At 69.4% G+C, this 57,671-nt stretch carries 40 protein-coding genes (1 of these 40 cut by a window edge); 14 read left to right on the top strand and 26 right to left on the bottom strand.

The window, feature by feature from the left end:
• Positions 1–1,520: hypothetical protein (locus G4D83_RS05730; RefSeq protein ID WP_240356193.1), on the bottom strand; the 1,520-nt coding region annotated here is incomplete at its 3' end.
• 106 nt (positions 1,521–1,626) lie between these two features.
• Positions 1,627–1,818, bottom strand: a complete 192-nt coding sequence (locus tag G4D83_RS05735) for a hypothetical protein (protein ID WP_163863564.1) — start codon at positions 1,816–1,818, stop codon at positions 1,627–1,629.
• A 199-nt stretch (positions 1,819–2,017) separates the two neighbouring features.
• Here G4D83_RS05735 and G4D83_RS05740 point away from each other — a divergent pair, with 199 nt between their 5' ends.
• Together G4D83_RS05740 and G4D83_RS05745 are read left to right on the top strand one after the other, a co-directional pair.
• Positions 2,018–2,791, top strand: a complete 774-nt coding sequence (locus G4D83_RS05740) for an alpha/beta hydrolase (protein ID WP_163863846.1) — start codon at positions 2,018–2,020, stop codon at positions 2,789–2,791.
• Positions 2,776–3,360 (top strand): TIGR02265 family protein, encoded by a 585-nt coding sequence (locus tag G4D83_RS05745; protein WP_163863566.1) that lies wholly within the window; start codon positions 2,776–2,778, stop codon positions 3,358–3,360. Before G4D83_RS05740 ends, G4D83_RS05745 begins: the two co-directional genes overlap by 16 nt.
• Before the next feature lie 9 nt (positions 3,361–3,369).
• Here the strand turns inward: G4D83_RS05745 and G4D83_RS05750 are convergent, their stop codons facing one another.
• The 3 genes from G4D83_RS05750 to G4D83_RS05760 form a co-directional block, all read right to left on the bottom strand.
• A complete protein-coding gene (locus tag G4D83_RS05750) occupies positions 3,370–4,533 on the bottom strand; it encodes an ATP-grasp domain-containing protein (RefSeq protein WP_163863568.1) in 1,164 nt (387 codons plus the stop codon).
• 155 nt (positions 4,534–4,688) lie between these two features.
• Positions 4,689–5,741 carry a GNAT family N-acetyltransferase gene (locus G4D83_RS05755; RefSeq protein ID WP_163863569.1) on the bottom strand — a complete coding sequence of 351 codons (1,053 nt, stop codon included), beginning with the start codon at positions 5,739–5,741 and terminating at the stop codon, positions 4,689–4,691.
• Positions 5,734–6,441, bottom strand: a complete 708-nt coding sequence (locus G4D83_RS05760) for a GNAT family N-acetyltransferase (RefSeq protein ID WP_240356178.1) — start codon at positions 6,439–6,441, stop codon at positions 5,734–5,736. Before G4D83_RS05760 ends, G4D83_RS05755 begins: the two co-directional genes overlap by 8 nt.
• Positions 6,442–6,835: 394 nt before the next feature.
• Between G4D83_RS05760 and G4D83_RS05765 the strand changes: the two genes are divergently transcribed.
• Positions 6,836–7,435, top strand: a complete 600-nt coding sequence (locus tag G4D83_RS05765) for a PH domain-containing protein (protein ID WP_163863571.1) — start codon at positions 6,836–6,838, stop codon at positions 7,433–7,435.
• A complete protein-coding gene (locus G4D83_RS05770) occupies positions 7,428–8,222 on the top strand; it encodes a PH domain-containing protein (protein WP_163863573.1) in 795 nt (264 codons plus the stop codon). The genes G4D83_RS05765 and G4D83_RS05770 overlap by 8 nt, the downstream gene beginning before the upstream one ends.
• Positions 8,223–8,465: 243 nt before the next feature.
• On the opposite strand, the gene G4D83_RS05775 is transcribed toward G4D83_RS05770, so the two are convergent.
• The 4 genes from G4D83_RS05775 to G4D83_RS05790 all read right to left on the bottom strand — a co-directional run bounded on the left by G4D83_RS05775 (position 8,466) and on the right by G4D83_RS05790 (position 16,002).
• Positions 8,466–10,088, bottom strand: coding sequence for a LysM peptidoglycan-binding domain-containing protein (locus G4D83_RS05775; protein ID WP_163863575.1), 1,623 nt, complete (start codon positions 10,086–10,088; stop codon positions 8,466–8,468).
• 396 nt (positions 10,089–10,484) lie between these two features.
• Positions 10,485–10,988: a hypothetical protein gene (locus G4D83_RS05780; protein WP_163863577.1), complete on the bottom strand. Its 504-nt coding sequence runs from the start codon at positions 10,986–10,988 to the stop codon at positions 10,485–10,487.
• A gap of 94 nt (positions 10,989–11,082) precedes the next feature.
• Positions 11,083–12,762 carry an energy-dependent translational throttle protein EttA gene (gene ettA, locus G4D83_RS05785; RefSeq protein WP_141648596.1) on the bottom strand — a complete coding sequence of 560 codons (1,680 nt, stop codon included), beginning with the start codon at positions 12,760–12,762 and terminating at the stop codon, positions 11,083–11,085.
• 195 nt (positions 12,763–12,957) lie between these two features.
• Positions 12,958–16,002 (bottom strand): carboxypeptidase-like regulatory domain-containing protein, encoded by a 3,045-nt coding sequence (locus G4D83_RS05790; protein ID WP_163863579.1) that lies wholly within the window; start codon positions 16,000–16,002, stop codon positions 12,958–12,960.
• A gap of 253 nt (positions 16,003–16,255) precedes the next feature.
• Between G4D83_RS05790 and G4D83_RS05795 the strand changes: the two genes are divergently transcribed.
• From G4D83_RS05795 to G4D83_RS05805, 3 genes are all read left to right on the top strand, one after another.
• Positions 16,256–17,197, top strand: a complete 942-nt coding sequence (locus G4D83_RS05795) for an ABC transporter ATP-binding protein (protein WP_163863581.1) — start codon at positions 16,256–16,258, stop codon at positions 17,195–17,197.
• 92 nt (positions 17,198–17,289) lie between these two features.
• On the top strand, positions 17,290–18,051 hold the full coding sequence (locus G4D83_RS05800; protein ID WP_163863583.1) for an ABC transporter permease: 762 nt from the start codon (positions 17,290–17,292) through the stop codon (positions 18,049–18,051).
• Positions 18,052–18,150: 99 nt separating this feature from the next.
• On the top strand, positions 18,151–19,797 hold the full coding sequence (locus G4D83_RS05805; RefSeq protein WP_163863585.1) for a serine/threonine protein kinase: 1,647 nt from the start codon (positions 18,151–18,153) through the stop codon (positions 19,795–19,797).
• Positions 19,798–19,821: 24 nt separating this feature from the next.
• Here G4D83_RS05805 and G4D83_RS05810 read toward each other — a convergent pair whose 3' ends face one another.
• The 6 genes from G4D83_RS05810 to G4D83_RS05835 form a co-directional block, all read right to left on the bottom strand.
• Positions 19,822–21,405, bottom strand: coding sequence for a carboxylesterase/lipase family protein (locus G4D83_RS05810; RefSeq protein ID WP_163863587.1), 1,584 nt, complete (start codon positions 21,403–21,405; stop codon positions 19,822–19,824).
• 326 nt (positions 21,406–21,731) lie between these two features.
• Positions 21,732–22,307, bottom strand: coding sequence for an imm11 family protein (locus tag G4D83_RS05815; RefSeq protein ID WP_163863589.1), 576 nt, complete (start codon positions 22,305–22,307; stop codon positions 21,732–21,734).
• A gap of 263 nt (positions 22,308–22,570) precedes the next feature.
• On the bottom strand, positions 22,571–24,001 hold the full coding sequence (locus tag G4D83_RS05820) for a M20 family metallopeptidase (RefSeq protein WP_163863592.1): 1,431 nt from the start codon (positions 23,999–24,001) through the stop codon (positions 22,571–22,573).
• A gap of 196 nt (positions 24,002–24,197) precedes the next feature.
• Positions 24,198–25,433: a discoidin domain-containing protein gene (locus G4D83_RS05825; RefSeq protein ID WP_420826617.1), complete on the bottom strand. Its 1,236-nt coding sequence runs from the start codon at positions 25,431–25,433 to the stop codon at positions 24,198–24,200.
• Between the two features lie 309 nt (positions 25,434–25,742).
• Positions 25,743–27,608, bottom strand: a complete 1,866-nt coding sequence (gene treZ / locus G4D83_RS05830; protein WP_163863598.1) for a malto-oligosyltrehalose trehalohydrolase — start codon at positions 27,606–27,608, stop codon at positions 25,743–25,745.
• 130 nt (positions 27,609–27,738) lie between these two features.
• Complete coding sequence (locus G4D83_RS05835) at positions 27,739–28,239, bottom strand: hypothetical protein (protein WP_163863599.1); 501 nt, start codon at positions 28,237–28,239, stop codon at positions 27,739–27,741.
• Between the two features lie 217 nt (positions 28,240–28,456).
• Between G4D83_RS05835 and G4D83_RS05840 the strand changes: the two genes are divergently transcribed.
• Together G4D83_RS05840 and G4D83_RS05845 are read left to right on the top strand one after the other, a co-directional pair.
• Positions 28,457–29,602 carry an AAA family ATPase gene (locus G4D83_RS05840; RefSeq protein WP_163863601.1) on the top strand — a complete coding sequence of 382 codons (1,146 nt, stop codon included), beginning with the start codon at positions 28,457–28,459 and terminating at the stop codon, positions 29,600–29,602.
• A 132-nt stretch (positions 29,603–29,734) separates the two neighbouring features.
• On the top strand, positions 29,735–30,118 hold the full coding sequence (locus tag G4D83_RS05845; protein WP_163863603.1) for a DUF5335 family protein: 384 nt from the start codon (positions 29,735–29,737) through the stop codon (positions 30,116–30,118).
• A gap of 131 nt (positions 30,119–30,249) precedes the next feature.
• Here G4D83_RS05845 and G4D83_RS05850 read toward each other — a convergent pair whose 3' ends face one another.
• Positions 30,250–31,059, bottom strand: coding sequence for a M57 family metalloprotease (locus G4D83_RS05850; RefSeq protein ID WP_163863605.1), 810 nt, complete (start codon positions 31,057–31,059; stop codon positions 30,250–30,252).
• A 491-nt stretch (positions 31,060–31,550) separates the two neighbouring features.
• Between G4D83_RS05850 and cls the strand changes: the two genes are divergently transcribed.
• Complete coding sequence (gene cls, locus G4D83_RS05855) at positions 31,551–33,005, top strand: cardiolipin synthase (RefSeq protein WP_163863848.1); 1,455 nt, start codon at positions 31,551–31,553, stop codon at positions 33,003–33,005.
• Positions 33,006–33,018: 13 nt separating this feature from the next.
• Here the strand turns inward: cls and G4D83_RS05860 are convergent, their stop codons facing one another.
• Positions 33,019–34,413 carry an MBL fold metallo-hydrolase gene (locus G4D83_RS05860; protein ID WP_163863607.1) on the bottom strand — a complete coding sequence of 465 codons (1,395 nt, stop codon included), beginning with the start codon at positions 34,411–34,413 and terminating at the stop codon, positions 33,019–33,021.
• A 501-nt stretch (positions 34,414–34,914) separates the two neighbouring features.
• On the bottom strand, positions 34,915–39,975 hold the full coding sequence (locus G4D83_RS05865) for a DNA topoisomerase 3 (RefSeq protein WP_240356179.1): 5,061 nt from the start codon (positions 39,973–39,975) through the stop codon (positions 34,915–34,917).
• 545 nt (positions 39,976–40,520) lie between these two features.
• On the opposite strand from G4D83_RS05865, the gene G4D83_RS05870 reads away from it, so the two are divergent.
• Positions 40,521–40,745, top strand: coding sequence for a hypothetical protein (locus G4D83_RS05870; protein ID WP_163863609.1), 225 nt, complete (start codon positions 40,521–40,523; stop codon positions 40,743–40,745).
• A 321-nt stretch (positions 40,746–41,066) separates the two neighbouring features.
• Here the strand turns inward: G4D83_RS05870 and G4D83_RS05875 are convergent, their stop codons facing one another.
• Positions 41,067–42,542, bottom strand: a complete 1,476-nt coding sequence (locus tag G4D83_RS05875) for a hypothetical protein (RefSeq protein WP_240356180.1) — start codon at positions 42,540–42,542, stop codon at positions 41,067–41,069.
• Positions 42,543–42,608: 66 nt separating this feature from the next.
• On the opposite strand from G4D83_RS05875, the gene G4D83_RS05880 reads away from it, so the two are divergent.
• Positions 42,609–44,159 (top strand): P-loop NTPase family protein, encoded by a 1,551-nt coding sequence (locus G4D83_RS05880; RefSeq protein ID WP_163863612.1) that lies wholly within the window; start codon positions 42,609–42,611, stop codon positions 44,157–44,159.
• A 7-nt stretch (positions 44,160–44,166) separates the two neighbouring features.
• Here the strand turns inward: G4D83_RS05880 and G4D83_RS05885 are convergent, their stop codons facing one another.
• From G4D83_RS05885 to G4D83_RS05895, 3 genes are all read right to left on the bottom strand, one after another.
• On the bottom strand, positions 44,167–45,354 hold the full coding sequence (locus G4D83_RS05885) for an NAD-dependent epimerase/dehydratase family protein (protein WP_163863615.1): 1,188 nt from the start codon (positions 45,352–45,354) through the stop codon (positions 44,167–44,169).
• Positions 45,355–45,447: 93 nt separating this feature from the next.
• Positions 45,448–46,743 carry an NTP/NDP exchange transporter gene (locus G4D83_RS05890; RefSeq protein ID WP_163863617.1) on the bottom strand — a complete coding sequence of 432 codons (1,296 nt, stop codon included), beginning with the start codon at positions 46,741–46,743 and terminating at the stop codon, positions 45,448–45,450.
• Between the two features lie 99 nt (positions 46,744–46,842).
• Positions 46,843–48,141 (bottom strand): pyridoxal phosphate-dependent aminotransferase, encoded by a 1,299-nt coding sequence (locus G4D83_RS05895; protein WP_163863618.1) that lies wholly within the window; start codon positions 48,139–48,141, stop codon positions 46,843–46,845.
• 374 nt (positions 48,142–48,515) lie between these two features.
• Between G4D83_RS05895 and G4D83_RS05900 the strand changes: the two genes are divergently transcribed.
• The gene (locus tag G4D83_RS05900; protein WP_163863620.1) at positions 48,516–49,523 is read left to right on the top strand and encodes a DUF1028 domain-containing protein; all 1,008 of its coding nucleotides are present in this window, start codon (positions 48,516–48,518) and stop codon (positions 49,521–49,523) included.
• A gap of 151 nt (positions 49,524–49,674) precedes the next feature.
• Positions 49,675–50,493, top strand: a complete 819-nt coding sequence (locus G4D83_RS05905; protein WP_163863622.1) for an AMIN-like domain-containing (lipo)protein — start codon at positions 49,675–49,677, stop codon at positions 50,491–50,493.
• A 134-nt stretch (positions 50,494–50,627) separates the two neighbouring features.
• Here G4D83_RS05905 and G4D83_RS05910 read toward each other — a convergent pair whose 3' ends face one another.
• The 4 genes from G4D83_RS05910 to G4D83_RS05925 all read right to left on the bottom strand — a co-directional run.
• A complete protein-coding gene (locus G4D83_RS05910) occupies positions 50,628–52,592 on the bottom strand; it encodes a 4-alpha-glucanotransferase (protein ID WP_163863625.1) in 1,965 nt (654 codons plus the stop codon).
• Positions 52,593–52,717: 125 nt separating this feature from the next.
• Positions 52,718–55,885: an efflux RND transporter permease subunit gene (locus tag G4D83_RS05915; protein WP_163863627.1), complete on the bottom strand. Its 3,168-nt coding sequence runs from the start codon at positions 55,883–55,885 to the stop codon at positions 52,718–52,720.
• A 40-nt stretch (positions 55,886–55,925) separates the two neighbouring features.
• The gene (locus tag G4D83_RS05920) at positions 55,926–57,176 is read right to left on the bottom strand and encodes an efflux RND transporter periplasmic adaptor subunit (RefSeq protein WP_163863629.1); all 1,251 of its coding nucleotides are present in this window, start codon (positions 57,174–57,176) and stop codon (positions 55,926–55,928) included.
• Between the two features lie 197 nt (positions 57,177–57,373).
• Positions 57,374–57,671, bottom strand: partial view of an ADYC domain-containing protein gene (locus G4D83_RS05925; protein WP_163863631.1) — the 3' end only. The gene runs 683 nt beyond the window's last position; 298 of the gene's 981 nt are visible here — the last part of the coding sequence; its start codon lies off the right edge, out of view — the gene reads right to left on this strand; the stop codon is at positions 57,374–57,376.

The following is a 57,671-nucleotide window of genomic DNA, read 5'->3' on the forward strand; positions in this document are numbered from 1 at the left end:
GGCAGCGTCCAGCCATCCACCTGCGCGCGAAACCGCCAGCGCTCCACGTTCCGATACAGGTAGCGCAGCCGCGCACCCAGCTCGTTGCGAACACGTTGACCTTCGAGCAGGTCCGGTCCCGAGGTGGCACCGCTGTAGGGATTGGCGAACCCGCGTCCGTAGTAGCGCAGCGCCAGCTCCACCTCCTGCCCCGTGCCGGAGAGCACCGTGCGCTGAAGGGCGGCCCAGCTTCCGCCACCCCCAGGCGCCGAGTCGAAGCTGCGCGAGCCCTCGAAGAAGAGGTCCACCGCGCCCAGCCCCCAGGCGGCATCGAGTCCCACCGCGCCGAAGCCACCGCCCGTCGGGTAGCGAGCGCCAGACTGGAAGTCGAGCGTGGCGCCCTTCACCGGCCACACGGGCCTCGCGGCCCAACCCGTCACACCGATTCGCGCTCGCGGCGACAGGGTGAGCGCCGCGTTGCCACCACCGGCCCACTCGCGGAAGACACCGGGCAACGTGCGCGCCCGGAGCGGCTCCAACCGAGCGCGCGACAGGGGGACGAGCACCTCTGGAGCCTCGCAGCCCGACGCGCCCGTTCGCGACGACCCGCACGTCGCCCGGTCCAGGACCGCTGACCGTTGGAGGGAACGGCTCTGATAGGAGCCGAAGCCCGTGAGCGACAACTCCAGGCCAGGACTCACGGTGCCTCGCACGGTGCCCGCAACGCCACGGAAGCCCTCGTCCCAGCGGAAGTCAGGGGTGACGTCCGCCTCGCGCTCGGCCTCTGAACAGGAGGCGCTCGCCAGCAGGCACTCCCGCTCCAGTGTTCCGGGAGGGCTCACGCCGTCGTCCGGGAGGAAGCCCTCCGGTGAAGGAAGCGCCGTCGTGTCCAGCGTGAGACGTTGTCCGAAGCCGAGCCGATAGGTGCCCACCAGCACGGAGGCTCGAGCGCCTGTCCATTGCGCGTGGAACTTGGGCAGCAACACCGCCGAGCCGGGCGCGTCCACCACGAGCGAGCGCGTGCGAGTGTCTCGTCGAAGTGTTCCCAACCTCCGACGGGCCCACGTCGCGAGCACGCCCACGCGAAGCCCCGCGAGCCCACCCGCCCGGACCTGCAAGGCCATGGGAGGAAGCATCGAGTCCGAGAGAGCGAAGGCCGTCAGCAGCCTCGCATCCCCCGACAGCGTCCCTGGTGCACGGCCCACCAGGAAGGGCGCGAGGCGACGCCGCTCCTCGTCCGTGAGGACCCCGGGCCAGGCACTCCGGCGCTCCAACCGGGCATCGACCTCCGCATAGGTCAGTCCGGGCAGCGCATAGAGCGCGGCCCGCGTCGCCTGCTCGGGCTCCACGCCCGCTCGCCGCAGCGACACCAGCGCGGCCCACGTCTCGGCGGAGAGCGTCCCATCCTCCAGCAGCGCGAGCAGCTCCAACTCACCGTCGACTTCGGGCTCCACCTCGTAGGGCGCGGCCCACACCGGCCACGCGCCGAGGAGCCAGCAACCCAACCACCCATGGAGACACCACACGAGGAACCGAGGCACGCGGCGCCGGCTCTGCACGCCAGAGACCACCGTTCCCTACAGGCACACCCCACCCCGACGCCGTCCGAGCCCCGGACCGGCCGTCCACGGGCCAGACGCAACCGCGTCACACCTGGACGAAGGGTGGGGCCGCCAGCAACAGCTCCTCCGTGACGGACCTCGCCGCCACCGCGCGAGCCTGGGCGGCGGCATACCTCAAGCGCGCCTCCTCGCTTCCATCCAAGGCGGCCCGCGCGCGACGCACGTCGGCCTCGGTCGACATCAGCAACGCGGAGAGGCGCAGTCGGTTCAGTTCCATCGAGGGGACTCCGGAGGGGGGCGGCCCGCTGCATCGTCAGTATGGCAGCAGCCACCGACAGCCTCCTGTTTCCCGCCAGCCCGCTCGCTCCCGGTACGGGCGCCCCACCCTCATTCCCTCACTGTGTGGGCTCCAGAACCACCGGCCAGCCAGGAGCGGAGACACAGGGGGACATCCATGTATGCTCCACCCCGCATCCATGGGCCACGTCCACATCGTCCGAGACCTTCCCTCTCCGCAAGAGGGCTTCTCCCGCACCGTGCGCATCTACACGCCGGATGCGTATGACTCGATGCCCTGGCATCGCTTCCCCGTGCTCTACATGCACGACGGGCAGAACGTCTTCGCGCATCCCGAGTCCGCGCTCTTCGACACCTGGTGCGCCAACCTCGCGCTCGAGCAGGGCGTGGACGAAGGCCACCTGGAGCCGTGGATCATCGTCGCGGTGGACTCCGGCACCGGGCGCCTCCAGGAGTACTCGCCCTGGGACGACTCCCACGGCAAGGTGAAGGCGCGCGGCGAGGCCTATGGCCGCTTCCTGGTGGAGCACCTCAAGCCGCTGGTGGACCAGAACTACCGCACGCGCGAGGGCGCCGAGTGGACCGGGGCCATGGGCTCCTCCCTGGGCGGCCTCATCTCGCTGTACCTGGGCTGCCGCTACCCCCAGGTGTTCGGCCGCATCGGCGCCTTGTCCCCCACCGTCATGTGGAGCGACGGCCGCCTCTTCTCCGAGTGGGGCACCCACCCCCGCCGCTGGACGCGCATCTACCTGGACGCCGGCGCCCAGGAGTTCATCCACGCGGATGGCCTCCCGCTCAACTACGGCGAGGCCACGCGCGCCTTCTACGAGCACCTCAAGGGCCTGGGCTACGCCGACCACGAGGTGTCCCTCGTGCTGGAGCCCGGGGGCGAGCACCACGAGAAGGACTGGCAGCGCAGACTGCCCACCGCGATGCGATGGCTGCTGACGTGACGGCCGGCAAGCACGTCCCGCTCGAACACCGGTTGGTCTACGTCCAGGTCGTCGAGGGCCTCATCCAGCACGGCCTCCAGGGCCGCATCTCCCCTCGCCTCAAGACGCGGCTGAGTCAGGTCGGCCTCGACGTGGACCGACCCCTGCTGCCCGCCTACTCCGTGCTCATGTGGCAGCAGTGCCTGCGCGTCATCGCCGAGGAGACCTGGCCCGGCATGTCCCTGGAGGAGTCCTTCCGTCGCCTGGCCGCCGCGCACGTGGAGGGCTACGGCCGCACCCTCATCGGGCGCGCCGTGTATGGCGTCATGCGGCTGCTCGGCCCGCGCCGGCTGGTGCAGCGGATGCCGCAGACGTTGCGCGGCACGGACAACTACACGGAGGTGGAGCTCGTCGAGAAGGGCCCCACCACGTACGAGATGCGGATGAACTCCGTGCTCGACTGCCCCGGCTATTCGGAGTCGCTCTTCGAGCACATGATTCGCGTGGGCGGCGGCGAGTCCCCCCAGGTGACGACGCTGTCCGTGGAGGACGGCCACACCACGTACCTGCTCACGTGGACGGAGCGCTGACGGCGGCGGTCAGACGGTGGCCTGGATGAGGCGCACCGCGTCCCGCATCGCGTCCTGGTCCGTGTGGCGGGTGAGGTACATCTCCTCGCCCAGGAGGCTGTGGTAGATGGGCGGCAGCTCGCGGTGGAGGATGAACGCGGCCCCGAGCTTCTTCACGACCTCGTCGTGGGTGTGTTTGTAGCGACGCCCGTGACGGCGCGCGCTGTGACACACGTGGTAGCGCGGCGTGTAGCGGAAGTCCGCCACCGGGTCCCCCGTCATCACCCGCGCCCAGAGCCGGTACACGTCGATGTCGCACGTGTAGTTCATCATGTCCGGGATGAAGCCTCCGGGAGGCCGCAGGTTGGCCTCCAGCACGACGAAGCGGCCATCCGGAAGCCGGAAGAACTCCAGGTGGAACCAGCGCTCGCGCAGCCCGAAGGCGGCCACCACCTGCCGTCCGAGCACATCCAGCGCGGGGGGAATCTCCAGGTGACTCCAGAAGGAGATGTCCCGCCGCTCCACCACCGTCTCCATGCCTCCGTCGCTGTACTCGTGGCTGAGGGTGAAGACGATGACGCCGTGCCGGTCGACGATGCCGTCGTAGGTGACGATGGTGCCGCGCACGAAGGGCTGCGCGACATACGTGGTGGGCAGCGGGTGGGCCAGGGCGGTGTCCACGTCCGCGTCGCTGGAGACCTTGAAGGTGTTGGCCGCGCCCACGCCCACGTCGGGCTTGAGCACCAGCGGATAGCCCACGCGGCTGGCGAACTCCTTCACCTGCGCGGCGTCGCGCACGCGGATGAGGTCCGGGTGGGGCACGCCCGCCTGATGGAAGACCTGCGCCATGCCTGACTTCGAGCGCATGCGGTGGATGTCCGCCGGCTGGAGGCCAGGGACGTGGAAGTCCTCGCGCAGCCGGGCCTCCACCTCCAGCCAGGACTCGTTGAGCGAGTCGATGCGCTCCAGCCGGCCATGTCGCCACGTGAGGTAGCCGGCCGCGCGCGTGAGGGAGTCTTCGTCATGCAGGCTGGGGACGAAGTAGTACTCGCGCAGGTTGTCGCGCAGCTCGGGGCGCAGCGACTCGTAGGCCGCGTCGCCGATGCCCAGCACCGTGACACCCCGCTCGCGCAGCGCGGTGACGAAGTGGAAGAAGTGGGACGGGAAGTGCGGAGAGATGAAGACGAAGTTCATGGCTCCTCGGGGCGACAGTCCCGGTACCCATGGACCATAGCGCGATGCGCGCCCGCGCCCAGTTCCTTGTCACGGGCCCCCTGCCCTCCCCAGGAGGTGCCCGCCGGACCCCAGCCTGGACCCGGAGCGGGCACCCCCACGAGGGAGGCCCCCCTTCAGCGCAGGTGCGTGAAGACGCGAGGGGACGTGGGCCACTCCACGTCCGGAGCCGGCAGCACGCACATCGCGCGGGTGCCTCCCGCCCAGGGCACCCACCCCGTGCCGAGCATCAGCCGACTGGACACACACGGCCCTCGGAGCATCGCCGCGCAGCTCGCGCCCTGCCCCACCATGTCCCGCATGGCCACGCGCAAGAGGCGCTTCTGCTCCACGCGAGGCACCGAGTCGTGGAAGGCGAGCAGATCCACCATGGCGATGGTCAGCGGCCCCCGGGCATTCATCTGGAGCGTGTAGTAGTTGACCAATCCCCGCACCACGCCGTCCCGCTCCAGGACGAGGGTGTGGGGCACGTCCCGGTACTGGAGCTGATGCGCGAGCCGCTCGGGAGTGTAGCCGTACCCCAGGCTCACCGGCTCCGTCATCCGCTCCACCAGCGCCATGCACGCCGGCAGGTCCCCCGGGCGATAGGGCCGGACACCTTCCTCCGTGTCCACGGACGGAGCGCCGCCGCGCAGCCACGGCCGCGCGAGCGTGAAGAGCGCGCGCTCGGCCGCTGTCGTCGACCAGCGCGCCACCGCCGCCGCGTCGAAGACGTGAAGCCACAGGCCCAATGCGCCAAAGGTTCGCGTGCCGGCGGTCTTCTTCCAGAAGCGCTCCCCCGCGCTGCCATCCGCCAGACAGCCCAGCATCATCGCGGCCCCGCGCTCGCGCTGACGCGAGGCCATCGTCTCCGCCAGCTTCTTCCCGACGTCCATGCCACGGAACGCGGGGTCCACGCTGAACCAGCTTCCGTACGTGCCCTCCACGGCGCGAGTCCCCAGCCGGAGCCGGATGGGCTCCGCGAACAGGACCCCCGCCAGCTTCCCGCCCGAGTACGCGGCCAGGCGGTACTCCCGCGTCGCGAGCCTGTTGCCGAAGAGAAACCAGTCCAGCATGCGAGGCTGGAAGTCCGTCAGCGGCCCCTTGTCTCCGTAGTACTGGCCCCAGACACCGTTGACGAAACGGGACGCATCCACCGCGTCCCCCTCGTAGGTCCGCACCTCAACCATGCAGGCGCTCCGGCGGAGCGGGGACGGCGGCGGTCTGCGCCGGATGTGGACCGAACAGGTGCGTGTAGAGCGCGCGGGTGGAGGGCGTCAGCGCTTCCCATTCGGGGAGGTGGATGCGCTCCTCCGCCACGAGGACCTTGGAGTAGAGCGCCTCGTAGACGCGCTTCACCTTGCCGGGGGCGATGGCATCCACGTCGAAGGCGGGCACCAGGCCCACCAGCTTGAAGCCCTGGTTCTCCGCGTTGCGCTGCGCGCGCGCCGTCTTCAGCGTGGAGTAGTAGAGCACCACCTCCGCGCCGATGTTGCGGCCCACGACCTCCAGCGCCGCGGTGCCCAGGAAGCCGATGCCCAGCCCGCGCCGCGAGGGCTCCAAGACGCCCAGGGCCGCGGAGAGCTGCAGCCCGCGCACGTTCCGCTCCATCGTCAGCAGGCCGATGATGTCCCCGCTCGCGCGGTCCCGCACGAGGATGCCGTACAGCGAGCGGTCCGGAGACCCGCCTCGCAGGAAGAACTCCCGCTCGTAGAACGAGGGCTCCAGGTGACGGCTCTCCGTGCCGACCCGGATGTCCGGGTACCAGCTCTCCAGCAGGGCCGTCAGCCGAGGGAGGTCCTCCCGCGCGAGCTGCTCCGCGGAGCAGCCCTCCGGTGTTTCAATCCCCGACAACATCTCCTCGAGACTCCGCCAGCGCATCAGGTCCATGCGCGCCACGGTAGGGTGCGCGGCAACGGAGCAAAGGGCCTGCACGGCGCAAACGCAGCGCGTCTGTTTTTGAGGAAGCAGCGGTGGCTTTGAACCGTGGCGTGCTCCACAGGCCGCACGTCGCGGAGTGGGCACCCGTGGAGCCAGGCCGATTCGTCGCGCGGAGGGCTGTCGTCGGGTCGACGGGCACCGTGCCTCACGGGGCCCTGCCCGGGAAGGAGGGCCCCACGTGGCCTGTCGGACGTGGACACCGCTCCCTCGGGCAGGCGGGGTGGCGACCGTGCCCGGGCGGGGGACATGACGCGAGGGAGCGGACCGACGTATGAAATGGGTGTCGCGCCCACCCGTTGGGGACAGGGAGCGATTCTTGGAGGAATACCCAGGTGAGCCCCTCATGACTCTCGGCGGACCCGTGACTTCCTCGCCCGGCCCCAAGCCCGCGCTCGTCCCCGCGCGCCCCGCCTCGCCGTGGAAGCTGCCCACCGTGCTGCAGCCGCACTCGAGCCTGCTCACCAACTACCTGCTCGGCTCGCTGCTGGCGGGGCCGGGGTTCCCCATCCTCGCGCTGCTGCGCTACTTCAAGTTCCACACCCTGCGCTACGAGCTGGACGAGGAGGGCATCACCATGCGGTGGGGCATCCTCTTCCGGCGCGAGGTGTCCCTCACCTATGCGCGCATCCAGGACATCCACCTGTCCAGCCATGTCGTGGAGCGGTGGCTGGGGCTCGCACGCATCCAGATTCAGACGGCGAGCGGCAGCGCGCAGGCGGAAATCACCATCGAGGGCATCCAGGACTTCGAGGCGATGAGGGACTTGCTCTACTCCAAGATGCGGGGCACGCGAGACAGGGGCACCGCCGAGGCGAAGTCCTCCGCGCTGGCGTCGGGCGAGTCCGAGGCGCTGACGTCCGCGTTGCGCGAGGTCGCCGCCGAGGTCCGCGCGCTCCGGCAGGAGTTGGGCGCGCGCACTGCGAAGGAGCGGGCGGATGAGTGACGTGCCCCACGCGTGGCTCCTGCGGTTCCTGAAGGTGGACCCCGAACCCCAGCTTCCGGAGGGCACGGTGCGCGTGTTCCGCGCGGCGCCCCAGTATCTGAGCTACCGACGGGTGTTGCTCGGCTTCAAGCACGTGCTCGCCATCGTGGGCGCGGTGATGGCCTGGGTCTTCCTGGGCCGGATTTTCGCCAACGTGCTGCGCGGCCTTCCCGCCACGGCGCTCGTGACGAGCATCCTCTACGCGGTGGAGGTCGTGGCGTGGCTGGGCTTCCTGGTGCTGGTGGTGCCGGTGAGCTTCTTCGTCGTCCGGCTCGACTACGAGCTGCGCTGGTACGCGCTGACGGACCGGAGCCTGCGCGTGCGCGAGGGCGTCATGTCGCTGCGGGAGAAGACGATGACCTTCGCCAACATCCAGCAGGTCTCCATCCACCAGAACCCCATCCAGCGGGTGCTGGGCATCGCCGACGTGAAGGTGGAGACAGCGGGCGGAGGCAGCGGCTCTCGCTCCAGCGAGTCGGACACGGACACGCAAGAGCACCTGCATGAGGCCCGCTTCCGGGGCGTGAGCAACCCCGAGGCGATTCGCGACGCCATCATGGAGTGCGTGCGGCGGCACCGGGACACCGGCCTGGGAGAGCCCTCGGAGCTCGCCACGCGCCCGGAGTCCGGAGCGGCGGCACCGTCGACGCTGGAGGCGGCCCAGGAGCTGCTGACCGAGGTGCGCGCGCTGCGAGGCGCGCTGGCGTCGGGCGAGTCGGCGGCGCGCGTGACACCTCGGGCGTCGTGAGCCGCACCCGCGCGAGGGCGTGAGTCGGGGGCGTCAGCCGAGCCCCTGCACCACGCTTCGCGCGGACAGGTGCATCCCACGAAGCGCTTCGCCCGAACGGGCCCACGCCCACGCTTCGCGCGGATGGGTGCATCCCTCGCGTCGAGCCCCACGGACAGGTACTTCGTTCAGGGCACCAGACGTGAAGAAGCCCGGTCGGCCATGAGGGCCGCCGGGCTTCTCCTTCAGCGAGTCAGGTGACGACTACGCGTTGGGGCGAATCATCGACACGTCGAACTGGCGGCCGACGACGTTGCCCGTGCGGGGCCCCGGGCGGTTGAGGCCGCCGGTGTTCTCGTCCACGTAGAAGCGGTTGTTCGGGTTGGTGTCCGCGCCACGGCTCTGGTTGCGCGTCGCCGGGTCGTTGAACGTGTAGTAGGCGCGGCCCTGCTGGTCCACGCCACGACCGGTGATGACGACGAAGTGGTCGGTGATGCCGTCGGCGTTGCCCACGTTCCGGTCCGAGCGGTGGTTGACGCCCACGACGACCGGCTTGCCCGCGGCGAGCTGCTGGTCGATGTAGTTGCGGCCGCGCTCCGCCGCCTGGCGGTCCACGGTGATGCCGTTGGGGCCCTCGTTCGTGGCGACCTGGATGCGACGGGAGGGGTCCGTCACGGTGGCGCCACCCTGGCGGGCCATCGCGGTGGCGGCGCGGAAGCACGCCTTGTCACCGGCGCGCTCCACCTGGCCGGCGTCGTACTGGCTGATCCACGGGGTGCGCGTCTGCACCGCCGCGCGGTCGGTGCTCGCCGCGACGCGCTCGGTGTCGTTGAGGTTCGTCGGCGTCGCGCCGTTGGTGGTGGTGGGGCGCTCGGAGGCCGGGCGCGGCGTGGGGGCGGTCGTGGGGCGCTCGGAAGCCGGGCGCGGCGTGGGAGCGGCCGTGGTGGGGCGCGGCGTGGGCACCGGCACCTGACCCTGGGGGACGGCGGGGTTCTGCGTCGTGCCGGAGCGATAGCCCCGCGCATCCAGCGCCGTGACGAGCGCCGTCTCGCGGCGCGTCTGGTCGGCGCGCAGGCGGGACTCGCTGTGGTTGAAGCCGGCGGCGCGCAGGACGCCCTGGTCATTGCGGTACGCATTCACGCGCGCGTCGATGAGCGACTCGCGGGTGACGCCACGCGGGTCCTGCGCCAGCTTGGGCAGCTCGCGGTTGATGAAGTTCTGCGCGGCGCGGGGCGACTGGGTGTGCAGGTCGAAGTACGTGGATGCCAGCAGCGCGTTGTTCGGGTCCAGGCCCGCGGCGCGGGCGGCGGCCTCGTAGCGAGGCGTCTTGCTGGCCAGCTCGCGGTTCCAGATCTGGTCGGCCTGCTGCGGGGTGTTGGCGCCGGTGCCCTGGTAGGAGAACGAGCCACGGTTGTGGGCCGCGTTGCCCGGGTCCGTGTGGCCGCCGTAGCTGGAGGTGAAGGTGCCGTCCGGGCGGCGGTTGCCCTCGGAGGTGCCGACGACGATGGCCGCCTCGGAGTTGGAGCCGCCGCGGGTGAAGGCGCTCAGGTCCTGGATGTTGCGGTAGCCGTTGTTCGTCCCGGACGCGTTGGGCGACGTCAGGCCCGCCGCGGCGGTGGTGCCCGCGTCGAAGGTGTCGCCAGGAGTCTGGCGCGCGCCCGCGGTGGTCTGCCCCGGGGTGGCCGCCGTGCGGTCGAACCCGTCCGTGGCGGACGGAAGCTTGAGGGTTGCCCCCGCCCGAATCTTGTTCGGGTCGGAGATGTTGTTGAGCCGGGCCAGCTCATCCACCGTCGTGTTGTTCCGGGCGGCGATCTTGCTCAGCGTGTCGCGCTCACGGATGCGGTAGTTGCTGGGGTCCCGGTTGCTGACGTTGTTCCTGACAGTCATGTGGATGGCTCCCTATGAGGTCCGAGACACCCCTCCCCAATCACTGCCGCCGGAGAGGGCATCGACAGACGCCAACCGGATTTTCAAGATCAGCCGCCAAAAGTTGCGAACCCACCGAACTTCGCATTGCCCCAGAGGGAGCGCTACAGGCCCGCACGGGGTGTCCGCCTGTTAATGCACCGTGTTAATCCCGGCAAATCCAGAGAGCCTGTGACCAATCCGTCACATATGGATTTCAGACTCACGACTATTTTTTGGCCAAACTGATGCAATCAATTGCGGGCAGGGTGTCTGGGCTGACCACCCGGATGACTGTCTTGAAGACGACAATGCCCCGCTGGCGTGGGCCAGCAGGGCATCAGCACTGAAAATATTCAACACTGCGATATCCACGAGCTACCGGCAGTTCGCGGGCTCCTTGCACGAGTACGTGCGGGTGACGCTCGCGCGGAAGCCATCCGTGCGGTTGGGGCCCAGTGCGATGCAGTCACCGATGATGTCGGAGCTGTTGCAGCCCCCCGCCGGGCACCGCGCAGTCACAACGGAGCCCAGCAGGCTGCGCGCCTGGCTCATCGCGGCGCCGCAGGTGGCTCCCTCACCAGACCGGGTCGCCGTGTAGCGCGTCGTGCCGCAGGTACACGCCGGAGGACAGTAGGTGCGCACGCCATCGCACTCCACCCAGCCACCGTTGTCAGCGCCCGAGGTACAGCCTGTCGTCGGAGAGGAGCACGTCACCGGCGCACCGCTCGGGCACGTCTGCTCGACGCTGCAGAGCGCGGCCTCGGACGTCTCCAGCGAGCTGGCCTCCTCGCCGCTCATGTCCCCCGCGTTGCACGCCGCCAGGCCCAGCACCACGCCCAGCAATCCACTCCACAGCCAGCTCTGTCGAAGAAGGTTCATCCCCCAACGGTAGAACCCTCCGTGAAGCTTCATCAACCTCTGGAAACCCGGGCCTCCGCTCCCTCCTGGAGAGAGCGGAGAATTTCCCGCCTGCCTAATTCTTTGAAATGGGGCGGTAGCGGATGCGGTGCGGCTCCAGGGCGTCGGGGCCCAGGCGCTTCTTCTTGTCCGCCTCGTAGTCCTGGAAGTTGCCCTCGAAGAAGAAGGCCTTGCTGTCGCCCTCGAAGGCGAGGATGTGCGTGGCGATGCGGTCCAGGAACCAGCGGTCGTGGCTGATGACCACCGCGCATCCCGCGAAGCTCAGGAGCGAGTCCTCCAGGCTGCGCAGCGTCTCCACGTCCAAATCGTTGGTGGGTTCGTCGAGCAGCAGCAGGTTGCCGCCGCTCTTGAGCATCTTCGCCAGGTGCACGCGGTTGCGCTCGCCGCCAGACAGGTCCTTCACGCGCTTCTGCTGGTCCTGTCCCTTGAAGGCGAAGCCCGCCAGGTACGCGCGGCTGGGCACCTGTCCCGCGCGGCCCAGGTCCAGGTGGTCCAGCCCGCCGCTGACCTCCTGGAACACGCTGTTGTCGCCGTTGAGCGCGTCGCGGCTCTGGTCCACGTAGGCCATCACCACCGTCTCGCCAATCTTCAGCTCGCCCGCGTCCGGCTTCTCCGTGCCCGTCATCATCCGGAACAGCGTCGTCTTGCCCGCGCCGTTGGGGCCGATGACGCCGACGATTCCGCCCGGCGGCAGCTTGAAGTTCAGGTCGTCGATGAGCAGCCGGTCACCGTACGCCTTGCGCAGGCCCTTGGCCTCCACCACCAGGCCTCCGAGCCGGGGGCCGGGAGGGATGATGACCTCGCCCGTGGCCTCGCGCTTGTCCTGCGTCTGGTTGAGCATCTCCTCGTACGCGGAGATGCGCGCCTTGCTCTTGGCCTGCCGGGCCTTGGGCGACTGGCGCACCCACTCCAGCTCGCGCTTGAGCGTCTTCTGCCGCTGGCTCTCCGACTTCTCCTCCAGCTCCAACCGCTTCTGCTTCTGCTCCAGCCAACTGGAGTAGTTGCCCTTCCAGGGCACGCCCTCGCCGCGGTCCAGCTCCAGAATCCACTCGGCCGCGTTGTCCAGGAAGTACCGGTCGTGGGTGATGCAGACGATGGTGCCCTTGTACTCCTTGAGCGCGACCTCCAGCCACGCGACGCTCTCCGCGTCCAGGTGGTTGGTGGGCTCGTCCAGGAGGAGCAGGTCCGGCTTCTCCAGGAGGATTCGGCACAGCGCCACGCGGCGCTTCTCGCCGCCGGACAGCTTCGTCACGTCCGCGTCGCCCGGGGGCAGGCGCAGCGCGTCCATGGCCATCTCAATCGTCCGGTCCAGCTCCCAGCCGTTCGCCGCGTCGATGGCGTCCTGGAGCCGGCCCTGCTCGGCGAGCAGCTTCTCCATCTCCGCGTCGCTCATGGGCTCGGCGAACTTGGCGCTCACCTCGTTGAAGCGGTCCAGCGAGGCGCGAATCTCCTTCAGCCCCAGCTCCACGTTCCCCTTCACGTCCAGTGAGGTGTCGAGCTGCGGCTCCTGCGCCAGGTAGCCGACCTTGGCCGTGGGGTCCGGCTTCGCCACGCCGAAGAACTCCGTGTCCACGCCGGCCATGATGCGCAGCAGCGTCGACTTGCCGGAGCCGTTCGGACCGATGACGCCAATCTTCGCGCCCGGGAAGAACGACAGGTAGATGCCCTTGAGGATCTCCTTGCCATTCTTGACCTTGCGCAGGTCCTGCATCGTGAAGATGAAATTCTGGGCCATCTGTGGGGGCTTCCTGCTCTGGAGCGGGTGGGGGCTCGCGGATACCAGGGTGCAACAGCGCACTCAAGGCGAGAGAATCCCGGAGCCTCCCATCGCACGCTCGGCGCCCGACGTCCGCCAGGGAACACCCCCGCGCACCGCCTCCAGGGAGTAACCCCCGGAGGCGGTGTCGGACCTGCTCACCTCAACCGCGACTCAGAGCGGGCACGGGTCGGCGGGCGTCCACCCGGCGATGCCCGCGTTGGCCAGGACGTTGGGCTGGTGCGGCGTCGTGCTCAGCCAGAAGTTCTGGTACGTGCGCTTGGCGTGGGGCATGCGGCGGGACGGCCCGCACACCGCGCCGTAGATGCCGGTGCGCTCCTGGAAGTCGTTGTTGACGCCCGCCAGGCTCCAGTACCGCCAGCTCAACTGATTCTCGCGCGTGCTGTGGCAGGCGCGGCAGGACGGCGCCTGCACCTGGAGGTACTCGTTGCTCTTGCCGGACGCGGCCCAGTTGGGCTGCACGTAGGTGGAGTTCTGCGTCGCGGCGGGCAGCGTGACACCGCCGTACCAGCCCTGCACCAGCTCCTGGATGGTGGTCGTCACGTTGGTCTCCAGCACCGCCTTGTTCAGCTCCCGGAACTGCGTCTCCTGGCTCGCGCGGGAGAACGGGAAGATGCCGCTGACCGGGGGCGACTCGATGGTGGAGTAGCGATAGCTCTCCAAGTCGAACGGGATGAAGCGCGCGTTGAGGTCCCGGCGCGGGTCCGTGGAGAACGCGTCTCCGCCGTGGCAGACGTTGCACAGGTGGGGCACGTACTTGTCGCCGTTGCCGTCCAGGTCCGCGCGGTCCACGCGGTTGCCCGCGGCGTCGAAGACGTAGAACTTCGTGTATGGCGTGGTCGGCAGTATCGTCGGGTGCGGGCTGTACTCCATGGCCACCGTGGCGATGGGCGCCACACCGGCGGTGGCGAAGTCCACGCTGGCGTGGTTCGTCACGTAGAAGGCCCGATTCGCACCCGAGCGCTTCATGTGCATGCTGCGCCCGAAGCCCAGATCCCCGTTGTTGAAGTAGTAGGCCGCGGCGTCGTCCGCGCCGAAGCCGCTGGCCGTCTTCCACGTCGCCAGCGTCAGCTTCGTGCTGCCCGGGTCGATGGCCGCGTAGTAGGCCGCCGCCGCCACGGCGTCACCAGTGCCGTAGTTGTTGAGGAAGTTCGTGGACGCGGGCACGCCCAGCGTCAGCGTCACGTCCGACGTGCAGACGGAGTACGGATAGGGCACGGTGATGGCGTTGGTGCTCGGGTTGCCGGGCCCCGTGGAGGGGTTCTGCGTGGCGGTGCTGATGACCAGCCCGTTGGAGTCGAGCACCTCGATTTTGATGACGGTGCTGGCGGGCAGGCGGGTGATGGCGTTGAGCGCCGCGTCCAGGGTGGTGGTGTACACCGTGGGGCCGGCGGGGATGGTGATGCGCACCGACAGCGGCACCGGCAGGCGCCCGGTGTCGATGTGCACGCGCATGCAGTCCGCGCCCGTGGAGACGATGTCCGCGTTGAACACGGAGAAGTGCGGCACCGCGCCGACGTAGGTGTCTCCCTGCAGGAACAGCGTGCCCTCCTCGCTCCACACGCCCTTCCCCTCGTCGTAGAACCACAGCGGCATGGACGCGGGCGTGCCGGCCGGCTGCTCCGCCTGCCTGGGGTCCACGGGGAAGGACACCTGCGCGGGCGACTCCTTGCGCAGGTTGAAGCGGCGTCCCTGGCCATCAAAGATGTTGACCTCCAGCGCGCCGAAGCTCGTCAGCGTCACCACGTTGCCCTCGCGGTCCACCGCGGACAGGTCTCCGGGCATGCGGCCCTCCGGGTCCTTCAGGTCCACCGGCGCCAGCCACGCCGTGAGCGGCTGGTCCGCCGCGTTGCCATCCGAGTCCACCAGCGAGTTGGCCTGGAGCGTGAGCAGCACCGGCCGCTGGTCGCCCGACGGCGAGCGCGCCGACAGCGTCATCGTCTCCTGGGGGTTCACCGTGAAGCGCTGCGCGGACACCAGGCGGTACTGCCCCTCCGGCGCCTCGTTCAGCAGGATGCGCGACAGGAGCTGGAAGCCGGTGGCGCGCACGTTGAGCACATACCGCGCCGACTCCTCCACCATGAGCTGGAAGCCGCCCCGTGCGTTGGTGATGGCCTCCTTGTTCCCCACCGTCACCCGCGCCCCGCCCACCGGCTGGCCGCTGGCCGTCAACACCTGCCCGCCGAAGTACGCCACCGGGCCCTGCGTGCTCACGCGCACCTCGCTCGTCGCCACGCCGCCCCGGTTGTCGGAGACCACCGCCCAGACGCTGAAGCGTCCCTGGACCGAGGGCAGCGTCCACAGCACGTCCGAGCCCTGTTGCGCCGACACCACGCCCGAGCCCGCGGACGCCACCCAGCGCCACGTCAGCGCGTCCCCATCCGCGTCACTCGCCAGCGCCGTCAGTCGCACCGTCTCGCCCGGCAGCGCGTTGCGCAGCGCCTGCGTGTTGCGCCAGGCCACCGGCGCTCGCAGCACCGGCCGCGCATTCCGGAACGTCAGATTCCGCTGCACCGCGACGCTCCCCATCTGCACCGACGACGAGACCTGGTCGGCCTCCACCCGCGCCACCACGTTCCAGGTTCCCGCCGGCGCGTCGCCCACCGCGTACTGGCCCAGGGCGTTGACCTGCACCTCCGAGGACACCGTGGCGCTGGTGGCCGGGTTCACCAGCCGCACCCGCGCCGCCACGTTCACCCCCAGGAAGCTGCTCTGCGTCAGGGGCACCGAGCCGTCTCTCAGCAGCGCGTTGCCCCACAGCAGGGGCCGCACCGGCACCAGCGGCAGGTGGATGGGCATGACGAACGTCTCGTCCGCCAGGCTGAAGTTCGTCGTCTGGCACCCGCTGACGAAGCCCGGCGCGCTCCAGCACAACCGGTACGTCGCCGCCGGCTGACGCGGCACCCCGAAGAAGCCATGCACGTCCGACAGCACGTGCACGCTGTCCACGTTCGTCGCGACGTTGCGCACCCACAGCTCCACGTTGGGCAGATACACCCGCCCCGCCCAGCCCGACCCGAAGGCCTGCGTGTAGACGTAGTTGTGCACCTCCGCCCCGTCGTTCACCGCTGCCTGCGCCACCACGCGTGTCGTGTCCGCGCCACCCGGCACGGCCGGCTCCCGACTGCACGCCACCGCGACGACGATTACACTCAAAGTGAAGACCATCCGCGCACGTGCGCGCTTCAGACCTGGCATGAAGTACCCCCGCTTCTGTTGAATGACTCCCGGGCGTCAGGCGCCGCGTCCCTCGGGGGACTCCCGCGCCTCCTCGCCTCCGGGCCGGCGTGGAGCCTCAACCGTGTCAAACCTTGAACATAATGGAAAACCACTATTTCGTGACGCGAGCCGCCACGGAGCGTATGGGTCGCCGCGACCCGCCGGGGACGGTGTCCAGGCGGGGTGCGGGAGTTCTGACGGCGGAAGGCCGAGGTGTTAGGAGAAGCGCGCCATGTCGACGCCTACTCCCGCCCTCGAGCTCACGGGGCTCACCAAGCGCTACGGTGACTTCACCGCGTTGCAGCAGATGAACCTCACCATCCAGCCGGGCGAAATCTTCGCGCTGCTGGGGCCCAACGGCGCGGGCAAGACGACGATGATTGGCAGTGTGTGTGGCCTGGTGCGCAAGACGGCCGGCACCATCCGCGTCTTCGGCAAGGATTTGGACCAGGACGCCGTGGGCCCGCGCTACCAACTGGGCCTGGTGCCGCAGGAAATCAACTTCGACCCGTTCTTCACCGTCGCGGAGTCCTTGCGCATCCAGTTGGGCTTCTACGGCCAGCGCCAGGACGAGGCCCGCGTCGACGAGGTGCTCAAGGCCCTCAACCTGTACACGAAGAAGGACTCGCTCACGCGCGCGCTCTCCGGCGGCATGAAGCGCCGGCTGCTCATCGCCAAGGCGCTGGTGCACAAGCCCAAGCTCGTCTTCCTGGACGAGCCCACCGCGGGCGTGGACGTGGAGCTGCGCCGGGACCTCTGGACGTACGTGCGCAAGCTGGCCTCGGAGGGCACCACCATCCTCCTCACCACCCACTATCTGGAGGAGGCCGAGGAGCTGGCGGACCGGGTGGGCATCATCAACGAGGGCCGCCTGCTGATGGTGGAGGACAAAACCACGCTGCTGCGCCGCTTCGGCGAGAAGCGCGTCGTCGTCACCTTCCAGGAGCCCCAGACGACGCTGTCGGAGGCCACGCTGCGCTTCGCCCCGCGCCTGTCCGAGGACGGCCGCTCGCTCACCTACGTGGAGCGCGAGGGCGCGGCCCCCGCGGGCGAATTGCTGCGCGTGCTGTACGCGGAGGGGCAGCCCATCGCCGACGTGGAGACGCGCCGCTCCCGCCTCGAAGACGTCCTCATCGAGGTCCTCCGGGGCCGCCCCACGCCCCAGGCCGCCTGACCTTCCTTCCTCCTTTCCGCGCTCCCGCCCCCCATCGCGAGGCCCGTCATATGGGTCCGCGAAGGCGACACGCGCCACGCAGAGACACCACCATGAACGTCCTCGGGATGCAGACGCTGTTCGTGAAGGAGGTCCGGCGCTTCATGCGAGTGCCGGGGCAGACCGTCCTCTCACCGCTCATCAGCACCACGCTGTATTTCATCGTCTTCGGCTACAGCATCTCCGGCCGCGTGCACGAGGTGGAGGGCTCGCCGTACCTGCACTTCATCGTGCCGGGCCTCGTGTTCCTGGGCATCGCCAACAACGCGTTCCTCAACAGCTCCTCCTCGCTGTTCATCACCAAGATTCAGGGCACGGTGGTGGACCTGCTGGTGGCGCCCCTGGGGCCCGGCGAGCTGATGGCGGGCTTCATCGGCGGCGCCATGGTGCGCGGCCTCGTCGTCGGCGGCCTGACGTGGGCCGTGGCGGGCGCCTTCGCCGGCTTCAGCCTGGAGCACGCGTGGGTGGCCCTGTACTTCCTGCTCATCGCCTCCTACGTCTTCAGCATGCTGGGCATGCTTGCCGCCGTGTGGGCGGAGAAGTTCGAGCAGATCAACTTCTTCCCCACCTTCGTCATGCTGCCGCTCACCTTCCTGGGCGGCGTCTTCTATTCCGTGCGCGAGCTGCCCTCGCCCTGGAACACCGTCAGCCTCTTCAACCCCATGGTCTACATGGTGGAGGGGCTGCGGTACGGGATGCTCGGTCGCAGCATCTACTCGCCCCTGTTCGGCGGCGGAATCCTCGCGGGTGTCGCCGTGGTGGCAACCCTTGTCGTGTACTTCGTGCTCCGCTCCGGCTACAGGATGAAGGCATGAGACCTACCCAGACCTTCATGTCCCCATGTCACCATGGGGTGACACCCGACTGCTCATTTCCCGCACGGTGAGAAAGGGAGATATTCTCCCGACCACATCATGGCGGTGCCATTCGGTAAGTACGAGTTGCTGCGGAAGATTGCCTCGGGAGGCATGGGACAGGTGTTTCTGGCCCGTGAGCATGGAACGGGCTTCGAGCGGCTGGTGGTCCTCAAACTCATCCTCCCGCACCTCGCGGAGGATGATGAGTTCCTCTCCATGTTCCTGGATGAGGCCGGGCTGGTGGCCCGACTCACCCACCCCAACCTCATCACCATTCTCGACCTGTCCCAGATAGAGGGACGGCACTGCCTGGCGATGGAGTACGTCCAGGGCGACGACGTGCGTCGACTGGAGAAGTTCTCCCGCGCGCAGAACAAGCCGATGTCGGTGGGATTGATTCTGCGCGTCATCGCGGATGCCGCGGCGGGTCTTCACTACGCGCATCAGGCGCGGGACGTTCAGGGCCGGCCCATGCGGCTGGTGCACCGCGACGTGTCACCGCAGAACATCCTGGTGGGCTTCGACGGCGGCGTGAAGGTCATCGACTTCGGTGTCGCCAAGGCGGCCACCAGCAGCGCCAACACGGCGACGGGTGTCCTCAAGGGCAAATACCCCTACATGTCCCCCGAGCAGGCCAGCGGCCTGGCCATCGACGCGCGCAGCGACTTGTTCGCGCTGGGCGTCGTCATGTGGGAGATGCTGACGGGCAAGCGGCTCTTCAAGGGCGACTCGGACTTGATGACGCTGCGGCTGGTGAAGGACTGCCAGGTGCCGCGCCCCTCGCAGTTGAACCCCAAGCTGCCGCCGGGGTTGGACGAGGTGGTGCTCAAGGCGCTGGCGCCCACGCCGGACGAGCGCTACCCGGACTGCGGCGCCTTCCGGCTCGCGCTGGAGGACTACACGCTCAACCTGCGGCTGCCCTCCAGCAGCGCGCACCTGTCGGCGTACCTGCGGGAGCTGTACGCGGACCGCATCTCCACGGAGACGGACCCGGCGAAGCTGGACCAGCTCGCCGAGGACGCGGACCTGGACTCGCGCTCCAACTCGTCGCTCAGCGGCGTGGGGGGCCCGGCCGGGCGCACGTCCGCGTCGCGGCAGCACCCTCGCAACGTGACGCCGGGGACGCGCTCGCGGCAGCAGGCGGCGGCCGCGCCCGTCGGGGCCGTGGTGCAGGACCGCACGCGCGGCACCTCGCCCATGGACCGCGCGCCCAGCGAGAAGACGCGCCGCATTCCGTGGCTGCCCGTCGTCGCGGCGGGGGTGGGGCTGCTGCTGGCGGGCACGGCCGTCGCCTTCCTGCGCGGACCGGCGGACGCGACGACGCAGCCGGTGACGACGACGACGCAGCCGGTCCACGTGGAGCGAGAGCCGCCTCCGGCTCGGCCCGACAAGCCCGCGCCGGAGCCGGTGAAGATGACGGAGGTGCTCGTCACCACCGAGCCCGCGGGCGCGTCGGTGAGCGTCGCTGGCGAGGCGCGCGGCTTGACGCCCACGACGCTGTCGCTGGAGCAGGGCGCGCCCATCGTCGCGGTGACGCTGACGCTCGCGGGCTACGAGCCGGTGACGCGCGAGGTCTCCGCCGCCGACAGCGAGCTGCACCTGGAGCTGCGGCGCCAGGGCGGCAAGTCCCCTGGCACCACCAGCACCAAGCGCCCCGGAGGTTCCCAGCAGGGTGGGAACCTGGGCATCAAGACGGGCCGCTGAGTCGGCCCGTCTCCGCGGGCCCCTCTACGGAGTGGCCTGCGGTCTCGGCTTGCCCTTCGCGGCCGACGTCGACGTCGACGAGGACGAGGTCTTCTTCGGCAGCGCGGGCGGCGGCGGCTTGGCGAAGGAGTCGATGAGCGGCATGACGAGCTGGGCCAGGTCCAGGATGGGCCCCTCGAAGTCGTCCACCATCCTGACGGTGGTATCCAACCTCAAGAGCTTGTCGCTCTCCGCCGTGTGCTCGGTCCAGGCGACGCCGCCCACGGGCCCGGGCGTGCCGGTGCGCAGGAACTGGACGAGGGACTCCACCAGGTGGCTGGTGAACTTCCGGTCCTCGTCCTGGAAGAGGTCTCCCGTCGGCGGGACGTGGTCGGCCGTCTCCAGGAAGTAGGAGACGTCTCCGCCGTGGGGCACGCCCAGGGGCTGCCGGGGCGCGAGCATCTTCGCGCGGTACTCGAAGTAGTAGCGCCAGGCGTGGGCGCCGTGGTGGGAGTGGAAGGTCGCCAGGTGGCGCGGCGTCACGGAGAAGACGAAGTCGCGGCACATCCGCCGGCCAATCTCCCGGTCGTCGCTCACGTCGGGGTAGAGCTGGCGAATCAGGCCACCGAGGTCCCCCAGCTTGTCGATGATGGTGGCCGGGTCGATGCCGAACGAGGACACCACGCTGGAGTCATCGCTCGTGCTGCCGAGGATGAGCGGCAGCTTGAGCTGCGAGCCCATCTCGAAGCTCTCGCGAATCGTCTGGGGGAGCACCGAGTCCCCGTAGATGGGGCTGGGCGCGTTGACGCTGTCCGAGGGGAGCGTCCAGAACTTCTCCGGGTCCAGCTTGCGCAGCTTCTCCATGGTGGCCTGCTGCCAGGGGACGCCCTGGTGGTGGGCGAAGGCCACGCCTGAGAGCTTCGCGTCCGCCACGGACTTCTCCTGGATGACGTACGAGCTCATGGCCACGCCGCGGCGGAAGGGGTTCTTCTCCCGGATGAGCGGCGAGGTGAAGAACGCCAGCACGCTCTTGGCGCCGGCGGACTGGCCCATGATGGTGATGTTGCTGGGGTCTCCGCCGAACTGGGCGATGTTGTTCCTCACCCACTCCAGCGCGAGCATCTGGTCGAGGATGCCGAAGTTGGCCGGGCCGCCCGGGGCCTCCTTCTCCAGCTCCGGGTGGGCGAAGAAGCCCAGGTGTCCCAGGCGGTAGTTGAAGGTGACGAGCACCACGTCACGGGCGGCGATTTGCGTGCCGTCATAGGGGGGCACGCAGCCGGAGCCGATGATGAAGGCGCCGCCGTGAATCCAGAACAGCACGGGCAGCTTCGCGCCCGGGTCCGTCTTGGGGGTCCACACGTTGAGGTAGAGGCAGTCCTCGGCCATCTTCCCGGGGTCACCGCCGCCGCCCTCGATGCAGGCCTGTCGGGACTGGAGCGCGGAGGGACCGAACTCGAGCGCGTCACGGGGGCCGGTCCACGCGGGGAGGCGCTCCGGGGCGCGCCAGCGGAGGTTGCCCACGGGAGGCTTGGCGTAGGGGATGCCCTTGAAGACGGAAACCTTCCCTTCCACCTTGCCTAGCAGCTGGCCTTCCTTCGTGGTGACCGGGGGCGTCTTGATGACATTCATGGTCTGGCTCCGTTGGGGGGTGAGTGAGGACGTGTCCACGTGCGTGGGCACACGGTCGGAGCCGGGAGAAGGACTACCTGTCGAGGAGCTACGCGAGCGAATCGCCTGACCACCGTCCGGGTGGGGTGCGTGACATAGGATTTCGGCGCAATGCCTCGCAACCCGCGCGGCGAGAGGTTCACGACAAGCGCGGGCTATGAAACAGAGCCCGTGTGACACACCTCCCTGGAGGTCCTGACGACTGTCGGCCGGAGCGCGGAGAGGGTGCCCCGTGGGGTCCGCGTGTCGTCTGAATGTGACACTTCCGGTGGAGCCCGCACCGCCGCTCAGACTTCCTCGAACTTCGCCCCTGTGACTTTCGCGCGCTCCAGGGCGAGCTTGATGTCCTCGGAGACGATGAGGGCGACGGACCACCCCCAGGTGCGGAAGACCTTCGCGCCGCCTACTTTCGTGCGGTCGATCCGCATCCCGTAGACGCTGCGGTACATACCGAGCTTGTCCGGCCGTTCATCCTCGGGCTGCCAATACAGTGCCTCTTCCGAGGCCTCGTCATCGATGCACCGGATAAGCTTGGTGGCCACGAGGATTTGATACCCATCCGGGCAGCCTTTGATGTCGACGGGTATCAATTGCACATCATCGGGAACCAACTCCGTGAAGAGGGCGGCCACCCGGATGTTGACAACGGGCGACATGCCGGCGCCAGCCGTGCTGTAGTCCAATTTCTTCCCGGGCTCGTCGATGGTGAGCGTCAGGCGGCCCTCCACGTGAGCTGGCCGCCCCGACGTGAACTCCCGGATGTCCTCCACCTCCTGGCCCTGCCCGTTCAGCGGCTCTCCCAAAGACCACTTCCCGCGCCGCATGTCAGGCCTGAGTCTGAAGTATCGAGATGGATTCGGCATGATGGACTTCCTAGATTTCTCAAGGGTCCTGAGTCAAAAGTCCGTGGATTCTGGTTCCTGGGGTCTGCGCTTCTTTGGCGAGGCTGCACAACACACTCCGAAGCGTCATGGCAGGCCTCGGCAAGAGGCCCGCGGCAAGGCGGGCAACCCCAGCCAGTACCAGACGACACTGACAGGCAACCCAAGGAGTACAGTCGCCTGAGCCATCTATACCGCCGCTCCCCAGGATGGGAGCGGCGGTAAATACAGACACCGGCGACGACCTACCGCTTGAAGTGGTCCGCGATGACGCTGGCCACGCAGCACGTCAGCTTCTTGCCGGTGGGGACATGCAGGAACTCGTTGGGGCCGTGCGCGTTGCTGCCCGGACCCAGCAGACCGGTGATGAGGAATTGCGCCTCCGGGAAGCGCTCGCCCAGCATGCCCATGAACGGAATCGTGCCGCCCTCGCCCATCGCCATCGCCGGCCGGCCGAAGTACGTGCCGGACGCGGACTCCACCGCGCGCGACAGCCAGCCCGCCAGCGGCGGCGCATCCCAGCCGACGCTCGCCTTGTCACCCTCGAAGCTCACCTTCGCGCCGTACGGCGGGTTCTTCTCCAGCGCATCCTTGAGCGCCTTCTGCGCCGCCTTCGGCTCCAACCTCGGAGGAATGCGCATGGACAGCTTCACCGTGGTGAAGGGCCGCAACACATTGCCCGCGCTCTGGAGCGGCGGCAGGCCGTCCACGCCCGTCACCGACAGCGCCGGCCGCCACGTGCGGTTGAGCACCAGCTCCGCGCCGTCGTCCGACATGGGCTGCATCCCAGACACCCATGGGAACTTGCCGAAGACCTCCTCGCCCAACACCTTCGCCGCCGAGCGCGCCTGCTCCTGCCGCTCCTTCGGAATCTCCACGTGCAGGCCCTGCACCGTCACGCGGCCCGTGCCCTCCTCCTCCACCCGCGACAACACCTGGCGCAGCACGCGGAAGGACGACGCCACGATTCCGCTCGCGTCACCGGAGTGCACACCCTCGGTGAGCACGTCCACGCGCAGGTTGCCCGCCACCATGCCGCGCAGCGACGTCGTCATCCAGAGCTGGTCGTAGTTCGCGCAACCCGAGTCCAGGCACACCACCAGCGACGGCTTGCCGATGCGCGGCGCCAGCGCCTCGATGTACGCCGGCAAGTCGTAGCTGCCGCTCTCCTCACACGCCTCGATGAGCACCACGGTGCGCGCGTGTGCCACGCCCTGCTCGCGCAGCAGGCGCAGCGCCGTCAGCGACGCGAAGGCGGAGTAACCATCATCCGCGCCACCCCGGCCGTAGAGCTTGTCGCCCTCGCGCACGGGGGTCCACGGCGTCAGACCCTCACGCCAGCCCGTCATCTCCGGCTGCTTGTCCAGGTGGCCGTACATCAACACGGTGTCGTCGCCGCGCGTGCCGGGCACTTCCATGTAGATGACCGGCGTGCGGTCCTTGCCCTGCTCGTCCTTGAGGCGGATGACCTCCAGCGTGAGGCCCGGCAGGTGCGGCGCCTGCGCGCGGCACCACTCCGCGATGAGCTGCACCGCGGCTTCCATGTGTCCGGCCTTCACCCAGTCCGGGTCGAAGGCAGGCGACTTGTTGGGGATGCGGATGTAGCGCTCGAGCGCCGGGAGGATTTCCTTCTCCCAGATGCGGTCGGAGGACTCGGTGGCGGTCTGGACATTCATGGCCGCGATGCTGAGCACGGGACGCCGCCCCTGTCGACACCGACAAACCCAAGGCGAAGCCGGTGGAGCCCCGCCCCACCGGCCTCCCCTGCTCCCGGCCTGATGGCCTCCATCGAAAGGCCTGTCATGGCCGCTCGATGACAGGGGCACGAGGCACCACCGTGCCCCCTGGAAGCACCGCGTCAGCGCCCGCGCGTCACGGCTGGATTTCGCGCACCGTCAACCACTTGAAGTCCACGTCCGTGGCGTTGTCCCAGCGGAACGTGGCGATGGGGCCGCCCCAGGTAATGGGCATGGCCCCGGTGCCGCCGCCGCAGTGCTGCGCGTCACCGCCCCAGGTGCCCGAGTCGACCATGTCGTAGACCTTCTTCCACGTCACCTTGTCGGCGTTCTCGTTGACGTACATCTCCAGCCGCACGGCCTCCTTGCCGCTGACGGTGGTGTTGCGCATCACCGCCTTGAAGCCCACCCAGCGGCCCTTCAGCGCGGACGTGGCCGCCTTGTACGCGGCCTGCTCGTAGGAGACATGCCACGTCTCCTTCTGCCAGCGGGCGCGGCCGTCATAGTGCAGCCCCGCCTTGTAGCTGCTGCCCTCGCAGCCCGAGTGGTCGTCGTTGTGCTTGCCGCCCCGTGCGTACCAGTCGAAGTTGTCCTTCACGTCGGACGTGGCGTTGAGCTTCACGAAGCCCGTCATCTCCACGTTGCGCCAGTCATTGGCCGCCTGCATGTAGCCCCGGCTCGCCAGCACGTCCCGGTCATACGTGGGAATCTTCCGGTCGTCGTAGCCGGTGGACGTGTAGACGAGCAGCCGCACCGCGCTGTTCTTCATCTTCCACGAGCCATCCGAGTTGCGGGTCATCGTCTTCTGCGGATTGAAGCGCGCATCGGACGTCGCGTTGTCCGCCAGCGCCCACGACTCGCCCCCGCTCTTGGACGGGTAGAGCATCGTCACGCCGAACTTGTCCTTGCTGGTGGACGGCGGCGTGCCGACGTCGGTGGTGATGGCCGCCAGCTCGGAGATGCTCGCCCAGGTGTTCATCGTGCTGCCGTTGACGGTGATGCGCACGTAGCGCGCGCTCACCGGGGAGAAGGACACGCGCTCGAAGGCCGTGCGCTTCCCGGACGAGCTGCCCGAGGACACCTGCGTCCACGCGCTGCCATCCGTGGAGGTGGAGACGACGAACTTGCTGGAGCGCTCATTGCCTCGGAACCAGGCGATGTCCACCGCGCTCACCGACTTCACGGCGCCCAGGTCGCCGCGCAGCCACTGCCCCACGCCGTCGCTGGACCAGCGCGTGGTGAGGTTTCCGTCGATGGCATTGGCGGGCACGTTGCCGTCGTTCCCACTGGCGGTGACGGCGACGAAGCCGCCCGCGGCCAGCACGGGCGTGGTGAGCGCGAAGGCCGCGAGTGCGAGCGCGCGACACGGCATGCGCCAGCGAGCTCCCAGCCGGGATGAGGTCCTGTGGTGTGGATTCAAGTTGCTACCTCGAGTGAGGCCACCGAGAGCCACGACCCACCGGACGGTCAGCACCGCCCCGGCACGCCGCGTTCCCCCCGCGGCGCGTTGGCTTTCCTCCGTCGACGCGCGCCAGGGAGCTCAAGGTCTCCTCACGACGCGCCGCCCACGGTGTTGATGTCTCAACGTTCGGACTGCGGCGCCAATACCCGAAGGGGTGACAGGTCATTCCCATCACTCACCCCTTCGGGCAAGCCCGCGGTCGTCTGGACGCCAGGGCGACTACCGCTGACTCACGAAGCGCGACACGACGGCGGACGGACCTTCCAGCCGCACGACTCCGTCCTGGAGCGGGGACGTCCGGGTGTCGCCCCCGAAGCGCGGCGCCTCGCTCCACAGCACGACTTCGGCGTCGGGAGGGACGCGGTGCTCCACCTTGCCGCGCAGGCCGAGCAACACCTGGAGCACCTGCCCGCCCCCTCGTCGCTCCAACACCAGCGCCTCCGGCCCCACGGCTCGCGCGTCGTACGTGCCGCGCCGCGAGTCCTTCATCGCGGGCTCCGTCGCGCGCAGGTGGAGCAGCTCGCGGTAGAGCGCGCGGATGCCCGAGTGCCCCGGCTTCTGGGCCTCGCTCCAGTCCAGCCGGGAGCGCGCGAAGGTGGCTTCCGACTGCGGGTCCGGCACCTCTTCGCCAGCGAAGCGCGCGAAGCCCGCGAACTCCTTGCGCCGGCCCTCGGTGACGAGCCGCCCCAGCTCCTCGTTGTGGTCCGTGAAGTAGAGGAACGGCGTGCTCGCGTTCCACTCCTGGCCCATGAAGAGCAACGGCGTGTAGGGCGACAGCAGCAGCAACGCGCTCATGGCGCGGAAGGCGGCGGGGGATACGTCATGTCCCAGTCGCTCGCCCAGCGCGCGGTTGCCCACCTGGTCATGGTTCTGGAGGCAGTACACGAAGGCCGAGGGCGAAAGGCCCTCCGCGCGCGTGCCCCGCGCATGCCCCTGGTTCTTCGACACCTGGCCCTCGTAGAACCAGCCCTGTCGCAGCGTGCGCGCCAGGTCCTCCGCGCTGCCCGTGTAGTCCTGGAAGTAGCTCTCGCTGTCCCCCGCGAAGGCGCGCCGCATCTGGTGGTGGAAGTCATCCGCCCAGACGCCGTCCAGCCCGTGGCCTCCCTCGGACGCGGGCAGCATGAGGCGGCGCTCGTTGCGCTCGTCCTCGGCGATGATGATGACCCGGCGTCCCGGCGCGCTGGCCCGGGCACGCTCGGCGATTTCGGTGAGCAGGTGCGACTCTGTCTCGTCGACGATGGCGTGCGCCGCGTCCAGGCGAAGGCCGTCCAGGTGGTAGTCGCGAATCCACATCTCCACGTTGGAGAGCACCATCCGCCGCACGGGCCGGCTGTCCTTGCCGTCGTAGTTCACCGCGTCGCCCCACGGCGTGTGGTGGCGTCCGGTGAAGTAGTGCGGCGAGTACGCGCGCAGGTAGTTCCCGTCCGGTCCGAAGTGGTTGTAGACGGCGTCCAGCAACACGCCCAGGCCCTGCGCGTGCGCGGCGTCCACCAACCGGCGCAGTCCCACCGGGCCGCCGTACACCTGCGCGGGCGCGAAGAGGTCCACGCCGTCGTAGCCCCAGTTGCGAGTGCCCGGGAAGCTGGCCACCGGCAGCAGCTCCAGCGCGGTGATGCCCAACTCCTTGAGCTCGGGCAGCTTGGAGATGAGCGCCTCGAAAGTCCCCTCGGGCGTGGCGGTGCCCACGTGCACCTCGTAGAGGACGAGCGACTGGGGCTCCACGCCCTTCCAGCCCGCGTCCGTCCACGCGAAGTCCGGCACCACGACTTCGGAGGGGCCGTGCACACCCTGCGGCTGCGAGCGGGACCACGGGTCCGGGAAGGGCCCCGCGCCATCCACGCGCAGCTTGTAGCGCACGCCCGCGCCCTGTCCCTCCAACACCGCGCTGAAGTAGCCGTCGCGCTCCGCGGTCATCGGCAGCACGCGCCCCGGCTCGCCGCGCGCATCGTGGAGCACCACCTCCACGCGCTCGTGACTGGGGGCCCAGACCCGCCACCGCACCTTCGGGCCTGCTTCCACCCACGCGCCGAGCGAGGGAACCTTCGCCTGTTTCGCGTCCGCCTTCTTCTCCGCCAGAGCACCCATTTGAGTGTTCTGTAATGCGCCCGCGCGCCTCAGGGGAGCACTTGCGCGCGGACGAAGCCCACTCTCCCATCAGAGATGTTCACGGGTGGGCGTTCACTCGGTGAGGCCCCCCCGCGCGCCGACCGCCCGTTCAAGCGGGCGAGGAGGACTCGCGGTGCAGCAGGAAGGGGAACGTGAGGTGGCGCAGCACCGGCAGCTCCAGGTGCGTCATCGCCAGCAGCGTGCGCCCCTCCAGCCAGCGCAGCTCGTCCACCCAGGGACGCCACTGCCGCCCCACCTCCGGCGTGTACTCCACCTGGAGCGACGTGCGCCCGTCCACTCGCGACGTCCCCTCGCGAATCACCAGCGGCACGGCCCGCCAGATGCCACCCACGCGATTCACGAGGTTCGCCCCCTCGCGTCCTCCGGGGGCGATGTCCTTGCCCCACCAGCCACGCATCCCCAGCACGCCCAACAGCCGGTGCGCGAAGCCCTGGAACCAGGAGGGCCCCAGGAGCTCCGCCCGGTAGCGTCCAGGAAGCGCCTCCCGGGAGGGCGTGGGCAGACGGGTGAACAGCAAGCGCCACTCGCGCAGCGTGTGGTGCTCCGGTGCGAGCGCGAGGGGGGGTGCGACTTGGGTCGTGAGGCTCATGCCCGGACGCTAAGCAGCGTGTCCTGGCGCGCGCAGCCATCCGCGCCCGCCCGCCCGGCCCACGAGAAGGCTCTTCTTGACCCGCCCCTCCGTCCGCCCACGACGGGGGCGCGGAGGACGCGAGGTCGTCGGCCTGCTTGTGGACGCCCCGAGCCGCCTGGATGATGCGGCCCGGCCCGGAAGCCTTCCGGTCCGCCCTCCCCTGGAGCCGCCTGGAATGCCTGTCGCCCGCCATGGCCTGGAGTCACGGCCTGTCCCTCGCGGTGAGGATGTCCGCGAGCGTGTCGCGGCCCTTGAAGTCCTCTCCCCCCGCGAAATCGACGCGCGGCTCACGGACCTGGGCTACCGGGGGCAGGAGGAGGCGCGACGCGCGGCCTCCGTGCTGGCCTACCGCCACCTGCGCCGCATCCGCCGCCTGCACCTGGAGGGACTCGCACCCGAGCCGGGCATGCGCGAGAACTGCATGTTCCTGGGGCCCACCGGCTCCGGCAAGACGTTCCTCGTGGAGCTGCTGTTCCGCGAAATCCTCGCCGTGCCCACGGTGCTGGCGGACGCCACCCAGTTCTCCGAGACGGGCTACGTGGGCGACGACGTCAACACGCTCCTGTCGCGCCTGTATGAAGTCGCCGACAAGGACGCGGACTGGGCCGCGTGCGGAGTCATCTGCATGGACGAGTTCGACAAGCTCGCCACCAGTCGCTCCGACAGCCGCTTCGCCGGACAGCAGACCACCAAGGACGTCAGCGGCTTCGGCGTGCAGCGCAGCCTCCTGCATCTGCTCTCCGCCGCCAGCGCGGACTTCCCTCCGGACTTCGGCTTCACCAGCCGGCTCCAGCCGGACACGATGGAGCTGTCCTGTGTCACGTTCATCGCCTGCGGCGCCTTCAGCGGCCTGCGCTCCACCGCGGAGGGCATGACGCGCACGGAGCGCCTGGGCTTCGGCCGCGAGCCCCAGCACACGCGCGAGGAGTCCATCGCCGTGGCCGTCACCCAGGAGCAGTTGGAGCAGACGACGGCCTTCGCGCGCTACGGCTTCATCCCGGAGCTCATCGGCCGCTTCAACCGGCTGGTCTCCTTCACGCCGCTGGACGCGGCCACGCTGGGCGACATCCTCCAGAACAACGTGCTGCGCTCGTACGAGCGCGAGTTCGAGCAGGAGGGCCTGCGCCTCCAGGTGGAGCCCGCCGTGCGCGAGCACATCGTGACGCGCGCGCTCAAGCGGGAGACGGGCGCGCGCGGCCTGCGCACCACCCTGGGCCCGCTGCTGGAGCAGACGGCCTACGAGCACTTCGGCCGGCAGGGCGCCGCCTCCACCGTGCGCCTGGTGCTGGACGGCGACTCGGTGCGCTCCCTCACCGAGTAGCTCCCGAGAGCTCGCGAGCCAGCGGGAGCCTGTCGGCGGCTCGGACGGCGAGCGGGCGGGCGGGCCCGGCTGCGTCCAGGCCCGCACGAGCCTTACGGTCTACTCGGGAACGCCAACACCGGAGGGAGACACATGGCGCACACGGACCACACGCGAGAGATTCCCCGGGAGGGCTGGGCGGACTATCTGGCGCTGCTCTCCAACATGGAGAAGGAGCACCCGGTTCGCATCGAGGTGGAGGGGCTGGACCTGGGAGCGCAGTCGGCCGTCAAGGGCGGGGCGCTCGTGGAGATCAGCCTGGAGGAGAAGGGCAGCGACAAGGGCGTCGTGGCCATCATCATCGACAACCCGGACGGGGAAGACACCCACCGCATCCAGAAGCCGGAACACATCTACGCGGACGAGAGCGAGAGCGGCGAACTGGAGTGCCTCGACATCGAAAGCGCCGAGGACAATACGAAGACGCTCATCTACTTCGGCGAGGCCGCGACGGCCGGCGCGCGAAACATGGACTGACGGGCACGGCCACGCAGAAAGGCCGGAAGGCACCCCCCTCCGCGGGAGAAGGAACCTTCCGGCCTGGGGCCTTGGCCCCCACCGCCACTCACGTGACGAGGAGAGCCTTGGCCGGGTGAGTCGAACTCAAATCACGGGTACAGCGCGCGAGCGCCCGTCTTGTCCAGGCTGGTCAGGACGAGGTCGCCCGTCTGGGTGCCGTTGCACTGGGGGTAGTGCATGACCGACGAACGGTCATACGCCGTCAGCGCGCGCCAGTTGGCGTCCTCGTAGCAGGAGTTGCCAGACACCGTGTGCTCGTGACGGAAGCCGAGCGTGTGGCCCAGCTCGTGGCGCAGGATGCCCGCCAGCGTCCAGGGCGAGATGCTGCCGAACGCCGTGTTGTCGATGAGCACGTTGCGGCCCGAGCGAGCCGAGTTCGGGAAGAACGCGCGCGCCAGGTACTGGCCACCGGAGTTCACCGGGCGGATGTCGAACAGCACGCCCGTCTGGGACGCGGTGCAGCTGGCGTCGTAGCTGGTGCTGTGGACGAAGTTCACGCTGGCGGTGGCCTCCCAGGCCGCCGTCGCGCTGTTCATCGCCGTGACGACCTTCGCCTTGTTCGTCGTACCGAAGGTGCTGCTGACGCAGTAGGTCAGGTTGCCCTTCTGCGCGGCGCTCCACTTCACGTCGCCACCCAGGTAGTAGACCTTCAGGCCGTCTTCGCTCGAGCCCGTGTCGGTGTTGACGTTGTTGTCGAAGTAGGCGCGCAGCTCCTCCTCGCTGTCCACGGCCTGGTCCATGTTGAAGATCCACTTGCCTTCCGGATCCTGCACGGCATTCGCGCGGAACTCCTCCCACGTCATCTTCGGCGCCTGCGTCTCGGAGGCCTCGGGGCCACCGCACGCGGTCCCCAGAAGAGCGACACCAGCCAGCAACGCCATCGAGCGGAACTTGAGCATTCGGATTTCCTTGGACCAGCAACTGCGGGGGATGCGCCCTCCACCTGGTTCCTCCACCAGCCGCGGCACGGCGCGCCCAGCCCATGAGCAACTGTCGGGCCAAGAACGTCTCACCATGGCAAAAACCGCTATAAAGGATTAACCTGGAGTATCCGCACTCCAGGTCCCAAAGCCAGAATGTAAATGGACCTGACAGAGGGTCCTGGAACCTGCTGGAGTGATTGGAGTTTCTTCTCGCCGGCGGGACTGTTCGAGAACCGGACAATGCTGTCCGCGAATCAGTCAACCGCCCCGGGGTCGAAGGAAACCTGGACAGGGGCCCCTCGTCCTCGCATCCGGAGCGGAAAGGGTCAACCACCATGCACGCGCCGTCAGGATGCGTCAAGCCGCCTCGACGCGGCGCGGCCAGACAGGGCGGGGCTCACCGCGCTGCGCCGTGACGCGAGTCCCATGTATAGCCGGAGCGGTCCGTGTCCTCTCTCCTGCTCGACATGTCCGTGGTGGTCACCTGGCTGGAGGTGGCGTGGCCGCACGTGGCGGCGGTGCTGACGGTGCTGGTGAGCGTGCTGACCAGCACGCACGTGGTGCTGCGCAAAAGGGACGTGCGCGCGGCGGTGGGCTGGGTGGGGTTGGTGTGGCTGGTGCCGGTGCTGGGCGCGGTGCTCTATCTGTTGTTGGGCATCAATCGCATCCGCCGGCGCGCCCGCTCGCTGACGCCCCGACGGGAGCACGGGCTGTTCCCGCCCATCCGAGGCGTGGAGGCGGTGGTGGCGGAGGGCGTGTCGCGGGTGAAGCCGGAGGTCGCCCACCTGGCGCCGCTGGCGCGCCTGGGGGACGCGGTGCTGCACCGGCCGCTCTTGCCCGGCAATCGAATCACGGTGCTGGAATCCCAGACGGACGCGTACCCGGCCATGCTGGAGGCGATTGCAGGCGCGCGCGCGTCCATCTCGCTGTGCAGCTACATCTTCGACAACGACATGGCGGGCCGGCACTTCGCGAGCGCGCTGGGCGCGGCGGTGCGGCGCGGGGTGCAGACGCGGGTGCTGGTGGACGCGGTGGGCGCGCGCTACACGTGGCCGACGATTCTGGGCCGGCTCAAGCGCGAGGGCATCCACTCCGCGCGCTTCCTGCCTTCGCTGATGCCCTACCGGCTGCCCTTCATGAACCTGCGCAACCACCGCAAGGTGCTGGTGGTGGACGGGCTCGTGGGCTTCACGGGCGGGATGAACATCCGCGAGCACTTCTGGCCGGGCGAGCAGGCCGCGCGTGACTTGCACTTCCGCCTGGAGGGTCCGGTGGTGGCGCAGCTCCAGGAGACCTTCGCCGAGGACTGGGTCTTCACCACGCGGGAGAAGCTGACAGGGGATGCGTGGTTTCCGGAGCACGCGCCGGTGGGCGCGGTGCTGGCGCGGGGGATTCCGGACGGGCCGGACGAGGACTTCGAGAAGCTGCGCACGGTGCTGTTGGGGGCGCTGTCCATCGCGCGGGCGTCGGTGCGCATCGTCACGCCGTACTTCCTGCCGGACGCGGCGCTCATCACCGCGCTCAACGTGGCGGCGCTGCGCGGAGTGCGCGTGGACGTGGTGCTGCCCCGGAAGGGCAACCTGCCCGTGGTGCAGTGGGCCAGCACCGCGCAGCTCTGGCAGGTGCTGGCGGCGGGGTGCCGGGTGTTCCTCACCGAGCCCCCCTTCGACCACACCAAGCTGATGGTGGTGGACGGAGAGTGGGGGCTCATCGGCTCGGCGAACTGGGACCCGCGCTCGCTGCGGCTCAACTTCGAGCTGAACGTGGAGTGCTACGACGCGGAGCTGGCGGGGCGGCTGAACGCGGTGGTGGAGGAGCGGCTGTCACGCTCGCGGCCTCTCAGCCGCGAGCAGGTGGATGGCCGGCCCCTGCCCATCCGGTTGAGGGATGGGCTGGCCCGGCTCCTGTCTCCGTACCTCTAGCGGGCGCGGCGACTCACAGCAGCGCGCGCCGCATCTTCCAGAAGGTCTCCTTGGCGGTGCGGAACGCCGTGGAGTCCGACGGGAGGAGCGTGCGCAACAGCTCCGCCGACTGCGTCTGGAGCGGCCTCACGCAGTGCGCCTCCACCTGGCCGCGCAGGAAGCCCACCGGGTCCCTGCGGCGGTACTCGGAGAAGTACGTCTTCAGCTCGTTGCGCGTGCGGGCCTTGCCATTGTCCGCGTACTTGGCCACGTAGGGGCTGAAGTCGGGGTACAGCCGTCCCTCGCCGAAGTCGCCGTGCAGCGTCGTCTTCATGAAGTTGCCGATGAGCAGGTCATCGAAGACGCGGTAGCGCACGGCCGTCATCAGCGAGTTGCGCGGGGCCTCGAAGGTGATGCCCCGGCGGAAGCGACGGCGGTGGAATTCGATGACGTGGTCCTGGCCGCCCACGCGGAAGCGGAGGAAGTCGAGCACGGAGCCCAGGTGCTCAATCGCTCCGAAGTACTCGCGCAGCGTCCGGGCCTCGTCGGCCTCCAGCATCTCGCTCCAGTCGTCGCCGAACTCCTTCGGGTCCACTGGCAAGAGCGCGTGCTCCGGGGGACGGATGAGCTGCTTGTCGTCCTTGGAGAAGTCGCAGCGGATGAAGGCGGGCAGGAGCGTGCACGTCTCGGACTCGAAGCCCCGGCCGTAGTCCTCGAGCGTCGTCGTGTACTCGGAGGCCCACATGGAGTCGGCGCGCTGGTACTTGTGCATGGAGCTGAAGGGCACGAAGAAGCGCGCGCCGTAGAACTCCGCCTGCCGGGCGATGGTGCGCCCCACCGGCGTCTTCGCCGCGGCGTAGGGAATGACTCGCTGCCCGTCCTCGGTGAAGTAGTTGATCATGTCCGCGTCGCCGTAACCGGACAGGGCCAGGAGGTATGACTCGTCATACCGGCGCACCATGCTTCGCACGAAGCGGCCCCAGCCCCGGTCGCCCGCGTCGTTGAGGTTGACGACGAGCCGCCCGTCCACGTCGACCAGGAGCACCGCGTCCTGGTTCATGTCGGGGATGCACAGGACGCGGATGCGCGGGGACAGCTGCGTCCACACGCGGTCCACCAGCACGTGCACGTTGAAGCCCTGCTCGCGCAGGTCATCGCGGATGCGCCCGCCGAAGTGGTTGGGCACCAGAATCGTCTGCTCGCGCAGCTTCTCCAGCGACTCCGCGCTCAGGTGGTCCGGGTGGCCATGGGACAGCCACACGTACTGACAGCGCTGGATGGTGTCTCGCACCTCCTCGGGAATCTCGTGGGACAGCGTCCAGCTCCCGAAGTACGCGGCGCCATGAGTCCATGGGTCGGTGACCAGTACGGGTCCGTTGTCGTGGCAGATGAGTGTGGCGTTTCCGATTGTCTCGAATCCGAGTTCCATCTTCCGCTCCCCCCTCGTGCTGCTGCTGCGGTTGCTCGCCATCGTGGTAGCTGGGCCGAAAGGTGACGCGAGGGCTCGGGGCGACACAGTGCCCTCGCGGGCAGGGAAAAGGACTTCGCGCCCGGCAGGTTGCTCCGAGCGGTGAGCGAGAGAAGATGTTTTCCGCGAGTGTGCCGTCACCCGTGCCCACGCGAGGCGGTGACGCGGCCCGCGAGGGCACCAACGCCCCACTTGCGAGGGTGGACGGAAGCCGCCGGAGCACCCCGAGTCACCCGTCAATGGCGCGAAGCCGTGGGTCTGCTCGGCAGCCCTCGCGCGGGGGGAGACGGGCGAGTGAGCCCGTGGCACGCCCTCCCTTGCGTCGAGTGAGTGCCGTCCCGGGCGCGTGGCGTCCCGGGCCCATGTCCAGGAAGGCCCCGGTGCCGGTCCTCGCGAGCGTCCGAGCGTCTCGCGAGAGGCCTGGCGGTCAGCGCTTGCGAGCGGCTCGCGGGGGCCTGGCGGTCAGCGCTTGCGAGCGACGAGCGAGAGAATCTGCGAGCCGTAGCGCTCGGTGAGCGCTGGCCCGACGCCGTGAATGGCCATCAGCGCCGCGCCATTCTCCGGTCGCGCCGCGGCGATGGCGCCCAGCACCCGGTCCGTGAGGATGCGGAACGCGGGCACCTTGCGCTTGCGCGCCTCCGCGAGCCGCCAGGCCTTGAGCGAGTCCACCAGCCCCGGAGGCGCCTCCACCTGCTCCGCCCCTCGAGCAGAACTCCGGCTCCGTGTGCCCCGGCCTTCCGTCACCACGGGCGCGGCGTCATCCAGCGCCACGCGGCGCCCCCGAGCCGCCGGGCTCTCCGACGCTGGAGCGCGAGCGGTCCACGCGCCGGAGTCGGCCCGCTCCGTGGCGCCTCCTCGGGACGCATTCCAGGAGGACCGCTGGTCGAAGTCCTCGGAGGGAGGAGACGCGCGCCACTGCCTGGCGGCGCTTGCCTCACCCGTGCCCCGTCCCTTGGCGCTCGCCCGGGTCGACCGCCTGGCTGTCTTTCCACTCGCCGCCTTGGTCTTCCCGCGTTTGCGCTTGGTCGCCTTCTCCAGCGCGAGCGGAAGGACGACGTGCTGGGGGTCCACCGCGCGGGTGCGCCGACCCTCGTCCGTCAGCGACACGCGTTGGAAGGAGATGACCTGTCCGTCCTTGTCGAACGAGTCGACCTCCAGTCGCGTCAGCCCGGCGCGCACCAGCCCCCCGACGAGCCGCTCGAAGTCGCGACGTGGGAGCGCATCCCCGAACAGCTCCCGGTGGAGCCGACCCGTGGCCTGTCCATCGCGCTCCTGGAGCGACTCCAGGATGCGCTCCAGCCAGTGCCGCTCCGCCGCCGAGGGCTCCGCGAAGCGCAGCGTGGCGCACGACTCCGGGGAGCACACGTCACACAGGCCACACGCCTCACCGGAGTCCTGGGTGTCACCGAAGTGGCCCACCAGTTGCTTCATGCGACAGCCGTGGGCCTCCGCATAGCGGCCCATCTGCTCCAGGTGCAGCAGCTTGCGCTCGCGCTGCGCGTTGTACGCGGCGGACCAGTTGGGCCGCCCGCGTCGCACCGTCTCGTCGGGCGTCATCACCACGCCGCCGTGAATCCACAACTGCTCCAGCGCCTTGTCGAAGACCTCCGGGTCTCCGCGCACGCGCCCCTGGAGCGCCTGCTTCGGCTCCGGCTCCCCGGACGTGGACTGGAACAGCCGCTCCAGCACGTAGGCCTCGGGATAGTCGCGCTTGTGGAAGAACTCGTGCGTGCGCCGGTCGATGTACGAGTGCAGCAGCACCGCGCGGGACGGTTTGCCGTCACGGCCCGCGCGCCCCAGCTCCTGGTAGTAGCCCTCCAGGCTCGCGGGCAGCGCGGCGTGGATGACGGTGCGGACATCTGGCTTGTCGATGCCCATGCCGAAGGCGGTGGTGGCGACGATGACCTCCAGCGAGCCTCGGAGGAACTCGGCCTGGACCCTGTCGCGGTTCTCCGGCGGAAGTCCCGCGTGATACGCGGCCGAGGGGAAGTCTCCGGCCAGCATCTCCGCGAGCTGCTCGGCGTGCTTGCGAGTGGCGGCGTAGACGATGGCGGGACGGTTCTCCTCGTCCTGGAGCAGCCCGTGGATGGCGTCGCCGCGAGCGCCGGGGTTCAGCTCGCGCACTTCGATGGCGATGTTGGTGCGGCGGAAGCCATGGATGAAGGTGCGCGCGCGGCCTCCCTCGCCCAGGAGGCCGAGCTGCTGGACGATGTCGCGTTGCACGTCGGGCGTGGCGGTGGCGGTGAGAGCCACCACGGGCGCGGGGCGGAGCAGCGGGAGCCGCGAGCCGAGCAGGCGGTAATCGGGGCGGAAGTCATGGCCCCATTGGGAGATGCAGTGCGCCTCATCAATGGCGATGAGCGTGGGCGGACGTCGCGCCAGGAACTCCACGAAGCCCGGCACACCGAGCCGCTCCGGAGCGATGAACAGGAAGTCGAGTTTCCCCTCCAGGTAGTCGAAGCACACCTGTCGCGAGGTGGCCCTGTCTCGACCGGAGTGGATGCGGTCCGCCGCGAAGCCGAGCGACTGGAGCCGCAGCACCTGGTCTTCCATCAAGGCGATGAGCGGACTGACGACGATGGTCGTCCCCGCGCGAGCCAGTCCAGGGAGCTGGTAGCAGAGCGACTTGCCCGCGCCCGTGGGCATGACGAGCAGCAGGTCCTCGCCCGCGGTGGCCGCGCGACAGACGGCCTCCTGGTAGGGGCGGAACTCGGAGAAGCCGAAGGCCTCTTTCAAGAGAGGACGGAGCCGGTCCGGCGGAGTGGGCGCGCGAGGCACCCGGTCGGGCCGCTGGCCCGGTGGTGGCGCGATCCCTCCGCGAGAGGACGATGTCCCGCGCGATGCACTCGCCCCCAACGTCCCCGGCCGGCGGGGCGTCATCGCTACACCTTCGTCTGGAAAGGCCGCGTTCTGTGCTCGGCGAGAGTTCGGTGCCGTGCCCGCGTCCGAGAACGACTCCGCGCGACGCGAACCAACTGCGCTCGAGTCCGAGAACGACTGGGACTCCGTGCGACGCGCACCGCCCGCGCCGGAATCCGAGAACGACTGGGTCTCGCGACGCGAACCACCGCTCGTGCTCAAATCCGAGAACGACTGGGGCTCCGCGCGCCGCGCACCTCCCGCGCTCGAATCCGAGAACGCAAAAGACTCAGTCCGACGAGCACCGCCGCCCGCGCCCGACTCCGAGAACGCAAAAGACTCAGTCCGACGAGCACCGCCGCCCGCGCCCGACTCCGAGAAGGCGGCACTCCGCGCACCCATCCCTCCGAGCAAGTCCGACGCTACGGGCCCATCCACGCGCTGGGCACCACGCCCCCCATTCACATCCACACCAGCGGCCTCGCCCATACGACGCGAGCCACCCGTGCTCGCCTCGGCGTATCCGCCACCCCCGGCCCCCAACCCCTCACGAAACGCCACTGTCCCCTCCCCGCCCCCATCCACCCTTCGCCCTGCCCCCGCGCTACGCGAAGTCGAGGCTCCAGCCCCGTACGGCATCGCCTGAGCCGGCCCCGCGGGCCCACGACCCACCACCTCGGTGACATACTTCTCGATGCCCCGGATGAACTCGTCGAGCCGGCCTTCCCCGCGCTCGATGCGCTGAAGCCAGGCTTCCCACTGGCCCGTCATCGCCGGCGTCTTCACGTCCGGGTGCACCACCTGGATGAGGTGCAGCCCCTTCTCCGTGGCCTCCAGCGCCTTCCCCGTGCGGACGAGGTACTCCCGGTCCAGCAACACCTCGATGATGGATGCACGCGTGGCGGGCGTCCCCAGCCCCGTCTCGCGCATCGCATCCGCCAGCTCCTTCTCGTCCAGCGCCCGGCCCGCCGTCTCCATCGCCGTCAGCAGCGACGCATCCGTGAAGCGCGGAGGCGGACGCGTGCGCTTCTTCACCGCCTTCACGTCCTCCACCTTCTGCGGCTGCCCCCGCTCCAACCCCGATGGCAACGACTGAGGCTCGTCGTCCGGCTCCGCGTCCTCGTCACCCTTGCGTGAGTCGGCCTTCGGCTTCGGCGCCTTCTTGCCCCCGCCGATATCCAGCACCTTCCAGCCCACCCGCTCCACCTGGGTGCCCATGCTCTGGAAGCGGTCCACCACGGGCACCGCGCTCGCGAGCCCCGGCGACATCACCGCCGTCACCACCGTGGTCACCCGCCACACGTGGTCCTCGTGCCACGCCTGGAGCAACCGCCGGCACACCAGGTCGTAGACGCGCTGCTCGTCCGGAGACAGCCGCAGCCCCTGCGGAGACGTGGGCGTCGGGATGATGGCGTGGTGGTCCGTCACCTTCGCGTCATCCACGTAGCGCCGACCCAGGGGCCTCGCGCCCGTCCCCGGCGCCAGGTCCTCCTCGTACGGCCCGCGCACGGTGTTCACCACCTCGGGCAGCGTGTCCGCCACCGTCTGCGACAGGTGCCGGCTCGCGGTGCGCGGATAGCTCAAGAGCTTGTGCTTCTCGTAGAGCGCCTGCGCCACCTCCAACGTGCGCTGCGCGCTGAAGCCATACAGCCGGTTCGCGTGACGCTGCAGCTCCGTCAAGTCGTAGAGCAGCGGAGGAGCCATCTTCTTCTCCTCCGCGTCCAGAGACTCAATGGTGGCCCGCCCGCGCTTCACCCGGTCGATGACGGCCTGCGCATCCACCCCGTCCGCGTCCAGCCTCCGCGACTCGCGCACGCCCTCCATGCCCGGCGGAATCACCGGCTTGCCATCCGGCCCCGAGCGGAACCACGTCCCGTCATACCGGGCCCCCGCCGCCACGCCCTTCCCCTGCGGCGCGAAGGTGGCCACCACCTCCAGATAGTCCCGGGGAACGAAGCTGCGGATGGCCAGCTCCCGCTCCACCACCATGGCCAGCGTGGGCGTCTGCACCCGCCCCACGCTCAGCATCTCCCCCTGCCCCCCGTGCGCCAGCGTGTACAGGCGCGACAGGTTCATCCCCACCAGCCAGTCCGCGCGGCTGCGGCCCATGGCCGCCGAGGCCAGCGAGTCGTACTCCCGCCCCTCCTTGAGCTGCCGGAACCCATCCCGGATGGCGCGCTCCGTCAGCGACGACACCCACAGCCGCCGCACCGGCTTGCGGCACCCCGCCGCCTCATAGATGTAGCGGAAGATGAGCTCGCCCTCGCGGCCCGCGTCCGTGGCGCACACCACCCCGCCCACGTCCGGCGAGGTCAGCACCCGGCGCACCACGTCGAACTGGGAGCGCGTCTGCTCGGAGACCACCAGCGGCCAGTCCCCCGGCAGCATCGGCAGGAGCGACCGGCTCCACCTCTTCCAGTCCGGTCGAATCTCGTGTGGCTGCGCCAGCCCCACCAGGTGGCCAATCGCCCACGTCACCACATAGCCATTGCCGCGCAGGAAGCCGTCACCCCGCTCCTGCGCCCCCAGCACCCGGGCGATGTCGCGCGCCACGGACGGCTTCTCCGCCAGCACCGCCAATAGGGACGCACGCCCCGAGCCCCGGCCCTCCATTCCGCCTCGCCTGTCCTCGCCGGGCGCCTCGCCCATCGCTTCCCACCTCATGAAACCAGTCCCCTCCCGCCCACCCGCCACCACCCGGGAGCCAGCCCCGAGCCCACGTCTCGACCCTCTTCCCTACCGCGTCAGGCTGACATGGCCAGCCCCTCGCTGTCCCTACCCGTGACGCCCGTCCGCCGCCCGTCCAGCCGAGGAAGACCGCCCTCCGCCACCCCGCCCCATCCCCCGCGCGCCCGACGACCTCCCAGGTCACCGCACCGAGGGTGGAATCCGGCACGTTCAGCCCGCCGCCAGGTCGCCCGGCAAGCTGGCGCGTTCGCGCAAGCGTTTGGCGCTAACGCGGAAAACTCACTCTACCGGCTGAGCCAGTATGCCCTGGTCGACACGCGCCACGGCGCGGGTCTCACGGGGGGATGCAGTCAACGATGGTGCGAAGGGAGAGACGAATGTCGCACGTCGCGCATGAGTCGGGCCAGCGGGTTCCGGGGGGAAGCGCGAGGCCAGACGGTGTGAAGCGTGGGGGGAGGGGAAGGGGAGTCACGGCCCGGAAGGCGGGGACTCGCATCAGCAGAGGGGAGCGCGCGAGCGCGTTGGAAGCACCAGAGGGGGACATCGCGGTACCCGAGCTGACCGCCTTCGCGGGGGCGAAGCGCAGACAGCTCGCGGTGCTGACGAAGTCCAGAGCACTGGGACTGCTCCGGGGGGAGATGGACCTTGTAACGCGGGTGGCGTCCATGCGCCCGCAGACGTTTGGCTGGGCGCAGACCCTGGCGCGATTGCGAGCGAGCTCGCGTCCCGCCGAGTTCTGGCCTTGAGCACGATTCAACGGGGTGTGGGTGCTTGGGGCACCGCGACATCCTGAAAGCAGAGCGGTTCGGCATGCGCACCGGGGGGCGCGCACGTTCGTGAAATCACAGCTTCGCGGGAGGGGTCCAAGGCCCTCCTGACACATGCAGGGCGGGTAGGAAGATGGTGCCGCGGGGGCGGTGCCATCCGTGGATGGGGGACCCGGGGGTGACGCTCTTCAGAGGGGGAGAGCGAACCTGAGCAAGGGTCATACCGGGGGGTGCTCCGAGTTCATCGGGGCATCCCCCGTTGCTTTTTCACGGGTCGCCACGGCTTTGCGCTCCGCCGCTTCACTCCACGCGCAGCGTCGCGGTGCCGGTGAGGGCGCGGTTCAGGGTGAGCCACAGCGCGTCGCCCGCGTCGTCCACGGAGGCGAAGTAGTCCGCGTCGGCGGCGAGCACCTGCTCGTCCAGCAGCACGCGTGACGGCGGCGTGGACAGGGTGTAGCCGCGCAGCACCAGCACCGGGTGCTCCAGGGAGCCGCGGCCAGAGTCGAAGCGCAACACCGCGCGGTTGCCTGTCACGCGCGCTTCCCACGTCGCATACACGGGGTTGTAGCCGGGCACGGCGAAGGGCACGGAGTCCGAGCGGCCGACGCCGCCGGGCCCTTGGGTGGCCACGGTGCCCTCGGTGGCGGACAGGCGCACGGCCTGCCAGGACTCGACCTCCGAGGCGCGCTTCAGCACCGGGTCCTCCGAGTGCGTCCCCAGCACCATGAAGACGGAGTAGCTCTGGTAGGGGTGGCCGGAGAGCATGCCGTCATCGCCGTAGCGCGCGTACTGGCGCCAGCCGAGCGCGCCGTAGTTGCTGCCCCAGGCCAGGCGATGCGAGCGCGTCGTCGTGGGGAGCTGGTACTGGTTGAGCTGGTAGGTCCAGTTCCAGTCCTCGGGCAGGGGGCCATTGGCGGCGCGCTGTCCCCAGCCCTGTTGGTAGAACCAGTAGCCACCGGCGGGCTTCCGCAGCCAGGGCTGTGTCTGCACCACGCCCATCTCCGCGTCGGGCGCGGTGGTCCACATGCGGGTGTAGGGGACGACGTTGGGCTCGCGGTAGTCCCAGCCACTGGCCATCGTCACGGGGGAGGACAGCGTCACGAAGCGATGACGGTCTCCCCAGCCGAGCCCCGCGATTTCGGCGTTCGCGTTGCCGTCGAAGAGCAGGTCGCCATAGGGCGAGCGCACGTCCGCCTCCAGTGCGTCCGGCGGAATGCCCGAGACGTCGTGGGTGATGGCGTAGAGCGGATGGTTCCTGCCGGTGGCGAAGAGGTAGTGGACGGTGACGTTGACGATGTGGCCGCCGAGCGGAAGGGGCCAGCGGAACTCGTGCAGCGCGTGGTGGCGTCCCTCGAAGAGGGTGCGGCCGGTGCCGGTGACGCCTTCCGTCCAGTTGCCCCAGGTGGCCCCGGCGCGCAGGTGACACGTCACCATGCCCCAGCCGGGGACACCGTCGTTGGCGCCGTCGCAGGTGCGCGAGACGCCGTTCGTCTCGTAGACGTAGCGGCGGAGATAGCCACCGTGCCAGCCGGCGGGGTCCGCGGCGTCGTTGCGCACGAGGAACGCCGAGCGTGGCGCGCAGTCACTGTCGCGCCACGTGTAGCGGTCGGTGTGGAAGCCCTCCAGGTCCACATCGCGCTCCAGGCTCAGGGGCACGCAGGGATGCGCCTGGCCGGGGCCCGCGTCGGGGTCGCCCTCCGGACGGACCTCCTTGCCACCACAGGCCGCGAGCGACACGGCGAGCAGAACGACGGCGCTGTGCCTTCTGAACGACATGGACGTCATCGAAGCCCCTCCAAGTCCATGCCTACCCAGGCGAAGGAGGCGTAGTACCTTCCGGACATGCCCCGCTGGTTCAACACCGCCGGTCCGTGCAATCCGGACCATCATTACATGCTGCCAGCCATGCGGCGGCTGCCCGAAGTGCGGCGGCTCGTCGAGCAGCAGGGCTACTTCGTCGTCCACGCGCCTCGGCAAGTGGGCAAGACAACGGCGCTCCTCTCGTTCGCCCGCGAGCTCACGTCGGAGGGCCGCTATGTGGCGGCCCTCGTCAGCATGGAGGCGGGGGCGGGTTTCCCCCAGGACACCGGCGCGGCAGAGGCCGCCATCCTCTCGAGCTGGCGACTCGCCACGCGCGCCCAACTGCCTCCCACTTCACAGCCTCCAGAGTTTCCGGAAGCACCGCCAGGCAATCGGGTCGCCACCGCGCTCGCGGCCTGGTCCGAGGCCACCGACAAGCCCCTCGTCACGTTCCTGGATGAGGTCGACGCACTCCGCGATGGCGTGCTGGTCTCCGTGCTCCGGCAGCTCCGCGACGGCCACCGAAACCGTCCCGAGCACTTTCCCTCCGCCATGGCCCTCATCGGGCTGCGGGACGTGCGCGACTACAAGGTGTCCTCCGACGATGGAGACAGGCTGGCGACCTCCAGCCCGTTCAACATCAAGGTGCGCTCGCTCACCCTGCGCGACTTCACCGAGGACGAAGTCACGGAGCTCTACTCCCAGCACACCACGGACACAGGTCAGCGCTTCGAACCCGACGCCCTCGCGCTCGCCTTCGAGCTCACCCAGGGCCAGCCGTGGCTCGTCAACGCCCTGGCCAAGGTGGCTGTCGAGGAACTGGTGCCCGAGCTGTCCCAGCCCATCCGCCGCGAGGATATCGAGCGCGCCAGGGCCATCCTCATCTACCGCCAGGAGACCCACCTGGACAGCCTCGCGGCGCGGCTGCGCGAGCCTCGCATCCGCGCCATCCTTGAACCGATGCTCGCGGGACAGCTCCTGGGTGACGTCCCCGAGGATGACCGCCGCTTCGCCGTCGACCTGGGTCTGCTGCGCCGCAGCGCATCCGGAACGCTCGAGGTGGCCAATCCCATCTACCGCGAGATTCTCGTCCGCTCGCTGGCGTCAGGCACGCGCGACACGCTCCCCTCCATCCAGCCCTCCTGGTTGAAGCCCGACGGGCGGCTGGACGTGGAGCAACTGCGAGACGCCTTCCTCGCCTTCTGGCGCCAGCATGGCGAGCCGCTCCTGGCCACCGCGCCGTATCACGAGGTCGCGCCGCATCTGGTGCTCATGGCCTTCCTGCACCGGGTGGTGAATGGGGGCGGCACGATTGAGCGGGAGTACGCCATCGGTCGCGGGCGCATGGACCTGTGCGTGCGCCATGGGCCGGACACCCTCGCCATCGAAATCAAGGTCTGGAGGGACCGCGAGTCAGACCCGCTGACCGAGGGCCTGGAACAGCTCGACGGCTATCTCCAGGGCCTGGGGTTGGATGAAGGCTGGCTGATGCTCTTCGACCGTCGCTCGAACCAGCCCTCCATCGCCGAGCGCACCCGGGCCGAACAGGCCCGGACGCCCTCGGGTCGGCGCGTCACCGTCATCCGCGCCTGAGCACGCCTCAACCCGCGTTGGCGTTGCCCTTGTCGTGCTCCTGGTGCCACGCGGCGAGCACTTCCTTCTCCCGCTCCGGCTTGATGCCCGACTTCAGCTTCGCCTGCCGCTCGGGCGGCTCCGCGTTGAACCAGGCCACCGTGTCGCGGACCGTCTCCTCCAGCGGGCGGAAGGTGAGCCCCGCCGCCAGCGCCTTGTCGATGTTCACCTGCAACAAGCCCGCGTCCTCCCCCGTGGGCGACACCCAGACCGGCATGTCACTGAAGGACTCCACCTTGTGCTTCTCCAGGAAGGAGGCGTGCGCCCAGATGAAGTGCGCGTCGCTCTTCAGCGCCTTCTTGCTGCGCTCCAGGAAGTCGCGCATCAACAGCGGCTTCTCGGGCCCCGTCGCCGTGTACTGCCCCGCCAGCTTCTTCTCCACGCCCAGGATGATGAACGCGGCCAGATCGCGCGCGTCGATGAACTGCGTCTGGTTCAGCCCCGTGCCGGGCGCGAGCACCTCGCCGCCCCGGGCCACGCGCACCGGCCAGTACGTGAAGCGGTCCGTCGGGTCATCCGGGCCGACGATGAGCCCCGGGCGCACGTTGAACACGCGGCCGGGCATCGCCGTCTCCGCGGCCTTCTCACACAGCGCCTTCAGCGCGCCGTAGTGCTTGTCCACATCCTCCGTCGTCACGTCCGTCACCGTGGCGACAGGCGCCGTCTCCGTCAGACCCGGCTTCGACGCGTCCTTGTAGACGGAGATGGTGGACACGAAGGTGTAGTGCCCCACGTTGGGCGCGAGCAGCTCCGCCGAGGCCTTCACGATGCGCGGCACGTAACCCGACGTGTCCACCACCGCGTCCCACTTGCGGCCCTCCAGCGCCTTGAGGCCCTCCGCCTTCGTCGGGTCTCTGTCCCCCTGGAGCTTCTCCACGTTCGGAAAGAGGCCCGGGTTCGTCTTGCCCCGGTTGAACAGCGTCACCGTGTGGCCCCGCGCCTGCGCGGACTCCACCAGCGCCGGCCCCAGGAACTTCGTGCCGCCGAGGATGAGGATGTTCAACGGCGTGTCCGCCTTCGCGGCCCCGGCCCCCTGGCCCTGGGGACTCGGCGTCTCGGACGCACCACCCGAAGACCCCGAGGTGGCACAGCCCATGGCCCAGAGGGAGCCCACCGTCACCGCGCCTTGAATCAGGTCTCTGCGAGACAGCTTCATGTCGTGTCGTCTCCTGCTGCGACGTTCGTTTCAACCCCCGCCCCCCACCCGCGGCGACGAGGAAACACTTCGAGGAAGACTCCGGACTCCACTTCAACGAGCCGCGGCATTATCGGAGGCCACGGGCTCAAGCGCACCCTCGGGCTCACGGGACATCCGCCGCTGCTCCCGCCCCAGGTACAGCGACACGCCGAGCCACAGCCCCGCCAGCGGCACCGCCGCCAATGACAACCCCGTCATGCCCAGGCCCAGCGCCGTGAGGCCCCCCTGCAACCACGCGCTCACCGTGTCGCTGCCCCGGTACACCACCGTGTCGATGAAGCTCTTGGACTTGTAGCGCGCCTCGCGGTCCACCGTGGTGAAGAGGATTTCGCGCGAGGGCCGCTCCAGCGCGTAGTGGCTGGCCCCTCGCAGCGCCTTGAACACCACCAGCACCCCGAGCACCGGCATCACCGCCAGCCCCAGGAAGCCCAGCCCCGTGAGCACCGGGGCCACCGCCAGCGCCGCGCCCAATCCCAGCCGGGAGATGACCCGCCCCGTGACGAGCGTCTGGATCGCCAGCGTCAGCAACTGCACGTAGAAGTCGATGTCGCCGAACAGCGCGGTGCGCGAGGCCGCGTCCTTGCCCACCTCCGCCACCAGCTTCACCTCCTGGAAGTACAGGAAGGTGGACGTGGCCGCGTAGAGCAGCACCTGGAGCCCGAGCGCGAGCAGGATGGGCGACGCCACCAGGAGCCGCAGCCCCGCCAGCACGCCGCCGCCCACGGGCCCCTCCGCCGACGCGGGCTGATGCTGGACGTCCCGAGCCCAGCGGCTCAGCCAGCGAACGCACTGCGCGCTCACCTCCAGCAGCACCGCGGACACGAGGATGAGGTTCACCGGCCCCACCGGCTCCGCCAGGCGTCCCACCAGGAACGGCCCCACCAACATGCCCGTCGTCCCACCCGCGGCGATGAAGCCGAACAGCCGCTTGCCCTGCTCGCCGGCGAAGACGTCCGCCATGAAGCTCCAGAAGATGGAGACCACGAACAGGTTGTAGACGCTCAGCCAGATGTAGAAGACCCGCGCCACCGGCTCCTTCGCCACCCCGAACTTCAGCAGCACGAAGAAGGCGAGCAGGCTGACCAGGAAGAAGCGGTAGACGCGCGGCAGCACCACCCGCCGGGGCCAGCGCGCCACCAGCGCGGAGAAGGCCGGCACCGCCAGCAGCATGACGATGAACGTCGCGGTGAAGAGCCACGGCAGGCCCTTCACGCTGCCCGCCGTCCCCATCTCGTTGCGGATGGGACGCAGGATGGCGTAACCGCACATCAGCGTGAAGAAGTAGACGAAGGACCCGAGGACCGCGCGAACTTCCTCGTCACGTACATCCACGAATCGCTTGAGCATTGGCACGAAGTACCCGGCTGAACTCCAGCCCTTTCCGTGTATTCCCGAGCCCCGCGCCCGTCCAGTGGGACGTCACGCGGGGCCCGGCACCGACGCGGGCTACTTCGAGGCGAGCGCCTCGCGCAGGGTGGCTTCCACGCGGGGCAGGGCCTCCTGGATTTCCGCCACCGACGTCGCGCCCACGGACAGGCGGAACCAGCCGGTGTCCTCGCTCAGACCGAACGCCTGGAAGGGCACCACCGCGAGGCTGGCCTTCTCCAGGAGCAGCTTGCGGATGTCGTCATTCGTCTTCAGGCCGCCCTTGCCCACCAGGTCGAACTGGACGGACAGGTAGATGGCGCCCTGCGGCGCGATGTGTCGCACCGGCAGCCCCGCCTCGCGCATGCGCGTCAGGCCCGTGTGCAGCACCTCCAGGCGCGCGTCCACGCGCTGGCGCATCTCCGTCAGGAAGGACTCGGTGGCGGGCACGTCGTCCAGGTAGCGCGCCACGGCGACCTGCTCCGCCTTGGGCGCCCACGCGCCGACGTGGCCGAGCACGTCCCGCATGCGAGCGATGATGGCCGGCGGACCCACGCCCCAACCCACGCGCACGCCCGTCGCGGCGAAGGCCTTGGAGATGCCGTCCACGAACACGGTGTACGGCGCCACTTCCGGCACCAGCTCCACCGGCGTCACGTGCTTCACCGCGCCGAAGCTCAGCACCCAGTAAATCTGGTCGTACATCAGGATGAGCGGCTTGCGGCCCTGCTTCTCCCGCTCGCGGTTCTCCGCGACGACGCGCTCGCAGATGGCGCCCAGCACGTCGGACGAAATCATGGTGCCCGTGGGGTTGAGCGGGCTGCACAGGCACAACAGGCGCGCGGTGCCCAGGTGCGGCGTGAGCTGCTCCAGCGTGGGCATGAAGCCGTGCGACGGGTCCGTCGTCACGACGACGCCCTTGGCGTTCATCATGTGGACGTAGTGGTTGTTGTTCCACGACGGCACCGGGTAGACGACCGTCTCGCCGTCATCGAGCACCGCGCGGTAGGTGCCGTAGATGATGGGCCGGGCGCCGCCCGCGATGACGATTCCCTCCAGCGGATACTTCAGGCCCAGGGCGCGCTCGTAGAAGCGCTGCACCGCCTGGCGTAGGTCGAGCACGCCGTCGGAGGGCGGATAGTTCGTCTCGCCCGCCTGGAGCGCGGTGGCGATGCCCTGGCGCAGGCCGTCGGGGATGGGGAACTCGCGCGGGCTGAAGTCGCCCACGGTGAGGTTGCACACCTTGCGCCCCTTGGCGACGAGCTCACGGACTTCCGCGGCGATGCGGAGAATCTCGCTGCCAACGAGGCCTCGCGCCATCGTGCCAATGGAGGCGTCGTCCCGCGAGGGACGTGGGAGGGAGGTGAGGTCGAGAGCCATGGGGAATCTGTCTCCGGTTCGTGCGCGTGAGGGGGAGGACGCGGGCTGCGGCCGGGCGCGGACCATACCCGCCACCCGGGCCCTTGTGGGGCGCGTCTGAAACTTCTGGGGGAGTGCCACGGCTACAATTTTCCCGGAAGCGGGATGCGCGGGGCAGCCAGGCCGGCCTGCCCTCCTCGGGCCGTCGGTCCTCACCCTGAATCCGGTGCTTGACGGCGCGCAAGGACCTCCGAGCCTTCCCGATATGTCTCGAAGGCGCGTCGCGTTCCTGGAGCCAGCAACCCACACCCTCCATTCCCAGACATGCGAGGCCTGCCCTGTGTCGAGCGACGCTTGCTCGGCCCCGGCGGAGCCCTGCGTCCCGAGGTACGTGCATGAAGCCGTTCAAGCGTGGCCTGCTGCTCGCCGCATCCCTGTTGCTGGGCTCCACCCAGGCCTCCGCCGCGGACCGTCCCTTCAACCCGAGCATCTTCGGCACGCGCGCCGTGGTGGCGTGCGACGCGGTGGAGCAGTCGTGCGGAATGGCCGTCATCTCCTTCCCCAGCGGCGTGAGTGGGCTGGTGCCGTATGGGCGTGCGGACGTGGCGGTGGCCACCATGGCGTTGCCCTCGGTGGATGACGCGCAGGCGGTCATCGCGCGCATCGACGCGGGCGAGGCACCCCAGAGCGCCATCGATGGAGTGCTCGCCTCGGACCCCTATGCCCCCATCCGTCAGCTCGCCGCGGTGAAGCTCCACCCGGATGGGCATGTGACGGTGGGCCAGCGCTCGGGCACGGAGAACAGCGCGCACACCTGCTCCGTCCTGGGAGACACCTTCGTGGTGCAGGCCAACAACATGACGACGCCCGACATGTGTCGAGCCATGGCGGACGGCTTCCGTCGAGCGCGGGGCAGCCTGCCGCAGCGGCTGTATGCGTCCCTCAAGGCCGGGGCGCGCGTGGGCGGGGACCGCAATGGCGAGCGCTCGGGCGTCATCCGCGTCTGGAACACCACGAGCGAGACGGCCTTCTATACGCATGTGCTCGCGGAGGCGGTGGTCCACGGCAGCACCGGGGCGTTGCAGGAGCTGGGCGTGGAGCTGAACCGCTACCAGGGCACGCTCGCGGATGTGTATGCCGCGGACCGGGTGACGCTGGATGGCGATACGGCGCGCGACGTGAAGCGCGTGCTGCGCAAGCTCGGCTACTACCACGGGCGCATGGATGGGAGCTGGTCCGATGCCGCCGAGCAGGCCCTGTATGACTTCAACTGGAACAACCTTTTCTTCCTGAAGCCCACCGTGGTGGAGAACGGCACGCGGAAGATTGACGGCGTGCTGGTCAACCTCCTGCGTGACGCGGACCTGGGTGCCCTGACGCGCGCGACGGGTTCGGCCGACTGAAGTCCCTCGGGTGACGCGGGCCCTTCGCCGTGCTCGGGCGGAGGGTCTGTCGTCTTCCCGTCATCATGTCCTCGGCGGGAGGCTGGCACCGCGAGCGCCGTCGTGAGAGAGGGAGTTCCTCACGGCCCTGTGGGCCGACAGGGGAGGAACGATGAAGCGTGCCGGACGCTGGCTGTCGTCGCTGTGGCTCGCCGGGTGCCTCGTGGCCACCGGATGCTCGAAGAAAGAGGAAGCGCCGCCCCACCCCGCGGCCGAGCTGCCTCCTTCCGATGACACGCCCGCGCAGCCTTCAGGCCCACCCCCTGGAACGCTCCCTCGCGAGGGCGAGGCCGCCGCGAAGCCGCCCGTGCATGTGGTGACGGGGGGACCGAGCGTGCCTGTCGTCGCTGGCGCCCAGGACGAGGACCTTCCCGCTCCGACGGACACGCCCCCGGGTGATGAAGAGGGAGCGCCGTCCAAGCCGCCCACGGGCACGGGAGCGCAGACTCCGTCACCGTCCAACGGTGGTGGGTACACGCCCGAGGACCCGAAGAACCGCGAGTGGACCTCGAGCGCGGTGGACATGAAGCGCCAGGATGCGCCGAGGGCCACGCTGAGCTCGGTGCGCGCGGGGGCACATCCGGACTACGACCGCGTGGTGTTCGAGTTCGAGGGAACGCAGCTCCCTGGCTACAAGGTGGAGTACGCGAAGGAGCCGGTGGTGCAGTGCGGCTCGGGAGACCCGGCGGCGCTCGCGGGCAAGGGCCAGCTCCAGGTGACCTTCACTCCCGCGCGGGCCCACACCGACCAGGGGCAGCCCACCGTGGCCACGCGCGAGCTGAAGCCCGCGCTGCCTGTCCTCCTGGAGCTGGAGCGCACCTGTGACTTCGAGGGCGAGGTGACGTGGGTGCTCGGGAACAAGAGCGTCCAGCCGTTCCGCGTCCTGGAGCTGCGCGAGCCCACGCGCCTCGTGGTGGACGTGAAGCACTGAGCAACATGGTGGCTATGGAGTGGCGGACCTGAAGCGAGAGCGGAGACTCGCCTCGCTTCGCGGTCCTCCTGTTTCACACGTGCGATGCCCATTCCGGCGCGGGAAACGGAACCAGGCAGGCGCGAAGAGGGAGGCTATGGGTCTTCCTTCAGTGACTCCGCGAGCCTGTCCAGCCCCTCGAGCAGCTCGCGATGTTTCTCCCGCGCTGGCGCGCCACCCGCTCGCAACGCCATCGCCAGCACGCCGGGGAGGTTCATCGCGGCGTCACCTCGGAGCCGCTCGCGATACTCGCGCATCCAGTCCGTGGGCGCGCGCAGCGACCAGTTGCGCTCATCCACCGTGCCGGGCTCGTTGTACGTCTCCGGTATCCCCAGCAGGTCCGTGAAGAACACCATGACATTGCGCGCGCGACTGGCGAACAGGTCCGCCAGCTTCGCCTGCGCGAGCTTCCCCGGGTCCGTCGCCAGTTCGCGCGCGAAGTCCTCGCGTCGCTCGGGCTCGGGACACAGCCTCGTCGCCAGATATTCCGCCTGCGCCCGCAGCGTTCCGCGCCACTGCCAGTCGCCCACCAGTCGCCACAGCGACTTCGTGTCGTGGTTGCCCACCATCATCCAGTCCTCGGGCGCCACGTTCTCGCTGCGATACACGTCCGCCGGGTTGCCCAGGTCCGCCTTCTGCGTGACGCGGAAGCGCCCCAATCCATAGCGCGCCATGACTCGCCCCAGTGGATACGGCAGCGTGCTCAGCACCTCGCCCAGCAAGTCACCCAAATCCCGTCCGTTGCGCCGCGCCGCCGCGACCACCGTGTCGAAGAGGACGCTGAAGCGCTGCACCTGCTCGGGCGTGAGCGACTTCACCTCTCCATCCGCGTACCTGGGCAACGAGCGGTCCAGTTGCTCGGGGGCCACCAGCGCGTAGCGCGCCAGCTCCGGGTGGTCCTCCAGGTCCGGCGAGGAGAACAGCCGCGCGCCGTGCTGCACCGCCCCCAGCGCGTCCCACTGCCCCACGCGATACACCCACGGACACACCAGCCCATGGGGATGGTCCAGCCGCAGCCCGTCGTACTCCGCGAGCATCTTGTCCATGCGCGCGTCCATGAAGCGCAGCACCGCGCCGGGCCGGAAGCCCAGCGATGGCCCCTCTCCGCCCTCCATGAAGTACTGCTCCGGGTCCAACACCGGGTAGTTCCACGGCTGGCCCTCGGGATTGGTGCGACTCGGCGGCGCCCCCATCTGGTACGTGCGCAGGAACAGGCCCTGCCACGCCCATGCATCGCGCGGTGAGAAGCCAATCTGCAAATCACCGTAGAGCTTCAGCTTCAACCCTGTCGTGCGAGCGCGCAGGACCTCATGCTGCGCATGCACCAGGAACTGGAAGAAGGCGTAGCGCTCCAGCACCTCCGCGTATTGAGTCTCCAGCGCCTGCACTCGCGCGGCGGCGACACCTTCGGCCCCCGGACGAGGACTCCACAGCCGTCCATCCAGCGAGTCGGCCCACGGCCTCCAATCCAGTACGCCCTTCTCCGCGCACAGCACATCGAAGAGCGCGTCGCGCAGCAGCCATGCGCGGTGCCGCTGTCGGAAGGTGTTGAAACGCGATGACACCTCGCGCATGGCGGCCGAAGCCTCCGGACTCGCGCGTTGGAGCCGAAACGACGTCCACGCTTCATCGAGCACCGCGAGCTGCGCGCGGAAGGCCCACCGGTAGCGCTCTCCGGGACTGGAGGAACGCGAGCGCCCTTCCACGAGCGCTGCCACGCGGCCCTTCGGGAGCAGCGCGCCCCAGGCCTCGTCCTCCAGCGCCGCGAGCGCCACATTGAGCACGTTGCGAGAGAAGAGCGTGCCGTCATACGGCGAGGCATTCGACTCCGACGTCTGCCCCTGGGGGCCCAGTTGGATGCCCGTGAAGCCCAGCGCGTGCGCGGCCTCAAGAAAGCGGGCGGCACCTTCCGAACAGGGCGAGCCCCGTCCCGTGTCCTCGTGCGGAAGACTGGGGAAGCTGGGGTCGTGGATGCTCAGGACGAGGTTGCGGACATCGAGTGCGGCCAGGGCGTGGGTGACGAGTCGACGATGGTCTTCAGGCAGCGAGGCTCGGGACATGGCGGATGGCGACGACCCTAGGTTCCTCCGAGCGACACGCCAACCCGCTTCTCGGGCCGACGTTCAACATCCGTCCGAGGAAGACACTCCGCGTGGCGACACGGACACTCCGCGCGGGCCGGGTATCACTTCTGTCGGGACTGGGGCGCGGGCCGGGGCTCGCCTCCTCCGGGCGCGCGGAGGTGGAAGACCTTGCGCAGCTTGCGGCCCATCCACGTCCGCCCATCCACCAGGATTTCGTACACCGTCGGAATCACCAGCAGCGTCAGCAGCGTGGACGTAATCGTGCCGCCAATCACCGCGCGGCCCAGCGGTGCGCGGAAGTCGCCGCCCTCACCCGCGCCGATGGCCACGGGAATCATGCCCGCCACCAGCGCGAAGGTCGTCATGATGATGGGACGCAAGCGGATGCGGCCCGCCTCGATGAGCGCCTCGCGCAAGGGCATGCCCTTCTCGTGAGACCACTTCGCGAAGTCGATGAGCAGGATGGCGTTCTTCGCGACGATGCCCATCAGCAGGATGACGCCGATGAGGCTCATGATGTTGAGCGTGTCTCCGGTGACGAGCAGCGCCAGCACCACGCCGATGAGGGACAGCGGCAGTGAGATGAGGATGGCCAGCGGGTCCAGGAACGAGCCGAACTGGATGACGAGGATGAGGTACATCAGCAGCACCGCGACGCCCAGCGCGAGGAACACCCGCGAGAACACCTCCTCCTGGTCCGCGGACTCGCCGCCTGTCGTCAGCGTGTAGCCCGCGGGGAGCTGCACCGCGTCCACCCGCTTCTGGATGTCTCGCATCACCTCCGTCAACGAGCGGTCCTGCACGTTCGCCTGCACGTTGATGACGCGCTCGCGGTTGAGGTGCGTGATTTGCGCGGGGCCGAGCGCCTGACGGATATCCGCCACCTGTCCGAGCGGCACGAGTTGAGGCGCGCCTCCTGGCGCCGCGCCCGTCAGCAGGGGAATCCGCGCCAGGTCGTCCGCGTTGTCGCGCGACTCGGGCGCCAGTCGCACCATGACGTCACGAGTCTCTCCAATCGGGTCCACCCAGTCCCCCACGTCCAGGCCCGCGAAGGCCGGCCGCAGCACCTGGGCCACCTGTCCCACCGTCACCCCGAGCTGACCCGCGAGCCCCCGGTTCAGGTCCACCTCCAGCTCCGGCTTCTGGCCTCGCGTGGAGAGCCCCACATCCACCGCGCCGGGCACCTGCGCCACCTCTCGCTGCACCTGCTGCGCGAGCTCGGTGAGCTTCTTCTGGTCCGGCCCACGCACCTCGAGCTGAATCTGCTTCATCGCGCCGCCAAAGCCCGACGTGAAGACAGACACCTTCGCGCCGCCCACGCTCGCCAGCTCCTTGCGGAGCCTGCTGCCCAGCGCGTCCTGGCTCACGTCGCGGTCCGCCTTGGGCGTGAGCCGCACGTACACCAGCGCCTGGTCCACGCCGGGCGCGCTCATCGGCAACGGCACGCCGATGGTGCTGTACGTATAGGCGACCTCCGGGTGGGCTCGGGCGACGCGGGTCACCTCCTCCACCTTGCGCCGCGTGTACTCCAGGCTGGAGCCCGGTGGCGTCTCCACCAGCAGCTCTACCTCCGAGCGGTCACTCACGGGCACGAAGCCCGCGCCACCCACCGTCCCCTGGAGCACCAGGGCGCCCACGAGCGAGCCTACCGCGACGAGCACCATGGCGAGCCTGTGGTCCAACGCCCAGGCGATGACGCCCTTGTAGCGGTCCGCCTGTCGGTCGAACCACGTGTTGAAGCGGGACAGGGTGCGGGAGATGAAGCCCTGCCGCGCGCCCTTCTCCACCTGCGGGTCCGCCCAGTACGCGCTCAGCATCGGGTCCAGCGAGAAGGATACGAACAGCGACACCAGCACCGCGCAGGCGATGGTGAGGGCGAAGGGCTTGAACCACTGGCCGGCAACGCCATACATGAAAGCCACTGGCACGAAGACGGCGACGATGGAGAACGTGGTCGCCGACACCGCGAGGCCAATCTCCGACGTTCCTTCCTTCGACGCCGTGTAGTGGTCCTTCCCCATCTCGATATGGCGCACGATGTTCTCGCGCACCACGATGGCATCGTCGATGAGGATGCCGATGGCCAGTGTCAGGCCGAGCAACGACATCGTGTTGAGCGTGAAGCCGAAGGCCCAGACGCTGATGAACGCCGCCAGCGCGCTCACCGGCAACGCGAGCCCGGTGATGACGGTGGAGCGCCACGAGTTGAGGAAGATGAACACCACCAGCACGGTGAGCAGCGCGCCTTCCACCAGCGCCGACTGCACGTTCTCCACCGCGCTCTCCACGCGCACGCCCGCGTCGCGGACGATGGCCAGCTTCACGTCGGCCGGGAGCTTCTGCTGCAGCGCCGCCACGCGCTCACGCACGGCGTCCGCGACCTCGGTGGTGCTGTAGCCCTTCGTCTTCAGCACGTCGATGCCCACCGCCTGCGCACCGTCGTAGAGGGCCAGCGTGCGAGGCTCCTCGGAGCCCACGAAGACGTCCGCCACCTGCCCCAGCCGGATGACCTGGCCGTTGCGCGTGGTGACCACCATGTCGCGAAACGCCTCGGGGCTCTCCAGGCGCCCCTTGAGGCGGATGGATTCCTCCTCGAACTTCGAGTTGATGCGTCCCACCGGCGCGGCCAGGTTCTGCGCCTGGAGGGCCGTGACGACCTCCGCCAGGGAGATGCGCGCGGCCTGCAGCGCCTCCGGCTTGAGCTGCACCGTCATCTCCCGCTCCACGCCACCGACGACGTCCGCCTGCGCGACGCCGGGCACCGAGCGGAGCTCACCCACGACCAGCGGGTCCGCCACGCGGGACAACGCGGCGACATCGAGCCGCTCCGAGGTCAACGTCAACGAGACGATGGGCGCGTCCGCCGGGTCGAATCGCGTGAGGACGGGCTCCTCCATCTCCCGAGGCAGGTCGGCGCGCTTGCTGGAGATGGCGTCGCGGATGTCCTGCGATGCCTCCTGGATGTCCTTCTCGAACTCGAAGAACACCGTGAAGGTGGCCAGGCCGTCGGTGGCGGTGGCCGTCGTCTCCTTCGGGTCCACGCCGCTGATGGCGAAGATGGCGTCTTCAATCGGCTCGACGATTTCGCGCTCCACGGTGTCCGGTGCGGCGCCTGGGTAGACGATGCTGACGGCGATGACCGGAGCCTGGACATCCGGGAACTCATCGGTCTCCAGTTGCCACAAGGCGACGATGCCGAAGATGACCAGCGTCACCATCGCGGTGATGGTCACGATGGGACGCTTGATGGCGAAGTCGGAGATGAACACGAGGGCTCTCCCGGAAGGAGTCGAAGGGACGAGGGCGAACTCAGGGCGCCGGCGGCGGCGCGCCCTCCGAGGCTTCGCTCGATGAAGGTGCGGGACGTGCCGGCACGGAGGTGCCTTCGGGGCCCTGACGTGAGGAGGGTGCGGAGCCTCCGCCGCCGACTCCGGGCCCCTCGTCGCGCGTCGGCTGCTCTCCCGGACGGGGCGCGTCCACCTTCACACGGGAGCCATCCGTCACTTCGTCGCGCGCGGAGCCGAGGAGCACCACGTCGCCCTGCTGGAGTCCCTGGCGCACCTCGACGCGCTGCTCGACGTCGTCTCGCAGTCCCAGCGTGATGGGCACATGCTCCACCCGCTCGTCTCGCACGCGCATCACCCCGGGCTTGCCCTCGGTGTCATCCACCGCGCCCAGCGGGATGGACAGCGCTCGCACGGCCTTCGCGGCCACGCGGCCCTCGGCGAACAACCCCGCGAGGAGCTGGAGGTCCGTGTTCGGAATCGCCACGTAGATGCGCACCTGCCCCGTGTTCGGGTCCACCACCGGGTTGATGCGCTCCACCTGTCCGGTGAAGGAGTTGTCTCCGTAGCCGGTGACCTTGAACTCCACCGGCGTCTGGACCTTCACCTGGTCCAGGTTCGCCGCCGGCACCGACGCCTCCAGGCGCAGCGTGCGCGGGTCCACCACCGTGAACAATGGGGAGCCCGGTTGCACGACGTCGCCCACGCTCGCCTGCCGCTCGCTCACCACGCCCGCGAAGGGCGCCACCACCCGCGTGCGTCCGAGCTGCTCCCGCGCCAGCGTCTGACGCGAGTGCGCCTCCGCGAGCTGCCCCTTCGCCTGCGCCACCGACAACTGCGCCCGCTCGAAGTCGCGCTGGGTGATGACCCCCGCCTTGGCCAGCTTCGCGCTGCGCTCCTGCTCGGCCTCGGCCACCCGCAAGGCATTGCGCGCCGTCGAAACCGCCGTGCGGGTGGCGATGAGCTGGTCCCTCAACGTCGCATCGTCGATGCGCGCGAGCTCCTGCCCCTTCTTCACCACCTGCCCCTGCTGGGCCTTGATGTCGAGGACCGTGCCGCCCACCTGCGCGCGCACCGCCGCCGCGGTGCGGGCTTGGAGCGTTCCGGAGATGCCAGGGCCGGAGCGCAGCTCGCTCGGCTCCGCGAGCGCCACGTTCTCCTGCCCCAGGTTCACCACGGGCTCCGCGGGCGGTGCCGGCTCTCCCGAGCCCTTCTTGCACCCGGCCACCACGCAAGCCGCCGCCAGCAGCAGGCCCCACGTCCCGCCAGCCGCCATCCGTCTCGTCCGTTGGGCTCGTCTCACCGCGCGTCTCCGTCCTCCGCCGGTCCCTCCCCTGCCCCCGGCGGGCGGGCTAAACGTGGTGTCGGCCCCTTGCCGCCGGAAGTCGCACGCCTCTGCTCCTCGCCCCAGGAGACAGAGGCAGGCCGCCCGCTCACGCCCTGGATGGGCAGCCAGGCCCACCAGGCGCTCGACTACAGCGGCCCTTGCGCCACCGCCGGCGGGACTTCGCTCATCAGCAGCGTGCCGAGCAGGAAGTTCTGCTGCTGGCCACACGTCGGAAGCGACGAGCGCGAGGCACACGTGATTTCCCGCGCACCCGCCCGAGTCGTCGGCGCACGGCAGCGGGCGCCCTCGGCGTCCCACTCCGCCTCCACGGCCCAGCTCTCGGAGTCGTGCTGCACGCCCGAGGCGTCGTACAGGTTCACCCAGTTCCCATCCACCGTGTACGAGGTGCCGTTGCCACAGAAGTCCGCGCGCACCATGCGGGTG

This window comes from Myxococcus eversor, from assembly GCF_010894455.1.
GTDB lineage: Bacteria > Myxococcota > Myxococcia > Myxococcales > Myxococcaceae > Myxococcus > Myxococcus eversor.

Excerpts from the sequence above, each read along its gene's own strand:
- G4D83_RS05815 (WP_163863589.1), bottom strand. The coding sequence starts at position 22,307 with ATGCCGAATCCATCTCGATACTTCAGACTCAGGCCTGACATGCGGCGC.
- G4D83_RS05885 (WP_163863615.1), bottom strand. The coding sequence starts at position 45,354 with ATGAAGCTGTCTCGCAGAGACCTGATTCAAGGCGCGGTGACGGTGGGC.
- ettA (WP_141648596.1), bottom strand. The coding sequence starts at position 12,762 with ATGGCCCAGAATTTCATCTTCACGATGCAGGACCTGCGCAAGGTCAAG.
- G4D83_RS05820 (WP_163863592.1), bottom strand. The coding sequence starts at position 24,001 with ATGAATGTCCAGACCGCCACCGAGTCCTCCGACCGCATCTGGGAGAAG.
- G4D83_RS05910 (WP_163863625.1), bottom strand. The coding sequence starts at position 52,592 with ATGTCCCGAGCCTCGCTGCCTGAAGACCATCGTCGACTCGTCACCCAC.
- G4D83_RS05760 (WP_240356178.1), bottom strand. The coding sequence starts at position 6,441 with ATGGACCTGATGCGCTGGCGGAGTCTCGAGGAGATGTTGTCGGGGATT.
- G4D83_RS05825 (WP_420826617.1), bottom strand. The coding sequence starts at position 25,433 with ATGCCGTGTCGCGCGCTCGCACTCGCGGCCTTCGCGCTCACCACGCCC.
- G4D83_RS05805 (WP_163863585.1), top strand. The coding sequence starts at position 18,151 with ATGGCGGTGCCATTCGGTAAGTACGAGTTGCTGCGGAAGATTGCCTCG.
- G4D83_RS05850 (WP_163863605.1), bottom strand. The coding sequence starts at position 31,059 with ATGCTCAAGTTCCGCTCGATGGCGTTGCTGGCTGGTGTCGCTCTTCTG.
- G4D83_RS05880 (WP_163863612.1), top strand. The coding sequence starts at position 42,609 with ATGCCCCGCTGGTTCAACACCGCCGGTCCGTGCAATCCGGACCATCAT.
- G4D83_RS05770 (WP_163863573.1), top strand. The coding sequence starts at position 7,428 with ATGAGTGACGTGCCCCACGCGTGGCTCCTGCGGTTCCTGAAGGTGGAC.
- G4D83_RS05845 (WP_163863603.1), top strand. The coding sequence starts at position 29,735 with ATGGCGCACACGGACCACACGCGAGAGATTCCCCGGGAGGGCTGGGCG.
- G4D83_RS05755 (WP_163863569.1), bottom strand. The coding sequence starts at position 5,741 with ATGGTTGAGGTGCGGACCTACGAGGGGGACGCGGTGGATGCGTCCCGT.
- G4D83_RS05800 (WP_163863583.1), top strand. The coding sequence starts at position 17,290 with ATGAACGTCCTCGGGATGCAGACGCTGTTCGTGAAGGAGGTCCGGCGC.
- G4D83_RS05860 (WP_163863607.1), bottom strand. The coding sequence starts at position 34,413 with ATGGAACTCGGATTCGAGACAATCGGAAACGCCACACTCATCTGCCAC.
- G4D83_RS05750 (WP_163863568.1), bottom strand. The coding sequence starts at position 4,533 with ATGAACTTCGTCTTCATCTCTCCGCACTTCCCGTCCCACTTCTTCCAC.
- G4D83_RS05780 (WP_163863577.1), bottom strand. The coding sequence starts at position 10,988 with ATGAACCTTCTTCGACAGAGCTGGCTGTGGAGTGGATTGCTGGGCGTG.
- G4D83_RS05905 (WP_163863622.1), top strand. The coding sequence starts at position 49,675 with ATGAAGCGTGCCGGACGCTGGCTGTCGTCGCTGTGGCTCGCCGGGTGC.
- cls (WP_163863848.1), top strand. The coding sequence starts at position 31,551 with ATGTCCGTGGTGGTCACCTGGCTGGAGGTGGCGTGGCCGCACGTGGCG.
- G4D83_RS05790 (WP_163863579.1), bottom strand. The coding sequence starts at position 16,002 with ATGCCAGGTCTGAAGCGCGCACGTGCGCGGATGGTCTTCACTTTGAGT.
- G4D83_RS05865 (WP_240356179.1), bottom strand. The coding sequence starts at position 39,975 with ATGAGGTGGGAAGCGATGGGCGAGGCGCCCGGCGAGGACAGGCGAGGC.
- G4D83_RS05895 (WP_163863618.1), bottom strand. The coding sequence starts at position 48,141 with ATGGCTCTCGACCTCACCTCCCTCCCACGTCCCTCGCGGGACGACGCC.
- G4D83_RS05765 (WP_163863571.1), top strand. The coding sequence starts at position 6,836 with ATGACTCTCGGCGGACCCGTGACTTCCTCGCCCGGCCCCAAGCCCGCG.
- G4D83_RS05840 (WP_163863601.1), top strand. The coding sequence starts at position 28,457 with ATGCCTGTCGCCCGCCATGGCCTGGAGTCACGGCCTGTCCCTCGCGGT.
- treZ (WP_163863598.1), bottom strand. The coding sequence starts at position 27,608 with ATGGGTGCTCTGGCGGAGAAGAAGGCGGACGCGAAACAGGCGAAGGTT.
- G4D83_RS05740 (WP_163863846.1), top strand. The coding sequence starts at position 2,018 with ATGGGCCACGTCCACATCGTCCGAGACCTTCCCTCTCCGCAAGAGGGC.
- G4D83_RS05900 (WP_163863620.1), top strand. The coding sequence starts at position 48,516 with ATGAAGCCGTTCAAGCGTGGCCTGCTGCTCGCCGCATCCCTGTTGCTG.
- G4D83_RS05775 (WP_163863575.1), bottom strand. The coding sequence starts at position 10,088 with ATGACTGTCAGGAACAACGTCAGCAACCGGGACCCCAGCAACTACCGC.
- G4D83_RS05890 (WP_163863617.1), bottom strand. The coding sequence starts at position 46,743 with ATGCTCAAGCGATTCGTGGATGTACGTGACGAGGAAGTTCGCGCGGTC.
- G4D83_RS05735 (WP_163863564.1), bottom strand. The coding sequence starts at position 1,818 with ATGGAACTGAACCGACTGCGCCTCTCCGCGTTGCTGATGTCGACCGAG.
- G4D83_RS05835 (WP_163863599.1), bottom strand. The coding sequence starts at position 28,239 with ATGAGCCTCACGACCCAAGTCGCACCCCCCCTCGCGCTCGCACCGGAG.
- G4D83_RS05875 (WP_240356180.1), bottom strand. The coding sequence starts at position 42,542 with ATGTCGTTCAGAAGGCACAGCGCCGTCGTTCTGCTCGCCGTGTCGCTC.
- G4D83_RS05795 (WP_163863581.1), top strand. The coding sequence starts at position 16,256 with ATGTCGACGCCTACTCCCGCCCTCGAGCTCACGGGGCTCACCAAGCGC.
- G4D83_RS05920 (WP_163863629.1), bottom strand. The coding sequence starts at position 57,176 with ATGGCGGCTGGCGGGACGTGGGGCCTGCTGCTGGCGGCGGCTTGCGTG.
- G4D83_RS05745 (WP_163863566.1), top strand. The coding sequence starts at position 2,776 with ATGGCTGCTGACGTGACGGCCGGCAAGCACGTCCCGCTCGAACACCGG.
- G4D83_RS05810 (WP_163863587.1), bottom strand. The coding sequence starts at position 21,405 with ATGAATGTCATCAAGACGCCCCCGGTCACCACGAAGGAAGGCCAGCTG.